Source organism: Amycolatopsis sp. NPDC059027 (assembly GCF_042739735.1).
In the GTDB taxonomy this organism is placed as follows: Bacteria; Actinomycetota; Actinomycetes; order Mycobacteriales; family Pseudonocardiaceae; genus Amycolatopsis.
The window spans coordinates 83,238-139,050 of record NZ_JBHYIK010000003.1; the positions used below are offsets into that span (position 1 = coordinate 83,238).

The window sequence follows — 55,813 nt, forward strand, 5'->3', positions numbered from 1 at the left end:
CTTGTAGAAAGCTTGTGTAGCCAATGGTTCAATCTCTTCCGCCCGCATGGCTGGGCCGTGTTTGTGTGACGGACATTGCCAGTAATTGTATTCGTACTCGGCGACGGTTCCATCCTTGCGCTTTCCCTTTCGATGAGCGACACGATGCCAAAGGGGCTCAAGGCATTCCGGGCACACCAGGACGCCGGAGAATTCATAAGGCTGATTACTGCCGCGCTCCTTCCGGCGCGCCCTCGCATTCAGTCGGACGGATATATCAGCTTGCTCGGCGGGTTCGAATATTCCAAGCTCTACAAGGTCCGGGTTTTCCAGTAAACGGCGGAGAGCTGTTCGGTGCCATTTTTTCCCCTTGAGTTCGACCGTTGCCGGATCTTCCCCGCGTCGTTCGGCTGCTAGCTGCAATTGCCTGTCTCGTGGGGTAACGACTTTGCTTTCCGTCAACCAGTCGCACATCTCGGTAAGGGTCTTTCCTTCCCGTGTCATCTTTGAAAGGGAATGAAGAACCTTGACCGCGTAGGGGTCGAGCCCGAGAATCCATCCACCGCCGGGCAGTGCTACCGGCATGGTGCCGTAGGTGTGGCCTTCCCCTGCCCACCGGCCCGCTTCCTTGAGTGCGGCCCTCGCCGCACGGAACCGCTCTTTCATGCGTTCTCGTTCCATGCGGGCGAACGCGGCAATAAGCGTGATCATGAACTCTGACATCGAGTTACTGGAATCGATGCCTTCCGCAATGCAGATCAACCGCTTTCCGCGTGCCCTCAGCCATTCCAGCAAGGTGAGCGCGTCCATCACGTTGCGGACCAAACGATCCAGCTTGGAAACAACCAACGTCTTCCATGGTTTCGGTGCCGCGTCCGACAGCCAGACCTTCAGCCCGTCCCGTTTGTGGGGTTCCAGGTCCCCAGAGACGTGGAGGTCTTCCACGGTCGCAACGATAGGAACGCCGTAGGCGTTCGACCATCGGTGCGTATCCCGCGTCTGGACCTCATTGGACGTGCTCTCATCCGAGAAGTGTGACTGGCGGACGTAGCACAATGCCGCGTCGTTGTCTGGGGTGAACGGGACGACTGGGAGGCGGGTGCTGGTCTGCTTCTTGAGCCGCTGTCGCTTCCGGGGTGCCGATGCGCTCATGGTCCGTATCCTCGCTGGTAGACGTCAGTGTCGAGTTTAGTTCGTTGACGCACCTGGTGGCCCACCGAGGTGACCATCATCGGCATGGCCGTCGCGGCCGCACAGGGCGGGCCACCGCTCGCGCTGGTCATCGGCGTCGCGGCCGCGGGCTGCCTCGTCTCGGATCAGGTGCTCTACCTGCTCGGCCGCTCGGGCGGGCAAGCTCTGCTCGCCAGGCTGAGCCGACGTCACCGGTTCGCCGCCGGTATCGGCTGGCTCGACGGGCGGTTGCAGCGGCATCCGCGGCCGGTGCTCGTCGTCGCCCGCTGGCTGCCCTCGGGTGGGACGGTCGGCGCGCTGCTGGCCGGTTCGCTTCGCTGGCCACTGCGCGAATTCCTCACCGCGTCGGCCATCGGCATCACGCTCTGGACGTCCTATGTGGCCCTGCTCGGCTACGCGGGCGGCCAGCTGATCGCCGAACCCGGGATCAGCATGGCACTCTCCCTGGCCATCGCGCTGATCCTGGGTTCGGTGCTCACTCTCGGAATCCGGCGCCGCGGTACGGCTTAGGTGGTGAGCGCGGCGACTTCGGCACGCAGCTCGCCAACCACCGTAGCCACCGCGGGCCGGTCGAGCGCACCCGCGCGGCACACCACTTCGACGAGCCGGGCCGCTCGGATTCCGGCCAGCGGACGGCAAACGAGGCCGCTGCCCCTGCGATCGTCCACTGTGTACCGAGGCAGCAGCGCGACACCATGACCGGCCGCGACGAGGCGTTCGATGATGCGGAAATCGTTGATGCGCTGGACGATCTGCGGGCGCACGCCGGTGCGGACGGTCAGCGAGCGGAGCACGTCGTCGACCGGGAAGCCGAAGTCGACGCTGATCCAGCGTTCGTCGGCCAGCTCGGCGAGTTCGACCCGGCGTTTGCGGGCCAGCCGGTGACCGGCGGGCAGGGCGACGTCGAGGGGTTCGCGCAGCAGCGGCAGGACCTCGATGCGGCCGGATTCGAACTCCGGCGCGTGCTCGTCGCGGTGCGCGACCACGACGTCGTAGTCCGCGAGCAGGCCGGGCACCTCCGGCGGCGTCATGTCGACATCGCGGACGTCGACGTCCAGCCCCTCGTAGGCGCCGACCCGGTGCAGCAACCCCGGCAACAGCATGAGCCCTGCCGACTGGAAGATCGCGACCCGGACGCGGCCGCGTGGTGCGCTGCGGTAAGTGTCCAATTCGGACTCGGCGCGGTCGAGCGCGGCCAGCACCTCGTCGGCACGGGCGACCAGCGCGCGACCGGCGTCGGTGAGCCGAAGCCCGCGCCCGGCCGGTTCGGTGAGGGGCAGCCCGACTTCGGCTTGGAGCGCGCGAAGCTGTTGGGAGACCGCGGACGGCGTACAGTGCAGGGCCCGCGCCGCGGCGGTGACGCTGCCGCGGTCCGCGAACTCCCTCAGCGTGCGCAGCCTGCCGATGTCCACGGCCGCAGCATATGTGAAGGCGACACTGCACAGTGGACTCAGCGACGCAGCGCGGTCTCCTTGTCCATATGCGACAGCTTCTCGGGGTTGCGCACGGCGTAGAGCCCGGTGATGAGGCCGTCGTCGATGCGCACCGCCAGGACGGTGTCGACCTCGCCGTCGAACCGGAGGACCAGCGCCGGGTAGCCGTTGACCTGCGCCGGCCGCAGCGATCCCTCGGCCATCTTGCCCAACCCGGCGGCCAGCACCCGGCCCACCCGGTCGGCACCGGTGACGGGCCGCAGCACAGCCTGCACGACGCCGCCACCGTCGCCGAGGAGGACGACGTCCGGCGCGAGGATGTCGAGCAGTCCCTGTAGCTCCCCGGTTTCCACCGCGCGCTGGAACGCCTCCAACGCGCCACGGGCCTCGGTGGGTGAGACGACCCCACGCGGCCGCCGGGCCGCGACGTGCGCTCGTGCCCGATGAGCGATCTGCCGGACCGCCGCCGGGGTCTTGTCGACGGCGTTCGCGATCTCGTCGTAGTCCAGATCGAACACCTCGCGCAGCACGAACACAGCGCGCTCGGTCGGCGCGAGTGTCTCCAGCACCAGCAGCATCGCCATCGAGACGCTGTCGGCCAGCTCGACGTCCTCGGCCACGTCCGGCGCGGTCAGCAGCGGCTCGGGCAACCACGGACCGACGTAGGACTCCTTGCGGCGGCCGAGCGTCCGCAGCCTGCTCAGCGCCTGGCGGGTGGTGATCCGGACCAGGTAGGCACGCTGGTTCTCGATCTCGTCGAGATCGACGCCCGTCCACCGCAGCCAGGTCTCCTGCAGGACGTCCTCCGCGTCGGCGGCCGAGCCGAGCATTTCGTAGGCGACGGTGAACAGCAGGTTGCGGTGGGCGACGAACGCCTCGGTGGCGGTGTCCGTCCGCTCGCTCATGCGATCGACTCGCTTCGCGAGACAGCGTCTAACTCCTTTTGGCGCATGACATCCATGATTCGCTCGCAAGCATCGCTCATGGATGGCTCCTGTCCGTGCACGCACAACAGTGTCGCCATCAGACGCCGGGCCTCGCCGGTTTGTGACATCGCCTGTCTGTGTCGCTCGTCACGCGCCCGCGGTGTCACAAACCCCGGGTCATCCGGCATCTGGTGGTCGTTCAGCTACGACACCACGAGTGAGGACGAGGTCATGGAAGCCCGATTCAACATGTTCGAGAACGAGATCGCCGCGAAGTTCGGCAAGCGGTTCGCCAACACCGCGATGGTGATCGCCCAGTCACCGCTGCCGAAGTCCACGCAGGAGCTCGTGTCGCTGCGCGCGAGCCAGATCAACGGCTGCGGCTTCTGCACGGACATGCACACCAAGGACGCCGCGGCCGCCGGCGAAACCGCGGTCCGGCTCAACCTGGTCGCCGCCTGGCGCGAGGCCACCGTGTTCACCGAGGCGGAGCGGGCCGCACTGGCGTTCACCGAGGAGGGCACCCGGCTCGCCGACCTCCACCATGGCGTGTCCGACGAGACCTGGGCGCAGGTGCGCAAGCACTACGACGACGACCAGCTCGCCGCGCTGATCTGCCAGGTCGCCCTGATCAACGCGGCCAACCGGATGAACGTGATCGTGCGCAATCCGGCGGGTTCCTACGAGCCCGGCATGTTCGACAGCTTCGTGAACTGAGTGGCGGGCGCGTCCCTGCCCGGCCCGGTACCGCTTACCGGGCCGGGCAGGCGACTGTGAAGGAGCACTGCACAGTTCGTGCAGATTTTCTCGCTGGTCCTTCACGATCGGGTTAACGAGAGTGGGTGACATGCCCATCCGTGATCGTCTGCTCGCCGCGCTCGTCGCCGTCCTGTGGGGCTGCAACTTCCTCGCCATCCACGTCGCGCTCGGGCAGTTCCCGCCGGTGTTCGCCGGGGCGCTGCGGTTCGCGGTGATCGCGATCCCGACGATCCTGTTCGTACCGTGGCCGAAGGTCAAGATCCGCTACCTCCTCGGCTATGGGCTCGGGTTCGGCACCGGGCAGTTCGCGTTCCTGTTCATCGCGATGAACACCGGGATGCCGACCGGGCTCGCCTCACTGGTCCTGCAGGCCTCGGCGCCGTTCACCGTGCTGCTCGGCACGTTCTTCCTGCGGGAACGGGTCAGCGGCAGGCAGCTGGCCGGGATCCTGCTCGCCGTGGCGGGCATGGCGACCATCGCCTGGCAGCAGTCGACGCACGCCGCGCTACTGCCGGTGATCCTCACCCTTCTGGGCGCGCTGAGCTGGGCGTTCGGCAATCTCGCGACGAGGCGGGCCGCGCCGGAGAATCCACTGCACTTCGCGCTGTGGATGTCCGTGGTGCCGCCGCTGCCGATGTTCGCGCTGTCGCTGCTCATGGAGGGCCCTTCGGCGCAGTGGCACTCGCTGGCCACGCTGGGCACGAAGACCGGGCTGATCGCGCTCGGCGGGCTGGCCTACATCGTGCTGCTCGGCACGATCGCGGGCTCCGGGATCTGGACGACGCTGATGCGGCGCAACCCTGCCGGGGTCGTCGCGCCGTTCTCGCTGCTGGTGCCGGTGGTCGGGCTTTCGATGTCGTTCCTGGTGCTCGACGAGCGGCCGAGCCTGCTCGAAATCGTCGCGGCCGCGGTGGTCATCGGCGGTGTGCTGCTCGGGTCGCTCCAGCGACGGCGCCGCGCCGCCGACCTCGACGGGGAGCTACCCCCCGTCGAGGCTCCGGCGAAGGTGTGACCGCCCGGCTCAGGCCTTCGACTGCTCGGTGACCGATGAGTCCTTTTCGGACGGAGAATCCGCGTCGTCGTGATGTTTCCTGGCCATCCGCTTCTTGATCACCAGCATGAACACGAGCCCGAAGAGCACCGCGACACCGAGACCGACGTACGAGAAGTTCTTGAGCCACTTCTCGGCGACCACGCCAAGGTAGTAGATCAACGTGGTGGTGCCCGCGGCCCAGACGATGCCGCCCGCCGCGTTGGCCATCAGGAACCGCGGGTAGTGCATGCCCAGTGAACCGGCGAGCGGACCGGCGAGAATACGGAGAAAAGCGACAAAGCGACCGAAAAAGACCGCCCACGCACCGCGTTTCTGGAACATCCGCTCGGCATTGGCGATGTGGTCCGGGCCGAAATGCTTCGGGAATTTGCGTCCCGCCCAGGCAAGTAGTCGTGTACCGCCCTTGCGGCCGATGGTGTACCCGATGCTGTCGCCGATGATCGCGCCGGCGCTCGCGAGGATCGCGATCCACACCGGGCTCAGCTGGGAATGCTGCGACGACAGCAAAGCCGCGCTGATCAGGACGACCTCACCGGGCAGCGGAATCCCCAGGCTTTCGATCATGATCACGAGACCGACGATCAGGTAGACCGAAAGCGGTGGAATCGCCTCCAGCCACTGGTCGATGTGCACGTCCGTACCCCCTGCTGCTTTTGTCCGATTTGTTCCTGGAAACGCGGCTTCGCACCCGCAGGGTACCGAGGCCAGGGTAGGCCGCGAAGCCAACTCAGGTATTACCCGGCGTCCGACTTGCGGCTTAGGCGAGCTGCGAAGCGCGGGATTCCAGGTAAGTGCGTTCCGGGATGCTCAGCGTCCGGCGAGCCGCCTCGAGGTAGTGCTCACGGGCTTCGCCGACCTCGCCCAGCTGTTCCAGCAGGTGGGCTCGGACGGCCTCGACGCGGTGGTGCTGCGCGAGCGCGGTGTCGCGTTCGGCGTCGGCGAGTTCGTCCAGCGCCGTGCGCGGTCCGTGCACCATCGCGACGGCGACGACGCGGTTCAGCGTCACCATCGGACCGGGCGCGACGTTCCGCAGGAGGTCGTAGAGCGTGAGGATCTGCGGCCAGTCGGTGTCCTCGGCCTTCGCGGCCTCCGCGTGCACGGCGGCGATCGCGGCCTGCAGCTGGTACGGCCCGATCGGCGCCGTCGCGAGCGACGTCGTGATCAGCTCGACGCCCTCGGCGATCGCGTCGGCGTCCCACAACCGCCGATCCTGGTCCGCGAGCGGGACGAGGGCGCCTGAGCGGGTCCGCGCCGGGCGGCGGGCCTCGGTGAGCAGCATGAGCGCGAGGAGCCCGGCGACCTCACCGTCGTCCGGCAGCTCGGTCCGCAGTTGCCGGACGAGCCGGATCGCTTCGGCGGTCAGCTCGACGCGGTTCAGCGCGGCGCCGGAACTGGCTGTGTGTCCCTCGGTGAAGATCAGGTACAGCACCTGCAGCACGGCGGCGAACCGCTCGGCGCGGTCGGCTTCGGGCAGCCGGAACTCCGCGCCCGCCGCCTTGATCCGCTGTTTCGCCCGGCTGATCCGCTGCGCGATCGTGGCCTCCGGGACGAGGAACGCGCGGGCGATCTCCGCGGTCGTGAGCCCGCCGACCGCGCGCAAGGTCAGCGCCACCTGCGACGACGCGGTGAGCGACGGATGACAGCAGAGCAGCAGCAACGTCAGCGAGTCGTCGACGGCGGGCGCCGGGTCCGGGTCCGGCGGGGCCAGCGCGGCGACGGTCTCCTCACGTCGCTGCCGTGCCGTGTCGGAACGCCAGAGTTCGATGCGGCGACGGGACGCGGTGGTGATCAGCCAGCCCTTCGGGTTGGCCGGGATGCCTTCCGACGGCCACTGCGTCGCGGCGGCGAGCAGCGCTTCCTGCACCGCGTCCTCGCAGCTGTCGAAGCCGCCGTACCGCCGGACGAGCGCGCCGAGGGCCTGCGGCGCGAGTTCCCGCAGCAGGCCCGTGATGGACGGCGTCGTCACATCTCATCCCCGTACAACCCCATCACCGGCCGGACCTCGACGGTCGCGAACTGGGCCTCCGGGATACGCGCGGCGATCTCGATCGCGCGGTCGAGGCTTTCGCATTCGAGCAGGTAGAACCCGGCGAGGAACTCCTTGACCTCGGCGAACGGGCCGTCGGTGGCGATCGTCCTGCCACTTTGGACACTCACCTGTTTCGTCAGCGAGACATCGGCGAGCCGCTCGGACACGATGCGCTCACCCGAGGCATCGAGGTCGTCGTTGAGCTGCTGGTAGTAGGCGAGCCCGGCGGCGCGCTGCTCCTCGGACATCCCCTCCCACGCCGTGCGGGATTCCGGGTTGCCGTAGATCAGGACGACGTACTTCATCTCCCACCTCCGGGAAAAAATCTTCGCCGGGATGTCGAGAACGCGCTCCCGGCTTCTACGTCCCGGGTGAGCGCGGCCGGAAAGCGGCCGCCGGACCCCGGGAGAACACGATGAGCATCCAGGACGAGAAGCAGATCCGCGAACTGCTGGCCGCCCGCGAGGTCGCGATGTCCGCACGGGACGCGGAGGTGCTCGAAGCCGACGTCGCGACCGACGTCGTCGCCTTCACTCTCGCGCCGCCGCTGGTGCAGCAGCCCGCGGACTTCACCGACGTCGAGCAGCGACGGGCCTGGTTCGCCGGCTTCGACGGGCCGATCGAGTACGAGATCCGCGATCTGGAGATCACGGTCGGCGGGGACGTCGCCTACACGCACAGCCTGAACCGGCTTTCCACGACGCCGAAGGGCATGCCCGCGAAGTTCGACCTGTGGTTCCGGTCGACGGTCTGCCTGCGCCGCGCCGACGGCCGCTGGCAGATCACCCACGTGCACGAGTCGACCCCGTTCTACATGGACGGCACCTTCCGCGCCGCCCTCGACCTGACGCCGTAGCGAGACATGCCGTTAAGGCCACCTTACGGGCGTCGGACGCCCGTAAGGTGGCCTTAACGGCATTTGCCGGGGGCCGGGTGGACTGGTTAGAGGATTTCGGCGGCGGTGCCGACGTCGGGCGGGCCGAGGTCGGGGTTGAGCGCGCCGGTCAGCTCGACCAGCTCCGGTTCGACCTCGTGCGGCGTGATCCGCCCGTCGCGGATGTCCTCCGCGTAGTGGCACGCGACGCGCTGGCCGCCGACGTCCCGCAGCTCCGGGCGGTCGGTCGAGCACAGGCTCTCCTGCCGCCACGGGCACCGGGTGTGGAACCGGCAGCCGCTCGGCGGCGCCGCCGGAGAGGGCAGGTCACCGGCGAGCAGGATCTGCTCCCGGCTGTCCTCCACGGCCGGGTCCGGCACCGGGATCGCCGAGAGCAGCGCCCTGGTGTACGGATGCAGCGGGTTCTCGTACAGCGCGTCCGCGTCGGCTTCCTCGACGAGGGAACCGAGGTACATCACGCCGATCCGGTCGGAGATGTGCCGCACCACCGCGAGGTCGTGCGCGATCACCAGGTAGGTCAGGCCGAGCTCCTCCTGCAGATCCTCCAGGAGGTTCACCACCTGCGCCTGCACCGAAACGTCCAATGCGGACACCGGCTCGTCGGCGACGATGAGGTCGGGCTCCACGGCGAGCGCCCGCGCGATGCCGATGCGCTGACGCTGACCGCCGGAGAACTCGTGCGGGTACTTCCGCAGCGCGGTCTCCGGCAGGCCGACCGCGGCCAGCAGCTCACGCAGCCGCCGGTCGGTGGCCTCCTTGTCCTTGTCGAGGCCGTGCGCGCGCATGCCTTCGAGCAGAATGGACTCCACCGACTGCCGTGGGTCCAAACTGGACAGTGGGTCCTGGAAGATCATCTGCATCCGGCGGCGGGACTTGCGCAGCGCCTCGCCCTTGAGCTTCGCGACGTCGGTGCCGTCGAAGACGACACTGCCACTGGTCGGTTCGTTCAACCGGAGGATCGCTCTGCCCAAAGTGGACTTACCGCAACCCGATTCGCCGACGAGGCCATAGGTTTCACCGCGCCGGATCGACAGGCTGACCCCGTCGACGGCGTAGACGTGCCCGATCGTCCGGTCGATCACGATGCCGCGTTTGATCGGGAAGTGCACCTTGAGGTCGTCGACCTCAAGCAGCACGTCGCTGTTCGTCTCGGTCATCGGATCCCTCCTCCGGCCGCGACCGCGGGCCGCACGGGGTTGTGGCAACGCAGCAGGCCCCCGTTTTCGGGCACCAGCTGCGGCGACGTCTCACGGCACACCGCCAGCGCGTTCGGGCAGCGCGGCGCGAACGCGCAACCGCCCTCCCACGGGATGTTGTCGGCCACCGAGCCCTTGATCGGGATCAGCTTCTCGCCCCGCCCCGCGTCGAGCCGCGGGATGGACGCGAGCAGGCCGTGCGTGTACGGATGCCGTGGTTCGGCGAAGAGCTGATGGCGTGGCGCGCGTTCGACGATCTTGCCGCCGTAGAGCACGTTCACCTCGTCGCAGAGCCCGGCGACGACACCGAGATCGTGCGTGATCATGATCAGCGCGGTCCCGGTGTCCTGCACGAGTTCGCGCAGCAGTGCCAGGATCTGCGCCTGGATGGTGACGTCCAGCGCCGTCGTCGGTTCGTCCGCAATGAGCAGCCGGGGACGGCACGCCAGCGCGATCGCGATCAGTGCGCGCTGCCGCATCCCGCCGGAAAGCTGGTGCGGGTACTCGGAAAGCCGCCGCGACGGGTCGGGAATGCCGACCTTGTCCAGCAGTTCGACGGCCTCGATCGCCGCCTTCTTGCGCGGCATGTCGCGGTGGCGCTCCAGCACCTCGGTGATCTGCAGCCCGATCGGGATGACCGGGTTCAGCGAGGACAGCGGATCCTGGAACACCATGCCGAGGTCCCGCCCGCGGCGGTCCCGCATTTCCTTGTCCGACAACGTGAGCAGATCGGTGCCCTCGAACGAGACCGAACCGCTGACCTTGTTGCCGCGCTTGGCCAGCAACCGCATGATCGCCAGCGACGTCACCGACTTGCCGCAGCCGGATTCGCCGACCAGCCCGACGGTCTGGCCGGGTTCGACGTCGAAGCTCACCCCGTCCACCGCGGTGAACGGCCGCTCGCCGCGGCGCTGGAATACGACGCTGAGGTCGCGAACTTCAAGGAGTGCCATGTGTTACAGCACCGCCTGTTCTTCGGATCGAGGGCCGGCCACAGTGACTCGCCGAACGTGCAGGCCATGAACTTCTTGGAATGCCACGGAAAATCACCGCCTGTTCTTCGGATCGAGGGCTTCACGGAGCGATTCGCCGAGCAGTGTGAACCCGAGCGCGACCACGATGATCGCGATGGCCGGGTAGTACGCCAGCTCCGGACGGATGTCGAGGAACTTGTGCGCGGCATTGCCGAGCATCAGGCCCCATTCCGCCCGCGACGGGTCAGGGTCGCCGAGACCGAGGAACGACAGTGCCGCCGCCTCGATGATGGACGTCGCCAGTGTCAGCGTCGCCTGGACGATGACCGGGCCGAGCGAGTTCGGCAGCATGTGCCGCAGCACGATCGCCCCGCGCTTCACGCCGAGCGACGTCGCCGCGAGCACGTGATCGCTGGTGCGCTGCGCGAGCATGGAACCGCGCAGCAGCCGCGCGAAGATCGGCACACCGATCATCGACACGGCGAGAATGACCGTCCACTGGCTCGGCTTCGCGAACAACGCGGCGATCGAGATCGCCAGCAGCAGCGACGGGAACGCCAGCATGACGTCGACGATGCGCATGATCAGCGTGTCGACCCAGCCGCCGAAGGCGCCCGCGAGCCCGCCGAGGATCATCCCGAGGACGACGCCGATCAGCGTCGCGAGGACACCGACGAGCAACGTCTGCTGCGCGCCGACGATCAGCCGGGACAGGAAGTCACGGCCGAAGTCGTCCACGCCGAGCGGATATCCCGGCATCGCGCCGGGAATGATGCCGCGGCCCAGGTTGACCTTGTCCTGCAAGGACCGCGCGAGCGGGTCCTTCGGCGCCAGCAGCGGCGCGAAGATCGCCAGCAGCACGAACAGGATGGTGATCACGCCGCCGGTGATCGCCACCGGGCTGCGCAGCATGCGCCGCAGCGCCTCACCGCCGAGGCTGTGCCCCCGCGCGGCGGCCGACGCGAGCTTGTCGATCGGCTCCTTCTTCTTGTTCAGCAGAGTGTTCATCCGACACGCACCCTCGGGTCGATGAGCCCGTACGAGATATCGACCAGCATGTTCACCAGCACGTACACCAGCGCACCGAACAACAGCAGCGCCTGTAGCCGGGGATAGTCACGCCGTTCGATGCCTTCGGCGAGCAGATAGCCGAGGCCGCGGATGTTGAACACCCGCTCGGTCAGCACCGCGCCGCCGAGCAGCGCGCCGGTCTGCAGGCCGATGGTGGTGACCACCGGGAGCAGGGCGTTGCGCAGCACGTGCCGCCGTCGCACCACGGGCTGGGTCAGGCCCTTGGAGTTGGCGGTGCGGATGAAGTCCTCGTTGAACACGTCGAGCACCGAGGCGCGGGTGATCCGGGTGATCACCGCGAGCGGAATGGTGGCCAGCGCGAACGCGGGCAGGATCAGGTGTTTGATCGCGTCCCACATCGAGTCCCATTCCTGGGTCAGGATGCCGTCCAGGACAGCGAAGTTGGTGACGTTGGTGGCGTCGAGGCCCGCGCTCTGCCGTCCCTGGGAAGGAAGTCCCAGCGGTGAGGCCAGCCCGTTCTGCATCATGTAGCCGAGGAAGAACACCGGCACCGCGACACCGACCAGGGTGAGCACGACGATGATGTTGTCGACCGCGCCGCCCTTGAACCGTGCGGACAGATAGCCGAACGGGATGCCCAGCACGATCGCGAGAATCATCGCGGAGAGGCCGAGTTCGATGGTCGCGGGCAGGAAGCGCCCGATCTCGCCCATGACCGGCTGCGCGGAAACGAGCGAAGCGCCGAAGTCGCCGGTGACGGCCCGGCCGAGGAATTTGAAGTACTGGATGAAGATCGGCTGATCGAAGCCGAGGGAGTGATTGAGGAGTTCCACCTTCTCCGGCGTCGCCTTGTCCCCGAGAAGCGCGTAGGCGGGTCCTCCGGGAAGCGAGCGGAGCCAGGCGAAGACCAAAATGGACAGAAGCAATAGCGTCGGAATCGCTTGTAGCAGCCGACGCACGATGAAACGGAGCACGTGCGTTCCTTTGTTGCCAGCCCGGGAAGCAGGGCCAAGGGGCGGGCGCGATCGCGCCTGCCCCTTGGCCTTCGCTATGCGGTCGGGATCAGCCGACGCTCACGGTGTTGAAACGTTCGTCGGTCAGCGGGCTGGCCACCAGGCCCTTCACCTTCGGGCCGACCACGATGGCGGGCGCCGGGTAGGCGATCGGGATGGCGGGAAGGTAGTCCATGACCGCCTTGTTCGCCTGCTGGTACGCCTTGGCGTGCGCGTCACCCGCGGGGGCCGCGTCGGCGTCGGCCAGCGTCTTGAACAGCTCGGCGTTGTCGAAACCGAATTCCTTCTTCTTGCGGCCGAAGAACGTGCCGATGAAGTTCCCGGCGTCGTTGTAGTCGCCGGTCCAGCCCAGCAGGTGGATGTCCTGCTTGCCGAGCTGCTGCACGTCCTCCTTGTAGCCACCGTTCCACGGCTTGGCCACCGGCTCGACCTTGACGCCGATCGCCTTCAGGTCCTCGGAGATGGCGGTGAACGTGTCGGCCGGGTTCGGCATGTACGGCCGGGTGACCTCGGTCGGGTAGTAGAACTTCAGCGTGAGGTCGGTCGCGCCGGCCTCCTGCAGCAGCTTCTTGGCCTGCTCCTTGTCGTACGGGTACTTCTTGACGTCGTCGGTGTAGCCGGAGATGACCTTCGGCACGAACTCGGTCGCGACCTCGGAGCCCTCGGCCAGCTTGGTCTTGACGAACTGCTCGCGGTTGATGCCGTACGCCAGGGCCTGGCGGACCTTCGGGTCCTTCAGCTTCGGGTTGCCCGACTGGTTGATACCCAGGTAGAGCAGGTTGAACGACGGGCGGATGAGCACCTGCTCGCCGTCGTTGCGCAGCAGGCCGTAGTCGGCGGGCGCCGGGAAGTCGTAGCCCTGGACGTCGCCGGCCTTCAGCGCCTGCTTGCGGGCGTTCTCGTCCGGGATGATCTTGAAGATCAGCTTGTCCAGTTTGGCCTGCTGGCTCGGGCTGTCGGTCGCCTTGACCAGGGTGACCTCACCCTTGGCCTGGTCCCAGCTCTCCAGCTTGAACGGACCGGTGCCGGAAACGAACTTCGACGTGTACTCGCTGAAGACGGGCGCACCGCTGGAGCCGGTGACCTGGTTGCCGTTGTGCTTCGTGATCGCGTCGGGGCTCTGGATCGCGAACGCGGGCAGTGTGAACGCGGCGGGGAAGGCACCCTTGGCCTTGCTCAGGTTGAGGACCGCGGTCGAGTCGTCCTTGGCCTCACAGGACTTGTAGACCGGGTCACCGGTCGCGGTGCCCTCGTTCTTGGCGAAGCCCTCGAAGACGTCGCCGTAGTAGATCATCGCGTTCTGGGCGAGATCGCCCTTCATGTTGTACCAGCGGTCGAAGTTGAAGCAGACCGCCTTGGCGTTGAAGGGCGTGCCGTCGTGGAACTTGACGCCCTTCTTGAGGGTGAACGTCCACGTCTTGCCGTCGTTGCTGGGCTCCCACTTCTCGGCCAGCGAGGGCTCGAGGTCGGCGGTGCCGGGCTTGTTCTGGATCAGCGTGTCCAGCATCTGCCGGGTGATGCGGTAGGTCTCACCCTCGTCGGTGAACGTCGGGTCCAGCATCTTCGGGTTACCCGCGTTGCCGAAGATCATCGTGCCGCCGGAACCACCTCCCGCGGCCTCGTCTCGTTTGGACGTTGCACACGCGGACAACGAGACCGCGACCGCGCCGGCCAGCCCGATCAGGGCAATACGGCGCGTTCGGGTCAGCCGCCATTGCTGCATCTGACACCCCTTGGGAGATGTTCGGTGTTTAGTCACCGTCCGGTCGGTCAGAAACTCAGCCGACGGTCGGTGTGTTCGCCGACACTAGCGGGAACTCGCCCCGCACTTAAGCACGCGAGGTTACGATCGCGCTACGTAGCAGCCAAAATAACCGCAATGCGTTGGTAAATCCTGACGGTAGGTAGCGGTTTCAGGGCGATTGCTGCAATGAGCGCACAGCCAATGACACAAATGGACGCATCAGGGTTCCCCCGGACGTGGTTCAGTCCACGTGACTGTCGGCGGCCTCGCGCGTACCGTCCACGGCAAACCAGCCACGCTCGAAGAGCTGCCATCGCCGCAGGTCAGAGCGGTGGTCCAGACCGTCCCTGGCGACCGAGCGGGCCAGTCGCGCCGCCTCGTCACCGCCGTCGACCCAGCACAGGTGGGACAGCAGCGGCCGCACCGAACTCCGGCCGCTGGAAACGCCCTCCAGCACCAGTACTTCGGGTACCGGAACGGTCACCGAAGCGCCGAGACGGGGGCCTTCAGGTGGCCATTCCATCCGCCGGTAAGCACCGGGAGAACCATCGGAGAGGGGCCTTAAAACGCCTTCGAAGAGCCGTGGCCACCAGGCCACCGGATCGTTCCAGGTGGCGAATTCGTCGGTGCTCAAGAGAACAACGGGCACATCTCGTGCCCGGAAATCCGCCACAATGGAGCGCGCGAATGTCGACTTTCCCGCGCCTGACGGACCGTCAACAGCCAGCAGGCGCACATTCCCGAGCCGTGGCGGTGCCGCGAGGACCGCGTCGATCAGCGCGCGCGTACCGAACTCGCCTTGGCGACGGTGTCCGCCTCGGGCAGGCCCTTGACGTCGTCCGGGGCCGACGTCCTGGCCTCCAGCTCGGCGATCCGGCTCTCGAGTTCCTTCTTCGTGTCCTCGAGTTCGCAGCGCAGCAGCGCGATCTCCTCGACGGAGGTACGGACCTCCTCTTCCAGGTGACCGACCTCGGTGGACAGGTGCAGCGCGACCAGTGCCAGCACGACTCCGGCGAGCAGGAAGACGAGGTTCGACGGCGTCTTGACGCCGGTGATCTTCGCCAGGAACTCCGCGGCCTGCGGGATGACCGCGAGCACGACGACGCCGACGGAGACGATGAGCCACACGCCCGCGTACTTCTCCCGCAGCTTGCGCCTGCGCATCATCTCGAGGACGACGAACAGCACCAGGCACGCGACGACGATGCTGAGAACGCGCCAGCCGTCCATGGACGTGACCTCCTTCTTACGCCGAGTCGGACGAGTCGACCGCGGGGCGGCGGCGCACCAGCGCCAGCAGCAACGCGAGACCGGCCCGGCTCAGGTAGACGGCCGATTTGATGGGCGAGTGACTGGGCGTGCCGCCGGCACGTTCCCGCATGATCACCGGGATCTCGGCGATGACGAGCTTCGCGCGGATGGCCAGCACCAGCGATTCCACGGTGTCGCCGAGGTACTCGGCGGGGTAATACGCGGCGAAGAGCTTGATCGCCTTCGGGCCCATCGCCTTGAATCCCGACGTGACGTCGGTGAGCTTGCGGCGAGCGAGCCGGGAGAACACGATCGACAGCGCGACCATCGCGTACTTGCGCGGCCCGCTGGCCTTGTACGACCCCTTGCCCGCGAACCGCGAGCCGATGACGATGTCGGCCTCGTCCAGCCCGCGCAGCAGCGCGGCGACCTCTTCGGGGTCGTGCTGGCCGTCCGCGTCCACCTGCACCACGACGTCGTAGCCACGCGCGGCGGCATACCGGAAGCCGGTGCGCATCGCGCCGCCGACGCCGAGGTTGACCGCCAGTCGTGCCACGTCCGCTCCCGCGGCCCTGGCCAGCTTGGCCGTGTCGTCGACCGATCCGTCGTCGACGACCAGCAGGTCGGCGCCCGGCAGGGACTGCTTCACCTGCTCGATCACAGCGCCGACACTGGCCTGCTCGTTGAGGGCAGGCATCACGATGAGTACGCGACGGCTGGTCACGGAGGCCGCCGGTGCTGTCACAGACACGGGATCCACTCTAGCTTCTTACTTGCCGTGAGCAGTTCCGGACCCGGGCGCGGCCCCGGCCGCGACGACGTCGCGCATGCCCTCGATCTCGTAGACCGAGGCGTCGTCGTTGTGGAAGACCCGCTTGAACCCTGGCGTGCTGTCCAGCCGCTCCAGGCCGACCGCGCGCCGGTCCGACGCGTCCTGGGTCACCATGCCCCGGCCGACCACGACGTACCGCACCTTCTCCTCGGCGAGGTCCTTACGCACCGTGGGGTTCTTGTTGATGTCGTTGAGGTAGACCGTGAGGAATCCGGCCGTGCTCTCGAACGGCGCGCCGTAGAACGTCCATTCGACCGGGGTGACACCGGCGAGGGCGTACATCCACACCGAGCCGTCCTTGCGGTCGTTCATCACCTTCTCGCCGGGCCCGACGTGCTGGGCGAGCCAGGCGTACGCCTCTTCTTCCTTCTTGGACACCGTGGGGCCGTCGCCGTAGTTCCGCCCCAGCGCCGACGAGTTGCGCCCGATGTAGGCGCCCTTGCTGAGCCCTCCCATGACCAGGCCGATCACCAGCGCGGCCACGATCGCGACCGTCGCGGGCTTGAAGTTCGGCTTGCGGCGTTCCACGAAGCCGGCGAACTTCTCCGCGCCGGTGTTCACGAACTCACCGACCGCGACCGCGCCTGCCAGCGGGACGAGCGCGGCGATGCGCCAGTGGTCGTTGTAGAAGATCCCGGTCAGGGTGTGGACGAGGTTGGTCTCCAGCGACACCGTCGCCGCGAAGAGGCCGCCGAGCAGCACGTACGCGGCCACCATCCACAGCATGCGGCGGTGCTTGACCATCAGGAAGATCCCGATGATCGCCGGGATGCCGATCCACCACTGCGGGAACGCGGCCATCGGCGAGAAGGTGATCGTCTCCCCGATCCCGCCGGTCACGGTGGCCTCGGAGGCCCACCACGCGCTCGTGACGCCACCCACGTTGTACAGCGAGGGCAGCACGACGGGCACGCCGAGCACGACGGCCAGCCCGACTGTCGCGATCAGGGAAGCCGCGGAGCGCCGCCAATCGATCTTCTCGAACTTGAAGACGACCGCGAGCAGGATGAGCAGGAAGTACAGGATGACGACGAAGACGACGCTGGTGTGCAGCCCGGCCAGGCCCGCGACGCCGACGCCGATCGCGACCGGCCCCGCGATGCCGCGGGGTTCGAGGATCAGGCGCGCGAGCGCGAGCATCGCCGGGATCATCGCCACACCGGCGACGTAGGGCCACAGCGGACCGCGCCACAGCGAGTCGTACGGGAACGAGGTGAACCAGGTCGTGACGGCGGCCGCGGCGGCGACGCCGATCGCGGGCATGCGCCAGGTGTTGCACATCGCCGCGACGCCCAGCGGCACGGTGAGGATGACCGCCAGCACCGCCAGGTTCAGCGTCGGCATCATCGTCAGGCCGCCCTTGCCGAAGACGAGGGCGAGCAGCGCGTGGTAGGTGTCCGGATAGAAGTAGTGGGTCTCGTTCGGGACGTTCGCGATCGTGCCGACCGTCGAGGGCCGCGCGTCACCGTGCTCGGCGATCCAGCGGACCAGGTTGCCGTGGAACGGCGCGTCCCAGCCCTGCTGGACGCGGTCGATCGCGTGCGTGCCGCGCAGGAAGGTGATGGTGCCGACGACCATGCCGGCCAGGACGCCCAGTCCGATCAGGACGTGGTCGCGCAGCGAACGCTTCGGCCTGTTCTCGTCCTGTTCGGCCCATTCCGGATGACGTCGTGCGGTGAACCGGTTCACGGCAAACGCCAGCGCGAAGCCGACGACGGAGAGCACGACTGTCCACAGTGCTACGTCGAGCATGTCCCAGCGGATGCCGAGACCGCCGAGCACCGGGATGCCGAGCGCGACGATCCCGAACGTCAGCAGCGGCGCGGCGGCGGCGAGTGTCCAGCCACGCAGCCTGATCGCCGCGCCGAACACCAAGCCCGGCAGCCAGAACGCGAGCAGAACGAGAACTACATTCATCGAATTCGCTGTCCCAACTTCACCAGCGTTACGCGCCGTCCCCACGGACGGCGCAGACCCGCGGCCACATTACTGTGACGCCTCATCGCCACTCGCGCTGGCCGGTCGGCGCAGGACGAACACGAGCACGACGGCCAGGCCGACGGTCGGCCCGGCGCCCAGCCCGACGACCGCGCGGAGGATGGCGTCGCCGGGGAAGAACAGCAGGATCAGCGCTGTCGTCAGGGTGACCGACGCCCAGGTCAGCAGCACCTTGTTGGCCTGGGTCCGCGCCACGAGCACGGCGGCCATGAGCTGCATCGCGGTCAGCAGGACGGTGCCCCAGACCAGGCCGGTCATCCACCAGGCCTCGGCCACGAAATTGGCGCCGAACAGGAGCTTGATGAGCCACGGGCCGATCAGGAAGCCGACCAGCGCGCCGACCGCCGCGAGCACGAGGGTGCCCAACGTGCCGACGGCGAGCATGCGCCGGAGCCGGTGCATGCCCTCGGCGGTGCTGGAGAGCCGGACCGCGGTGGGCACCGCGAGCGCCTGCAACGGGGAGAGCAGCAGCAGCGGCACCCGCGCGACCATCAGCGCGGCGGCCAGCACCCCGAACTTCGTCTCGTCCGGGGTGGGCGCCAGGAGCTTGATCAGCGTCGGGTAGCCGCCGATCACCGCGGCGGCGAGCCCGGACCCGATGAGCAGCAGCACGATCCGGCCGATGAGCGGGCGCCAGGCCTCGCCGTCGAGATGCGGGTCGACCAGCTGGGTGACCGGGCGCGCGAAGACCAGCCAGGCGAACGAGCCGAGCGCGGCCGCGATGGCGAGCGGCACCAGCCCGGTGATTCCCGCGACGACGACCGCGCCGAGCCCGGCAATGCGGACGACCGCCTCGGCGATCACCAGCCAGGAGTACGACCTGATCCGGTTGTGCCCCATCAGCAGTCCGCGCGCGGAGAACTGGCAGGCGAACGAAATGGCGCCGCACAGCACGATGATCGCCAGCTCGGTGTGTCCTGAGTAGACTCTGTCGCCGATCATCGGCACGAGCGTGAGCAGAGCGATCGCGGTGACGATGACCATGCCGATCGTCATCGCCCTGATCGACGACTTCCCGGCCTTCTTCCCGTCCAGCGCCGCCACCGCGGACTGGCGGGAGATTTCCTGCTCCAGCGGCGAGAGCGCGCTGCCGAGGCCCATCAGCAGGCCCCAGAACGAGCTGAACACGCCGTAGTCGGCGGGGCTGAGCAACCGGCCGATGACAAGCGTCAGGACGTAGCCGAGGCCGATGGCGATCAGCAGGGAGAGGCCGACTTTTCCGGCGGACTTCCCGGTGTCCTTGGCGAGCGCCCTGCCGTCGACGCCTGCCGCGTTGCCGGTGCTGTCGGTGTTGTCGGTCACGGTGCTCATCGGCGCAGCCGGGCACGCAGTGCCATCACCAGGCCACGGATCGCACCCGCCCCGAAGCCCGCGGCGAACACCGGGGTGAGCTGGGCGACCGCGCGGGCCTCCGCCTTGGTCGCGCCGAACCGGGTCACCGCGGCGCCCGCGGCGGCCGAACCGGCGGCGGCGAGCGCGACGGCGGTCTTCGGACGCTTGGCGGCGACGCCGAGGCCGAGGAGTCCGAGACCGAACGCGGCGAAGAGGCCATTGCGGGCGGGGCCGGGCGAGGCGAGGTAGGAGTCGACGAACGTGGTGCCGCGGAAGTACGACTGCGCGACGAACTTCTTGAAGGAGTCGCGGCCGTGATAGGTCGCGGAGAACTCCGGGGCGAGATGGATGCGGTGCCGCTCGGCGATCCAGCGCAGGACACCGGTGTCGTCACTGGCGAAACGCACGTCGTCGAAAAGGGAGACGAAGGCGTCGGATGCCTCTTCGAGGACCTTGCGCGGCGCGGAAAAGAATCCGGTCCCCTTGGGGAAGACGTCGAATTCCTCGATTCCGAACGACATCAGCCGCGGGTTCGCGCAGTAACGGCGCCAGGGGATCTTGACCAGGCCCGCCATGAAACCGGCGTAAGGATTGTGTTCGGACGCGACGTTGATGTGCCCGTTCCAGACCGCCCTGTCCGGGTGATCGCGGAGCTGGTCGCGCAGGAAGGTGAGCGAGCCGGTGTCCACGATCACGCGGCTGTCGAGCAGCAGGATGTGCTCGCCGGAGGCCTTCGCGATGCCCGCGCGGCGGGCCTCGAAGCGGCCGCTGTTCGGCTGCGACAGCACCGTGATGCCATGCCGTTCGCGCAGGTCGTCGAGCCTTTCCGGGGTGGCGTCGGTGCTGCCGTCGTCCACCACGACGACCTCGACCGGCCACTGCGCGGCCCGTGCCGAGGCGATCAGGGCGCCGACGCTCTCGGCGATCCAGTCCTGCTCGTTGTAGACCGGGATGACGACCGACAGCCTCGGGAGGAGCGTGTTGGCACTCACCGGGCCGAGGCTACGCGATAACGGGGGACCAGTATCCTTCGGGCACCGCAACACCCGACCAGAAATGGGCCCTACGGTGATTTCCTTCATTCTCGGCACCACCGCGGAACTGATCAAGATCGCGCCGGTCTACCACGGGATCGCCGAACGCGGCGTGCGGCCGAAGATCTGGTTCACCGCGCAGCACGTGGACGAGGTCGCCGACGTGCTCGCCGATCTGAACATGCCGGAGCCGGACGTCTGGCTGGTGCCGCAGGACAAGGCGCACAACCTCGAGTCGCCCGCGCAGGTGCCGGGCTGGGCCGCGCAGGTGCTGCGCACCGCGTGGAGCCGCCGCGCCGAGCTGCGTGCCGCGCTGACCGAGGACGGCCGTCCGCCGCTGGTGCTGGTCCACGGCGACACGTTCACCACGCCGTACGGCTCGCTGATCGGCAAGCGGATCCTGAAGTCGCGCGTCGGGCACGTCGAGGCGGGTGCGCGGTCGGGCAGCATCCTGTCGCCGCTGCCCGAGGAGCTGAACCGCAAGATCGCGGCGAAGATCGTGGACATCCACTTCGCGCCGAGCGCGCGCGAGGTGAACAACCTGCGCAACGCCCGCGGCGTCGTCGTCGACACCGAAGCCAACACCGCGATCGACGCGATGCGGCTGGCGATCGGGCAGCCGCTGGACGTACCGAACCTGCCGGAGAAGTTCGGCCTCGCCACACTGCACCGCTTCGAGCTGGTGTCGCGCCCGGACAAGTACCGCGAGGCGCTGGAGATCCTGCGCGAGCAGAGCCGCAAAATGCCGATCCTGTACATGGCCGGGGCGCCGGAGCGCGAGAAGATCCGCGCGCTCGGCATCGGGAACATCTTCGACGACCAGTTCATCGTCCAGCCGAAGATGCGGTACCTGAAGTTCCTGCCGCTGGTGGCCCGCGCCGAGTACGTCGTCACCGACTCCGGTGGCCTTTCGGCCGAGTGCTACTACCTCGGCCTGCCGTGCGCCGTGCACCGCGAGCGCACCGAGACGCCGCAGCACCTCGGCGAGACGGTCGTGCTGACCGAGATGCGCGGCGACAAGCTGCAGAACTTCCTGGACACCTACCAGAACCGGCGCGGCGAATCCTGGATGGACAAGTACCACCCGTCCGAGATCGTCGTGAACACCCTGGCACAGCTGGGCTACTGCTGAGAGTTCCCGGTTTTGGAGCGGGCCCACATGCGGCCGCGACGATGCTGTCGGCTTTTGTCCGAAGTGGACGGAGGAGGGGTTCGGGATCCCCTGGGTATACCCCCACCCTCCCGGGGGCACCCCTGCAACCATCGTATCGCCGTGGGGGTGTGCGGAGGGGGTGCTCGGCGAATCTGTGGATGGCCGGGACCGTTGTGGACAACTCCGACGGGAAGGCGTTCCGGGGCCGTGAATGCCACATCGAGGGGCTCTGAGTCTCCCGGGCTCGGCCGGAGCCCGTGGAGCAGCGTGGTGAGTGGCGGCCGGGTGCTGAAGGACGCCTTCAGTGCGTTAGCCGTGCTGAAGGACGCCTTCAGTGCATCGAGCGCATCGAAGGCGTCCTTCAGCACATGCCGACCGCCGGAAGCAGCTCACCGCATCCTCGCTGCGTCCCGAACGCTCCGTTCGCGACGTTGAGCGTCCCGAACGACGCGTTCGCGACACCCGACCCGGCGCCACCCGCACGCGAAAAGTCCGTGGGGGCCTCCTTGAGTGACCCAAAGTCACTCAAGGAGGCCCCCCGCGGACCAAAAACTAGAGCGCGCGGCGGCCGGAGAGAGCGCGGCCCAGGGTCAGCTCGTCGGCGAATTCGAGGTCGCCGCCCATGGGCAGGCCCGACGCCAGCCGGGTGACCGACAGGCCGGGGAAGTCCCGCAGCATGCGCACGAGATACGTCGCGGTGGCCTCACCCTCGGTGTTCGGGTCGGTCGCGATGATCACCTCGGTGACGTCCGCTTCGCCGATCCGCGCCAGCAGCTCACGCATACGCAGCTGCTCCGGCCCGATCCCCGACAGCGGGTCGAGCGCCCCGCCGAGCACGTGATAGCGGCCCTTGAACTCGCGGGTGCGCTCGACCGCGAGCACGTCCTTGGGCTCCTCCACGACACAGATGACGCTCAGATCGCGTCGCGCGTCGCGGCAGATGCGGCAGGTCGCCTGCTCGGCGACGTTGCCGCAGATCTCGCAGAACTGCACGCCCTCCTTGACCTTGCCGAGCACGTCCTGCAGCCGCGCGATGTCGGCGGGATCGGTCGCCAGCAAGTGGAAGGCGATGCGCTGCGCGCTCTTGGGCCCGACCCCCGGCAGTCTGCCGAGTTCGTCGATCAGGTCCTGGACGACACCTTCGTACACCGGGCTGTCAGCCGCCGAAGCCGAGGGCGCCGAGGTCCGGCATACCGCCACCGCCGCCGAGGCCACCCGCGAGCGGGCCCAGCTTCTGCTCGGTGAGTTTCTGCGCGCTGGCCGACGCGTCCCGCACCGCGGCGACGACCAGGTCCGACAGCGTCTCCACGTCGTCCGGGTCCACCACCTTGGGGTCGATCGCCAGTGTCTTGAGCTGACCGTCGCCGGACACGGTCGCGGTGACCAGCCCGCCGCCCGAGGTACCGGTGACCTCGGTCTTGGCCAGCTCGTCCTGCGCTTCGACCAGCTTCTGCTGCATCTGCTGGGCCTGCTGCATGATCTGCGACAGGTCGAAGCCGCCGCCGGGTTGCACCATGATCCGCACGATCCTCTCTGTCTGTGTCCTCCCAGGGTAGCCGCGTCCGCGGGTCCCCCGGTCGAGGCCGCCCAGGGTGTCTTGACCGGCGAAGCGGATCCGCTGTGGCACCGTGGTCGCCGTGCGACACCGCGTGACCTCTCCGCTGCTGGTCTCGTGCCTGCTGCTGGGCGCCTGCGGAACCGGCGACGTCGCCGCGCCACCCGCACCGAAGACGTCGCCCAGCACACCGGCGACCACGACGACATCGGCGCCGCCGGAGCGAGTCGTGGTGCTCGATCCCGGACACAACGGCGGCAGCGCCGCGCACCTCGCCGAGATCAACCGCCTTGTGCCCGCGGGACGCGGCAGGACGAAGCCGTGCAACACCACGGGAACGTCGACGAACGCGGGCTACCCCGAGCACGCGTTCACCTGGGACGTCGCACAGCGGGTCGGCACTGCCTTGGGCGCCAAGGGAATCAAGGTCGTCTACACGCGTCAGGACGATTCCGGCGCCGGACCGTGTGTGGACCAACGGGCCGCGACCGGGAACGACGCGAACGCCGACGCGGTCGTGTCGATCCACGCCGACGGTTCGAATTCCGCGGGCGCGCACGGCTTTCACGTGGCGTACTCGTCGCCGCCGCTGAATGACGCGCAGGGTGAACCGGCAGCGAAACTCGCGCGAACAATGCGGAACACCTTGCGGGACAAGGGTTTCAGCACCGCGAACTACATCGGCGCCGAGGGTCTCGCACCCCGCGACGATCTGGCGGGCCTGAACCTCTCGACCCGCCCGGCCGTGCTCGTCGAATGCGGGAACATGCGCGACGCCACCGAAGCGGCGGCCATGACGAGCGCGGACGGACGTCAGCGCTACGCCACGGCGATCGCCGCCGCCATCGAGGCCTACCTCGGCTGATCCAGCGGCCGCGCCCCGAGGTGGTCGGAGATCAGCTTGTGCGCGATGTCGTGCGGGTCCTCCTCCGGCGGCGGTGGCGGAGCGGGCGGCGCCGGGCTCGCGTCCTCGGAGTAGAGCTCCTCGTCGTCCTCCATCGGCTCCGGCGGGAGCGGGATGTCGGGCTCGGCAGTCGTCACCTTCGGCCGCGACGGCGCGGCAGGCTCCGGTGCGGGACGGCTCGGCGCGGGACGACTCTGCTCGGCGGGCGCGGGTGCGGCGGCCGCCGATGGGCGCGTGAACGACCGCTCCGGCGCGGGCGCCGCCTGCTGTGCGGGCTGCGCCGCGGGCCGGGCGGGTGCGGCCGCCGCGGCGGCGCCGTGCACGCACCGCACCTGCCACTCACCCGGGACGACGGTCTTCAGTGCCCCGGCGATCTTCTGCGCGTTGGCCTGATCGGACAGCCGCCGGGCGAGCGGTTCGGACTTGTGCGTCAGCGTGACGACCAAGCCCTCGACGCCGACCACGGTGGCCTGCGTCAGCATCGCCTCGAGGCTGCGCCCACCAGGGACCTGCCGAAGCGCCGACAGCAGCTGTGGCCAGGCGGTGCGCAGGGCAGCGGCGTCCAGCCCGCCGGACTCCGCCGGTGCGGCGGACTCTGCGGCCGGCGCGGCAGCGGGTTCGGCCGCGCGCGGTTCCGGCTGTGCCACGGGCCGCGACGGCGGCGCGCTCGCGGGAGCAGGGGCAGGCGGAGTCTGCTCGGCGGCGGGCGCCGCCGAGGGACGGGTGAACGACCGCTCCGGCGCGGGAGCCGCCTGTGGCGTGGGAGCGGGCTCCGGTGCCGGACGAGCCGGGGCCGCGGGCGCGACGGCCTGCGGTGCCGCGGGCTGGGCAGGGGCCGCGGGCTGGGCCGGTGCGGCCGCGCGCTGGGAAGGACGCTGGAACTCGCGCTCCGGCGCGGTGCGCGCCGGAGCCTCGGCACCCGCTTCACCGCCGCCACCCGCGACCGGCCCCCGGCGTTCGAGCCGCTCGATCCTGGCCAGCAACGCCTTTTCCGCGTCGGTGACCGAAGGCAGCAGCATCCGCGCGCACAGCAGTTCGAGCACCATGCGCGGCGAGGTCGCGCCGCGCATCTCCAGCAGTCCATTGTGGACGATGTCGGCGTAGCGGGACAGCGTGGCGAGTCCGACGCGCTGCGCCTGCTCGTCCATCCGCTTGAGCTCGTCGTCCGGCGCGGATACCAGGCCCCGCGAGGCGGCGTCCGGCACCGAACGCATCAGCACCAGGTCACGCAGCCTGTCGAGCAGGTCGGTCGCGAACCGGCGTGGATCGTGCCCGGCGTCGGCGAGCTTCTCCACCGTGGAGAACACGGTCGCCGCGTCCTCCGCGGCCAGCGCGTCGACCATGTCGTCGATCAGCGCGACGTCGGTGACCCCGAGCAGCGCGACCGCGCGGGAGTAGGTGACGCCATCCGGACCGGCCCCGGCGAGCAGCTGGTCCAGCACCGACTGCGTGTCCCGCGCCGAGCCGCCGCCCGCGCGGACGACCAGCGGGTACACCGCGGACTCGACCTGTGCGCCCTCGTCCGCGACGTTGCGCTCCAGCAGCTCACGCATCGAACTCGGCGGAATCAGCCGGAACGGGTAGTGGTGCGTCCGCGAGCGGATGGTGGTGAGCACCTTGTCCGGCTCGGTCGTGGCGAAGATGAAGATCAGGTGTTCCGGCGGCTCTTCCACGATCTTCAGCAGCGCGTTGAAGCCCTGCGTGGTGACCATGTGCGCCTCGTCGATGATGAACACGCGATAGCGCGATTCGGCGGGCGCGTAGAAGGCCTTGTCCCGCAGTTCGCGCGCGTCGTCGACACCACCGTGACTGGCGGCGTCGAGCTCGGTGACGTCGACACTGCCCGGCCCCTCCGGCGCGAGCGCCTTGCAGGAATTGCATTTCCCGCACGGGTCGGGTGTCGGCCCCTCGGCGCAGTTCAGCGAGCGCGCCATGATGCGCGCGCTCGACGTCTTGCCGCAGCCGCGCGGACCGGAGAACAGGTACGCGTGGTTGATGCGACCCGCGGCGAGCGCGGTGCGGAGGGGTTCGGTCACATGCTCCTGACCGACGACCTCGGCGAAGGTCGCCGGACGGTACTTGCGGTACAGCGCGAGAGCCACGTCGCGAGGGTACCGGTAGGGCACGACACAACTAGGCTCGCCCGGTGAGCCATGCCCGATCAGCCCGCAACCGGCCCACCCGGCAGGCCCATCCGACCCCGGGCGAATACCCCGTCCGCTTCGGCATCGCGGAACTGCTCCGGGACGCCGACAACGCGAATGCCTGGCTGCTCTCGGTGGACGGCGTAGCCCAGTCATATGTCGACCTCGATGATCCGACGAACCTGGAGTTCGATTACGTCCGCCGGATCGCCGACGTCGTCGACCATCTCCCGCCGGGCCCGCTCGACGCACTGCACGCCGGTGGCGCCGCGTGCACGCTGCCCCGCTACGTCGCCGCGACCCGGCCCGGCTCACGCCAGCACGTCTTCGACGCGGACGGCGAGCTGGTGGAACTGGTCCGCACCCAGCTCGGCCTCAAAGTGCCGAACCTGCGCGTCCGCGTTTCGGACGGCCGCGCCGGGGTCGCCAGCCGCCGCGACGCGACCGCCGACGTCATCATCGCCGACGCCTTCGAGAGCGCGAAACTGGCCGGTGGCCTGGCGACCGTCGAGTTCACCGCCGACGTCGCGCGGGTTCTGCGCCCGGCCGGGACGTACCTCGCGAACATCACCGACGGCCCCGGGCTGCCGTTCGCGCGCCGCTTCATCGCGACGCTGGCCGAGGTCTTCCCGCACGCTCTTCTGCTGGCCGAACCCGCCGTGCTGCGCGGCCGCCGCTTCGGCAACCTCGTGTTCGCCGCCTCGCGCGTGGACCTCCCGGTCGCCGCGGTGGCCGCCCGGACCGCGTCGTCGCCCTTCCCCGCGCGCTGCGTAAGCGACGCCGAACTGCGCAAACTCCGCGGCAAGGCCACGCCGATCTTCGACGACGCGCCGGCGGAGGCACCCGCGCCGCCCGACGACGTCCTCGGTCTGTTCTAGGCCAGCGAGCTACCGCTTATAGGCGGACTATAGGCCGCCTATCTGGCCTATAGTCCGGCTACCTGTACTATAGTTGGCACATTCGACGAGCGGGGGAGGTACTCGATGGACCTGGGCCGACCGCTGTCGACAGTCACTCCCACACTCGATGGCGATGTCCTCGCCGTACTCGCCAACCATGACGCCATCTTCACCACCGGGCAGTTGCACCGTGTTCTGCCCCGCCACTCCGAGGAAGGCATTCGCAAAGTCCTGCGGCGCCTGACCAAACAGGGCGTTGTCCTGGCCGACCGGGTGGGCAACGCGTTCGCGTACCGGCTCAACCGTGACCACCTGGCCGCCGAACACATCGTCGGGCTGGCCCAGCTTCAGAAGGCTCTCCTCAAGCGCATCGAGGAGCGGCTGGGCTCATGGCGGATGCCGCCGGTGTATGCCGCGATATTCGGCTCGGCCGCGCGGGGGTCCATGACGGCGGAAAGCGACATAGATCTTCTCCTGGTGCGGCCGGACGACGCTGACGAAAACCAGTGGGAAGCACAGGTCGACGCCTTGGTGACCGATATGTCCCGCTGGGTCGGCAACGACATCCGGCCGCTGGAGTTCACTGCCGGCGAAGTGATTTCCCGCGGGCACGACGAGCCTGTCCTCCGCGACGTGGTTCGCGACGGCCTCACTGTGCTGGGCAGTCGCGCCTGGCTTGCCCGGCAATCGCGAGAGACGAAGACCTGAGATGCGAACGAAACCGTGCGACGCGACGATCCGGCGCGGCCGGATGCAGAAGGCCGACCAGTTCCTGACGGCGGCGGACATGATCCGTGATCTCGCCGGCGACCATGAAGACATCGCCGACGCGTAAGTGACCCTGTGCGTCCACGCCGGCATCGCGGCCTCGGACGTCATCTGCTGTGCCGGCCTCGGCGAATACGCACAGGGCGAGAACCACGAGGAAGCGGTCAACCTGCCGGCAAAGGCCGACAAAGTCGCGACCAAGCACCTGAGAACCCTGCTCAAGCTGAAAACCAAAGCGAGCTACAGCCACACCCCCGCAACACCTGACGAATTCAAGCGCGCCGGGCGCGCTGCCGATTCCCTGGCGGAAACCGCCCACCGCTCGTAACGCTGTCCCGAGGAGTACCGCTATGCGGGGTCGAGACCCAGGAGCCGGGTCACGATGGCGACCTGATCGGCGTAATGGCGGATGAACTCGGGTGACCGGGGATCGACCTCGCAGACACCCTCGATGACGTGCGGCAGTGTGGTGGTCGCCATCGCCCCGGCCATGAGCATGATCATCAGGCAGGCCGGGTCCACCTCGGCGGGCAGCTGCCCGGACTCCTGCAGGGCGCGGATCCCGTCGACGCTGCGCCGCATCCGCTCCGCGCGCCGCACCTGGTCGGGGTCGTCCTGCGGGCCGCTGTACTCCAGGCCGCCCCACGCGAACAACCGGACCCCGTCCGGGTTCTTCAGCGCCTCCAGCGCGTACTGACGAATCCCTTCGGACGGCTTCATGTCCGAGGTCACCAGCTCGTTCTCGTACTGCCACCAGCTGTCCGAAAGCGCCTGGTAGAGGCCTTCCTTGCCGTCGAAGTAGTACGAGATCAGCTGCTGGTTGACCCCGGCGCGTGCCGCGATCGCGCTGATCCGCGCGCCCGCGAACCCGTGCCGGGCGAACTCGGCCGCCGCCGCGTCCAGGAGGAGTTTCCTGGTGCGTTCCGGATCGCGCTGCCGTTCCTGTGGCTTGGGTGACCTGCGGGCCTTCGAAGGGGACACGCCCGGGACTATACCTGCACTTGGCACTATCAACTATACGAACCACTCAATCAAACAAACGATTGACACAGTGATGCAGTCACTTGATTATGGAGACATGAGCGAACCACAGCAGACCGCCGTCCTCGTCGCCGGCGGCGGCACCACCGGCCTGTCCACTGCACTTTTCCTTGCGAGACAAGGAATCCGCCCGATCCTGGTCGAGCGGCATCCGTCGACGGCGATCATGCCGCAGGCGCGGGCGTTCAACCCTCGCACGATGGAGATCTACCGCGCACTCGGCTTGGAGGAGGACATCCGCGCCCGCACGTCGATCCTGGCCGACCTGCCGGGGATGATCGGCGCGGCCACCCTGACGGGTGAAGAACGCTTCCGCGTGGAGGTGCTCGACCAGCTCCGGCCGCCGGCGGAACTCAGCCCTGCGGACTGGGGACTGGTCGACCAGGACGATCTGGAGGACGTCCTGCGCATCCACGCCGAACGCAGCGGCGCCGACGTGCGCTTCGGCACCGAACTGATCTCGCTCGACTCCGGCACCGATGGGGTCATGGCCGTAGTACGCAAGGACGGCGTCGAATACTCGATCCGCGCCGATTACCTGGTCGCCGCCGACGGCAACCGCGCCGGCATCCGCGAACGACTCGGTGTCGGCGCGGACGAACTCTCCCCACGAGGTCACGTCCTGTATTGCCTCTTCGAGGCCGACCTCACCGAGGCACTGCGAGGGCGCCGGTTCCTGCTCGCCTACCTCGACCAGCCGAGGACCGGCACGGTGCTCGTACCGATGCGCCAGCTCGGGCGCTGGATGCTGGGGATGCCGTACGACCCGGCGAAGGGGGAAAACCCGGACGATTTCACCGAAGAACGCTGCGTCGAGCTGGTCCGCACCGCGGTCGGGAAGCCGGATCTCGACGTCAGGCTGGTACCGCCGGTGCCCGGATGGCGCCAGAAGGTCTCGCACAGCACCAGCGGCGCCTGGATCGCCCAGCGATTCCGCGACGGCCGGGTGTTCTTCGCCGGCGACGCGGCCCACGTCATGCCGCCCGCGGGTTCCTACGGCGCCAGCACCGGGATCGCCGACGCGCACAACCTGGCCTGGAAACTCGCCGCGGTGCTCAACGGCCAGGCGGACGAGGCGCTGCTGGACACCTACGAGCAGGAACGCCGCCCGGTCGCCAGGGTCACGCTGGAGCAGTCGATCCGGCTGTTGAACCTCCGCTACCAGGGAACCACCGAGGAGGTCTCGGCCGCCGAGGACCTCGCCGTGACCTTCGGCTACCGCTACACCTCACCAGCCATCCTGACCGAACCGTCCACTCCGGACACTTCCCTCACTCCAGTCGCGAACCCCAGCACCTTCACCGGCCACCCCGGCCTGCGCGCACCCCACGTCCGCCTCACCCAAGGCGACACCGAACTGTCCACAATAGACCTCTTCACCAACGCCTTCACCCTGCTCGCAGCCCCAGATGGCGGGCAATGGATCCCCGCGGCCAAGACAGTGTCGGACGACCTCACCCTCGACCTGCACATCCACCACATCGGCACCGACCTGCAGGATCCCGAAGACCGCTTCACCACCGCCTACGGCCTGACCCGCACCGGCGCCACCCTGATCCGCCCCGACGGCTTCGTAGCCTGGCGCTCCCCCACCCGCCCGGACACCCCCCAAGAGGCCCTGCACCAGGCCCTACGCCGCATCCTGGCCCTCTATAGTCCGTCAATGCCACATTGAGGGACTCTGATTCCCTCAATGTGGCATTCACGGACTACGGCAAAAGGAAGGCCAGGGCCGCCAGGCCCGAGGCCGCCAGGCCGGGACCACGCTGGGTCGGGAGTTGCCGCACCGTGGGGGTCCGGGGGGTCGGCCCCCCGGGTAGACACCCGGGTGGGCGGCCTCAGCGAAGTCGCGAAGCGACGAGTATAGGGGACCCCGCACACCCGCCAGAGCCTGCTTATCCTTGCTGCCTTCCGGCCCTGGGGAGGTTCACAGGGTGGACGCCGCGCGGGGTCCGTCGCCCAGTGTAGCGGTACACCAGGAGCGGCCTACGGGGCACCCGCCGCGGCGCGCGCCCGGTTGAACGTGTTGTGCAGGACGGCGAGCAGTGCGTCGCGGACGGACAGCTTCTGCCGGGCGTCGAACGTGATGATCGGGACGTCCTCGCCGACGGCGAGTGCCCAGCGGATGTCGTCGAGCTGGTGCGCGAGGGAGCCGTCGAACATGTTGACGGCGACGACGAACGGCAGCCCGGCCTTCTCGAAGTAGTCGACGGCCGGGTAGCAGTCGTCCATGCGCCGGGTGTCGACGATGACGAGCGCGCCGAGCGCCCCGTTGACGATGTCCTGCCACATGAAGCCGAAGCGGTCCTGGCCGGGGGTGCCGAACAGGTACAGCTTGATCTCTTCGTCGATGGTGATGCAGCCGAAGTCGAGCGCGACGGTGGTCGTGGTCTTGGCCGGGACGTGCCCGGTCCGGTCGACGCCGGTGGCGACCGAGGTGATCGCGGCCTCGGTGGTCAGCGGCTTGATCTCCGAGATGGCGGACACGGCCGTCGTCTTGCCGACCCCGAAGCCGCCCGCGATGACGATCTTCACCGGGGCGGGTGGGCGGGCGGTGGCGCCCGCGGGGTCAGCGTATGGCGTTGAGTCCACTAATGATCCTTTCGATCATTCCGAGATCGTGGGAGACGTGGTTGCCCGGTCTTCGGACGACGACGTAGCCGAGCGCGGCGAGATCGGCCACCAGCACCCGCGCCACCCCGATGTGCAGGCCGAGCAGCGCCGCGATCTCCGCGACCGACATCGTCTTGCGGCACAGCGAGACGATCTCGCGCCGTTCGAAGGTGAGTTTGGGATGCGAGGCGGCGCCGAGCCTGCTGGTCAGCACCTGCGCCTCGATTTCCAGCGTGTGGTCGACGGGCTGGGCCCTGCCCGCGGTCAGCAGGTAGGGCCGCAGCAGGGAAACCCCGGTGTCCTCCAGGCCGGGCGACGGATCGTCGCCGTTCATGCGATCGACTCGCTTCGCGAGGCTGTGTCCAATTCCCCCTGGCGCATGATGTCTGTGATTCGCTCGCAAGCATCGCTCATGGACGTCCTCCTCATCCGCGCTACATCCCGACGGTGTTCTTGAGCTCCTCGATCAGCCCGGGTGTGAGCACTTCGGTGGCGCGGTTGGCGAACATCGCCATCTCGTACGCGATGGTGCCCAGGCTGGACTGCTTCCCGGCGAGGACACCGAGCGAGCAGCCGATGCTGATCGTGCTGACGAGCAGGTAGCCCCGCTCCAGCTCGATGATGACCTTGTCCGGGGCGCCGAGCGGGTGACTGTCGGAGACGCCGTTGGCGAGGCCGAGCATCGCCGAGGAGATGGCGGCGAGGCGGTCGGCGTTGGACCGCTCCAGTTCCGACGACATCGCGATCAGCAGCCCGTCGGCCGACACCGCGATGGCCGCGATCGCGCCAGCGGTGTTCTGGGCGAACCGGTTGACCAGCCAGTTGAAGTTCTTGGCCTCAACGCTGACGCCGGGTGCGGGTGTGGTCATTTCGTGCTCTCTTCCATCGGATCCGGCCGTACTGCGGCCTTGGCCAAACCTGCGGTGAACGAGTCGAAGGCCGCCCGTTCCGCGTCGGGGTCGCGTCGCGGCCACGCGGCACCGGCCGACGGTGACGTCACCGGCTTCGCGTGCCGGCGGGGCGCCGCCTGTTGCCGGAGGCCGGGAGCGAGCTGGGCTCCCGGCACGCGGCGGATGAGCCCGCCGCGTTCGAGCGGTTGTGCCGGTTGTGCGGTCATCGTCGGCGGCGAAGGTGCGACAGGCGCTGGTGCGACAGGCGCTGGTGCGACAGGCGCTGGTGGCGCGACAGGCGTCGGCGCGGCATGTTTTGCCGGTGCCGGTGCCGGTGCTGCGGCCGGTGCCGCGGACGCCTTCGCGAAGCCTTCCTGGAAACCGTCGAGCGCGTGGCGGGCGGCGTCCGGGTCGTGCCGTGGCGTGGTTTCCGGCGCGGGTGCGGGCGCCGCGGCACCGGGGAGCTGTGCTCCGGCGACCCGGCGGCGAAGGCCGCCTCGACGCTCTTCGACGACCGGTTCATCGAGAACCGTCGTGGTGTTCTGCATCCGCGAACCGACCGAGGGAATGTGGCCGGGCGCCGACTGGTCGGTCTGGCGGAACCACCGGAATCCGTGCCCCTGCCTGGCCGCCGGGACAACGAGCGCGGGAATCGCGGGCATCGGCAGTTCGGTGGGTTCCTCGCGCTCGACGCGGACGGACACCGGCGCCGCGTGCTCCACAGGGGCGGGCACCGGGGCCGGCGCGGGCTCGACCGGCGCCGGGATCCCGGTCGTCGGCAGCGGCCTCGGTGTCTGGTGGGTGAACAGCGAATGCGGGATCCGCACCCGCGCGGTCACGCCGCTTCCCGGCGTCTCGTCGAGGTCCACGGTGAGCGCGTGCCGCCGCGCGAGGCGGCCGACCACGAACAGGCCGAGCACGCTCGTCGGCGCGAGTTCGAGCCGTTCGCGTTCCACCAGCCGCCGGTTTTCCTCCGCCAGCCGGTCCTTGGTCATCCCGATCCCGTGGTCGACGATGCTGACGACGCACGAGCCGTCCTCGTCGAACGCGGTGCGGACCTCGACCACCGAACCCGGCGGTGAGAACGACGTCGCGTTCTCCAGCAGCTCGGCGCAGATCAGCACGAGATCCGCGCCGAAGGCCGAGTTCAGCAGGATCTCGGCCACCACACTGAGGTGAACCCGTTGGTAGTCCTCGATTTCCGCGAGCGCCGAGCGCAACGCGGTGGACAGGTCGACGGGCCCGGCGATGCGTGACTCGTCGGAAGTACCGGACACGACAAGCAGGTTGTCCGCGTTGCGCCGCAGGCGAGTCGACAAATGGTCGAGCCGGTAAAGCCGTTCGAGCAGCTGGACGTCCTGCTCGTTGCGTTCGAGTTCGTCGACGAGCGCCAGCTGGCGGCCGACCAGGTTCTGGGTGCGCTTGGCGACGTTGGCGAACATCAGGCTGGTGTTGCGCCGGGTCAGCGCCTGGCGTTCGACCAGGCTGGACGCGGTGGTCTGGACCCGGTTGAACGCCTCGGCGAGCTTGCCGAGTTCGTCGGACGACGCGACATCGATGGTCGCGAGCTGCGGCTTCTGCTCCTCGTCACCCTCGGTGTCGGTGACCCGCACCAGCTCGGTGTCGGCGAGATCGGCGACCGAGGTCGCGGCGGAGGTCAAGCGGCGCAACGGATCCGCGATCGAGCGGCTGACCGCGATGGCGAGCAGTGCGACCAGTCCGAAAAGGACGGCCGCACCGGCGCCGACCGCCCACACGAGACGGGTGGCAGCGTCGGCACGCGCGGACGCCGCGGCGGTGATCTGGCTGATCACTTCGTCCTGCGCGTGCTTGCGCTGGTTGGACTGCCCGTCGGCGGTAGCGAGGACGTCGCCGACGTACGACTCGGTCCGCGCCTGGTTTCCCGTGGGAGGCACAGAAGCCGCGAGGTCGTCGATCTTGCGGGCGGCGTCGCCCTGGTCGACCTTCACCGCCAGCGCGGCCTGGGCGACGTCGGCCTGCTGGACGAACCGCTCGGTGAAGATCGGCCCCTGGAACGTGGCGTCGCCGAGCACGGTCCGGCCCGCCTCGGGGGACACCGCGGACACGATCAAAGCCATACCGCGCAACGAGTTCTCCTCGTTCGCGCGCAGCAGCGCCTCGAGCGCGGAGAGCTGGCGGTTGCCGTCCGCGTCGCCGGTGGTCTGCGCGGTGAGCCGCAGCGAGTCGATGACCGCGCCGATGACGGCGTGGTAGGTACGCGCGACGCCGTCCAGCGAAACACCGCGGCGCACCGCGTTCTGCCGCAGCTCCTGGAGCGAGCCGATCCGGACCAGTGCCGCGGCGAGTTCGTCCGGCGCGTCCGGGCCGAGCGCGGCACGCACCTCGTTCACCGTCGAATCGACGGTGCGGCGCTGACGCGTCATGTCACCGTCGCCGGCCGACGGCGACGCGACGTAGGCCGCGGTGAGCAGCCGTTCGCGCTGGAGCTGCCAGATCAGGCCACCGAGCTGCTCGGCCTGCCGCGCCACGTCCGCCGTCTGGCCCGCCGAACGCGCGCTTCCCGCCTGCATCACCACGAACGGGACGGAGACCAGCAGCACCGCTGCCAGCGGTGGCAGGAGGAGCAGGTTCAGCTTGCCGCGGATTCCCAGCCTGCCCAGGAACTTCTTCACCCCGGACCGGCCACGAATCCGGGCCGTGCGCCCCGGCTTCGTCCTGCCGTGCCTCATGCCTTCCCCATCCCGTTCCGCTCGTGTCACCGTGTGTCAGCCGCTGACACCGCGGGCCACTCTGCCGCGGTGTTGTTCCCGGACCAGGTCCTCGATCGAGGCACGCAACGCGAGGAACTCCGGTGCGCGCTTGACCGCGAGGTCGCGATCGTCCGGCAGCGACACCTCGACGTCGGCGGCCACGCGCCCCGGATCGGAGGCGAGGACGACGACCCGCCTGCCCAGGAACACCGCCTCCTCCACGTCATGGGTCACCATCAGCACGGTCGTGCCGGTGTCCTGCCACACCTGCCTGATCAGGACCTGCATGTCCTCCTTGGTCTGGACGTCCAAGGCGCCGAAGGGTTCGTCGAGAAGCAGCACTTCGGGCTCGCACGCCAACGCCCGCGCGATCGCGACTCGCTGCTGCTGCCCGCCGGAGAGCTGTTTCGGCAGCGACCGCCGCACCGCGGTCAGCCCGGTTTCGGCGAGGTACCAGTCGACGCGGCGGGCACGCTCGGCGGCGTCGATCGGGAGGAGTTCCAGTCCAAAAGCGACATTCCGCTCGACCGTGCGCCACGGATACAGCGCTCCCGACTGGAACACGAGCCCGCGATCCGGGCCCGGCCCGGTGACCGGGACGCCGTCGAGCGTGATCCGCCCCGCGGACGGCCCGGACAATCCCGCGATCAGGGACAACAACGTCGACTTCCCGGACCCGCTGGCGCCGACGACGCAGACGAAGTCGCCTGGCGAGACGTCCAGATCGACCCCGTCGAGCGCGCGAACGTGTCCGCCGCGCACCGGATAGTCCTTGGCCACACCGCGGAGTTCGAGCAACGCCGTCATGCCGTCCACTTCCCCACTCGCGTGCGCAGCAGCCGCAGCGCCACGTCGATCACCAGCCCGGCGACACCGATCACCACGAGCACCGCGAAAATCCGGTCGGTCTGCAGAAACCGTTGCGAGCGGATGATCCGGTAGCCGAGGCCCTCGGTCGAGTTGATCAGCTCGGCCACCACGACGAAGTTCCACGCGGCCGCCGCGTTGACGCGGATCGCGTCGATGATCCCGGGCAGCGAATGCGGCACGACGATCTTGCGCAGCACCTCGCCGCGGCGCGCGCCCAGCGTGTACGAGACGTCGATGAGCGAACGCGGCACGCCACGGACGACGTCGGCGGTCATCAGTGTGTTGAAGAAGACCGTGCCAAGGAACAGGATCGCGATCTTCGACGGTTCGCCGAGACCGAGCCAAATGATGAGCAGCGGGATGAAAGCGCTTGCGGGCATGTAGCGCAGCAGGCCGATGACCGGTTCGAAAGCGAACTGGCCCGCGCTGAACGTCCCCATCACGATGCCGAGCGGCACCGAGACGACGACCGCGAGCCCGAACCCGTACAGCACCCTGCTCGCGGTCGCGCCCAAGTCCGCGGCGAGGTCTCCCGAGCGGATCATCTCGAGCCCGGCCGACAGCACGGCACCGGGCGAGGGCAGGAACGTCGCGGTGACGGCCCCGCTCGCGCCGAGCGCGACCCAGGCCAGGAACGGCACCGCCAGCGACAGCACGGTGAGCGTCCACCGCCAGGCCTGCGGGATCGGCGTGCGGATGCTCAGCAGCGACGAAGCCGGTTTGATCCCGGCGCGGCGCGGCAGCGGGGTCCAGTCGGCTCGCGGCCGTCGCGCTGTCGCTTCCTGTTCTTCCGCGAGTCGCGCCTCGGCTTCGAGCTCCGCGGCCTGACGCTCCTCCGCCGAGCCCGCGGAGATCCGCGAGCTCGACGGGGCATTGCCACCGGAGGTTCCGGTCACTGCGGGACCGCCTTGACGAACTTGTCTTCGAACAGCCCGTCAATCGACGGCCGCGCCTTCGCCAGCCCGGTGCCGACGAGGAAGTCGATGATCTTGTTCGACTGGAAGTCCAGATGGGCCGGTGTGACACCCGGCGTGAAGGCGTCCAGGTTCTGCTGGCGGGTGAAGATCGTGGTGCCCGCGTCGTAGGTGTTGTAGTCGGCCGGGGTGACCCCACCGCGCTTGGCCATGATGTCGACGGCCGCCGGCTTGTTGTCCTTGATCCACTTCATGGTGTCGAACCAGGTGTTCACCAGCGCCTGGACGTCCTTGGGCCGGTCCTTCGCCAGTGCGGCCGAGGTGACCAGGTGGTCCGGGATGGCGCCGGGGAACTCGGCGGACGTCGCGATCGGACGGCTGCCGGGGCGCTCCAGTGCCTTCGAGGTGAACGGCGCGAACGCGGCGACGGCGTCGACCTGGCCCGCGACGAACGCGGCCGCGGCGGCGTCGGTGACGAGCGGGACGAGCTGGATGTCCTTTTCGGTCAGATGCGCTTCCTGCAACGCGAGCAGCAGCAGGTAGTGGTCGACCGCGCCCTGTTCGACGGCGACCTTCTTGCCCTTGAGGTCGGCGACGCTGGTGATCCCGTCCCGCGCGATGATCTTGTCGTTACCGGTCGAGTTGTCGTTGACCAGCACGATCGACAGCTTGGCGCCGCCACTCACCGAGGAAAGCGTGTCGTTCAGCGTCTGACTGTTCGCGTCGATGGCACCACTGGAGAGGGCGTTGATACTGTCGGTGTAACTCTCGAAGTACTTCAGCTCGACGTCGACACCGTTTTTGGCGAACAGGCCTTTTTCCTGGGCGATCTGCCAGGGAAACCAGCCTGGCCACGCGCTGAATCCCAGCGTGATCTTGCTGCCGCGGCTGGCGTCGCTGCTGCTGCAGCCGGACAGCGCGGCGACACCTGCCAGCGTGAGTGCACACAGGATCGCCACCAGCACACGGGGGCGAAAGCGGGAAATCACAACGAACTCCTGGGGAGGGGGAGAGGAGGGTTCGGGGCGTTGTGGATTCGGGGGACTGCGGCGCTCGGCCGCTGATGGGCGTCGTCAGGGCCGTGCGATCGATTACTCCTCGCGTCCAGTCGCGGGTCTTTCTGCTCCGAGAGAGGCTGCGACGGGTTCACCACATCCAGTGAAGAGTGAACACGCTGCGTAAAGGGTTCGCCACCCCTTGTCTCCCAGGGAGGAGAGCCTAGCGACCTGCGGGAGATCCCGACAATGCCTACCAAGCAGTTTGACGACTCTCTATTTCTGTCGGCCGACCAGGCAAAACTCTGAATGCGCGACACAATTTTCGCGATTCGGAGTGCGACGATGCTGATGACCAGCCCGAATGCAAGAGTGGGAGCTATGCCCAACCCGATCGTGTTACCCACCGCGGCGGACATCCACGCCGCCGCGGAGCGGATCCGTCCCTACAGTCGGCACACCCCGCTGCTGCGCGCCGAAGTGGACGGACGCCCGCTCGTGCTCAAACTCGAGCATCTTCAGCGGAGCGGGTCCTTCAAGTTCCGCGGCGCCACCAACGCGCTACTCGACGGCCCGCGCCCGGAACGCGTCGTGACGGCGTCCGGCGGCAACCACGGCCTCGGCGTCGCGACCGCCGCCGCGCTGCTGGGCATTCCGGCGACCGTGTACGTCCCCGAATCCGCTCCGAAAGCGAAGACCGTCCGGATCGAACAGACCGGCGCGAAGCTCGTCCAGCACGGTGCGACCTACGGCGAGGCGGCCACACAGGCGCTGGCCGCGGCGGACGCGCCGGGCACGCGGTACCTCCACGCCTACGACGACCCCGCGGTCGTGGCAGGCCAGGGCACCATCGCCGTCGAGATAGTCGAGGACGCTCCGGACGTCGACGCCATCGTGGCCTCGGTAGGCGGTGGCGGATTGGCCTCCGGCGTCACACTCGGCGCGGACGGCCGCCGGATCTTCGCGGTCGAACCGGAGCACTGCTCTTGTTTGCATGCGGCGCTCTCAGCGGGCGAACCGGTCGACGTCACCCTCGACTCGGTGGCGTCGTCCGCATTGGGCGCGACGCGCGTCGGCACCATCGCGTTCCAGGTCCTCAGTGGCCCGTCGGTGACTTCGACCCTCGTCAGCGACGCGGAAATCCTCGCCGCGCGGGATCGGCTGTGGGCCGAATTCCGGCTGGCCGTCGAACCGGCCGCCGCCGTCCCGTTCGCGCTCTGGCTGTCCGGCCGGGTCGAAGCCGAGCTGGCATGCCTGGTCCTGTGTGGCGCCAACTCGACGTGGACCCCGGACAGCTGAAGGGGACTTTCGTCTCGTCCGACGAGCTGAAGGAGACTTTCGTCGCATGCGATGCGAGGAAAGTCCCCTTCAGCCCAGCCGCGTCAGACCGGACCTGGGAAATAGCGACCCGCGATCAGGCAACCCAATGGCCCATTCGGGACATCGCGCCATGCCGTCATCCGGGCCCGACTTCAGGATCGGGAACGACGAAAAAGGTGAAGTCTTCGCGGGACTTGGTGTCGGCGGCCATGGGGATGTGCAGGCGGCCGGACGCGACCATGTCTCGCACGACGGAGCGGCTCAGGTCGAAGCCGGTCGTGAGTAGCTTCTCGACCCGGATGGGTGCCGGGAGCTCGAATCGGACGAAGACTGCCAGTGGTTCCGGATTCTCGGGCTGGAGTTCGTAGAACGGCAGGTCGGTCTCCAGCTTCCAGGTTCCGCTCCAGTCGAGCCGGTAGGCGGACTTGGCGGCCAGCGCCGCGTCCATGACCAGTTGCCGCACCATGGCCGGATCGTTGTTCTCGAACATCAGCAGCCGCGTATGTTCGAGCGTCTGCACATGGATTCGCTCGTGGATGGGAATTTTCGACGTGCGGCCGCACAGTGCGCAGCAGATCAGCATCCAGACGTCGAGGAGTTTGCCACTCGCGTTCACCCGGAACTTCCCGGTGGGACGGTGACGTGTGGACCTGCACGACACACATGCTTTGACGATGGCGGGGAGTCCGAGTTCTCGGACCAACCACAGCGCTTTCCGGTCGATGTCGGCGGGCACACGGGTATTGCGAAAGTCGCTCACGGCGAATTCCCAGGTTCATGGAGGAGGTAACGGACAGCGCTTTAGCGCACGCCGAATACCTCGTGAATTCAGTGACGTTCGGCCAGACGACCGAGACAGGCGCGACGTCGGACATCACGTCGCGTGAAAGAACCCGTACCGCTAAACGGTGCGGGCTCCGAACGGCAGGATGGAGGGACGGGGAGTGACCCGACTCCGCCGTCATTCCGCATGTGCATCACTGCTCACGACTCCATGCTCGCCATGATGGTCAACCACCGGACCGCCAGACAACAGGTTTTCCGGAGGCAGCGGTCGACGCGCGGCGACGGGCATGTCGCGAACGCTCCGTACGAGACGTTGAGCGTCCCCAACGGCCCGTTCGGGACACCAGGTCCGGCCGCTGCCAGCCGCGGAATCGGTGCTTGACAAATCGGCTCCGGCGGAAGCTATCGTGGCCTAGGACGTCGAAAAGCCACAGCCCGGTGGGGTAGTCCGGGCGGCGCTTCGCGCTCGTACACGCGCCGATTCGGTGCGTCCAGGACGTCCCTTTCTTTGCCGTACCAAGAGAGGGAATTACTGTGCCCGAAAACTTACGTGTACTCGTCATCGGCGCCGGGCTGGGTGGGCTCGCCCTCGCCCATGGCCTCCGCCGCGGCGGCATCGACGTCGCAGTCTACGAGCGAGAGGAATCGCCCACCTCGCGGCTGCAGGGCTATCGCCTGCGGCTGACGCCGGAGGGACTCGACGCGCTCGAACGACTTCTGCCGCCGCCGCTCAGCCAACTCGTGTGGGAGACCAGCTCGTCACCATCCCGTGCCGCATTCCTTAGTGGACAGATCGAGCCGCCCAAGGATCGCAACGTCGCGGTCAATCGCCTGACGCTGCGGCAGATTCTCCTCCATGGCTTCGACGACGTCGTCTCGTTCGAGCGCGAATGCATCGGATACCGGACCAACGGCGACGGCACGGTGACCGCGCTCTTCGCAGATGGCTCCGACGCGACCGGCGATCTCCTGGTTGCTGCGGACGGCGTGAACTCGGTGGTACGGCGGCAATATCTGCCCCAGGCACACGTCATGGACACCGGGGTGCGCATCCTGTACGGACGCTTCCCACTCACACCGGAGACCGCCGAGCTGATCCCCGAGGAGATGTTCACGCTCTACAGTGGAATCACCGGGCCCGACCGCCGGCATGTCGGTATCGCGCCGGTGCATTCCCGGCGTCCGGCCAAGCAAGCGGTGGCGCAGCTCGCGCCGACGCTGGAGCTGACCGACACCGACGACTACGTGATGTGCCTGTTCGGGGCACGCACCGAAGTGTTGCCGTTCACCGACCAGGAATTGCGCCAAGCCACCGGCCAACAGCTGCGTGACGCGGTCGTGGCGATGACGCGGGAATGGAATCCGGCCGTCAGCAAACTTGTCGAACTGACAGAAACCGAGACCGTCTTCCCGATCTTCGTGCGGTCCAGTGTGCCGTTCCCGCAGTGGCCCACCACCGCGGTCACACTGATCGGCGACGCGATTCACGCGATGAGCCCGGCCGTCGGGGTCGGCGCGAACATCGCGCTGCGCGACGCGGACACGCTTGCCGCCCGGCTCGTCAACGTGAAGCGCGGCACCGAACTCATCCCGGCGTTGCGCGCCTACGAGACCGCGATGATCGACTACGGCTTCGACGCAGTCCGCACCTCCGCGCACTACGGTCAGCTGCGCTTGGACCAGGCCCCGTTGCCGAAGTGAGCTGAAGGGGACTTTCCTCCCTGGGGTGCAGTAGAGGAAAGTCCCCTTGAAAGGATTTCAGTGTGCGCACCATTTGCCAAGCTATTTCAGCTCAGCCGAAACCCTCACCGCGAAAGCGGCTTCGTCAGGTCGTAGACCGTCGTGCCACCCACATTGAGCGACGTGAAGTGTTGCTCGACCCACGTCGTGATCGACCCGGCCGTGCCACGACTGCCACCGGGACCACCGCCACGGCCGCCCGCGACGTAATAGTGCACCTGGCCGTCGGCGACGTACTGCTGGAACTGCGCGAGCGTGGGCGCCGGGTCGCTGCCGCTGAAGCCGCCGATCGCGATGACCGGGCGGCCGCTGCCGAGGGCCAGCGACGCGGCGGCGTTCGCACTCGGCTGGGCGGCAGCCCATTTCGTTGTCGTGTCCGCCTTGAGCAACGCGATCACCTGGGCATTGGCGCTTTCCTCGAAGCCACCGCGGCCACCCTGCGAAGCACCGGGAAGACGTTCCATTCGTGCGCCGCCGCCGAAGCCACGCGCCTTCGACGCCACGGCTGCGGGGCCGGCCGACGGGGTTCCTCCGGAGTGTCGCGTCGCCGCCGTGGCCACCGTGAACGACGTGGTCCCCAGCAACGCCGCGACGAGTCCGGCGATGGCCACCGCAGGCGCGAGCCGCCGGATCCGATCGGCGCCGAACAGCAGCGCGAACACCGCGACGACACCGAGAACCAGGACGGTGTAACGGATCCACGGCTGCCAGGAAGGCGTGTGCGCCAGCATGACGAAGCTCCACGCGACCGTCACGGCCAGCATCACCGCGAGCACCGCACGGGCCGCGATGTTGCCGCGCCCCCGCCACAGTTCGCGCGTCGACACGGCCAGCGTCCCGGCGATGCCCGGCACCAGCGCAACCGTGTAGTACGGGTGGATGATGCCGCTCATGTAGCTGAACACCACCGCCGTCACGACCATCCAGCCGCCCCACAGCAGCAGCGCGGCCCGCGTCCGGTCGGTCCGCGGCGCACGGCGGGTGAACCACAACCCGGCGACCAGCCCGATCAGCGCGGCGGGCAGCAGCCACGACGCCTCGGTGCCGAACTCGGAACTGAACAACCGCGTGATGCCGGTCGCGCCGCCGAAACCGGGGCCGCCACGGAACATCTCGGCACCGGCGGGCATTTCGGCGACCGCACGCGCCGCCTCGCGTGCACCGCCACCACGCTCGTTGCCGAAGATCCTGCCGAGGCCGTTGTAGCCGAAGGCCAGTTCCAGCACGCTGTTGTCCGTCGATCCGCTGATGTACGGCCGGTCCGACGCCGGCCAGAACGCGACCGCCGCGACCCACCAGCCCGCCGAGACGACGACCGCACCCGCCGCCGCGAGCAGTTGCCAGATCCGGCGGCCCAGCGACGTCGGGGCCGCGACGAGGTAGACGAGCACGAATGCGGGCAGCACAAGGAACGCCTGCAACATTTTGTCAAGGAAACCAAAACCGACCGCGACCCCGGCCAGCAGCAGCCACTTCGTGCTCGCCTTGTCCAACGCCCGCACGACGCAGTAGCCACCGGCGACCAGGAGCAGCACCAGCACTGCGTCCGGGTTGTTGTAGCGGAACATCATCGCGGCGACCGGGGTCAGCGCGAGCGCGGATCCCGCGAGCAGGCCGGCCCCCGGGCCGGAGAGGCGGCGCACCGCCAGGTACAGCAGGCCGACGGACGCGACCCCGGCAAGCGCGTCCGGGACGAGCATGCTCCACGACGAGAACCCGAAGACCCGCCCGGAAAGCCCCATGAGCCACAGCGAAAGCGGCGGTTTGTCCACTGTGACCACATTGCCGGGATCAAGCGATCCGAAGAACCACGCCTTCCAGCTCTCGGTTCCGGCCTGCACGGCCATCGCGTAGAAGTTGTTGCCCCAGCCGTTGATCGACAGGTTCCACAGGTAGAGCAGGGCGGTCACGAGCAGCAGCGCGACCACCGAGGGACGGACCCAGCGCGGCCGGGTCGCGGTGGTTTTGTCCGGTAGTGGCTCGGCGAGACGCGGCGAAGTCAGGGCGGGGGCACTCGTCATGTCCGCCACCCTGTCCGGCCGGAATGTGCCGTGGTTGTGGGCGGCCTGTGGCCTACCTGTGAGCGGGCGCCACCGGGAAGAGGATCTCGAACTCCGTCCGGCCGGGTCGACTTTGGACACTGACACGGCCTCGATGCGCGGCCACCACGGCGGCGACGATCGCCAGTCCGAGGCCCGTGCTACCGGCGGCACGCGAGCGCGAGTTGTCGCCGCGCGCGAACCGCTCGAACACCTCGGGCAGCACCTCCGGCGGAATTCCCGGGCCGTCGTCGGCGACCCGCAGCCGCGCCACGCCGTCCTCAGTGGACAGATTCGCGGTCACCGTCGTCCCCGGCGGGGTGTGGGTGCGCGCGTTGTTGAGGATGTTGATCACGACCTGGTGCAGCTGACCCGCGTCGCCGAGCACCTCCAGCGGTTCGCCGGGAACGTCCAGCAGCCACTTGTGTTCCGGGCCCGCCGCGTGCGCGTCGGCGACAGCGTCCGCGACGAGCCGGGAGAGGTCCACCGGCTCGTGCACCACCGGACGCCCGGAATCGAGCCGCGCGAGCAGCAGCAGATCCTCTACCAACGTCGTCATGCGCGCGGATTCCGATTCGACGCGGCTCATCGCGAAGGCGATGTCAGGGGGCACGTTCTCCCGGCTACGACGGGTCAGCTCCGCGTACCCGCGGATCGCGGCGAGCGGCGTGCGCAGCTCATGGCTGGCGTCGGCGACGAACTGGCGCACCCGGCTCTCACTGGCTTGCCGCGCGGCGAGCGCGTTCGCGATGTGCCCGAGCATCCGGTTCAGCGCCGATCCGACCTTACCGACCTCGGTACGCGGGTCGGTGTCCACATCGGACACTCGTTCCGACAACGCCACCTCGCCTCGATCGAGTGGCAGTTCCGACACTCTCGTGGCGGTCGCTGCCAATCTGTCGAGGGGTTTCATCGTGCGTCGGATCGTCGCCGCGCCGACGGCCGCGGCGAGCACCAGCCCACCGAAAGCGACAGCGGCGAAGATGAAACCCAGCCGCCACAGGGTTTCGGCCAGGTCCTTCATCGGCAGCCCGACGAGGACGAAGTCACCCTTCGCGTTGTGCCCTGCCACCACCCGGTAATCGCCGAGAGAGCCGAGGTCGACCGTGCGCTTGGTCCCGTTCGGCGGCACCCGCAGCAGGGTACGGAGATCTTCGGACGGCACCTCCTGGAACTCCATCCGGCCCTTGACCGAACGCAGCACCTTGCCGTCGGCGCTGGAGCCGTGCACCTGGACGGCCAGCGTGCCGTCACCCTGGCCGAGCGCCCGCAGCGGATCCGGCGGCGGGCGGCCGCCGGAAGTCCACGGTGGACGGTCGGACGATCCCTTGCTGCCGCGGTCGCTCGCCGCGCTGAGCCGGTTGTCGAGCTGGCCGATCAGGAATTCCCGCAGGGCGAACTCCGTGACGACGCCGACGACGAGGCACACCAGCGCCAGCAAGGCGGCGAGCTGGACGATGAGCCGCCGCCGCAACGACCACGGGCGGCGGGAACGAGCCGGGCGGGGCTCAGCCGGCGGCTGGTTTGAGTACATACCCGGCGCCGCGCATGGTGTGGATCATCGGCTCACGGTCGGCGTCGATCTTCTTGCGGAGGTAGGAGATGTAGAGCTCGACGATGTTGGCCTGGCCGCCGAAATCGTAGCTCCACACGCGGTCGAGGATCTGCGCCTTGCTCAGCACCCGCTTGGGATTGCGCATCAGATAGCGCAGCAGCTCGAACTCCGTCGCGGTCAGCGGCACGAGATCGCCGCCGCGGTGCACCTCGCGGCTGTCCTCGTCCAGGGTCAGGTCGCCGACGACGAGGGTGGACCCGCTCGCGCCGAGCACGCCGTTCGCGCGGCGCAACAGCGCGCGCAGCCGCAGCGCGACCTCTTCGAGGCTGAACGGCTTGGTCACGTAGTCGTCGCCGCCCGCGGTGAGCCCGGCGATGCGATCCTCGACGGCGTCCTTCGCGGTCAGGAACAGGACCGGCAGGTTCGGTGCCTCGGCGCGCATGCGGCGCAGCACTTCGAGGCCGCTGAAGTCGGGCAGCATGACGTCGAGCACGACGACGTCGGGCCGGAAGTCCCGCGCGACGCGCACCGCCTCGGCCCCGTCACCGGCGCTGCGGACCTCCCAGCCCTCCATCCGCAAGGCCATCGAGACCAGCTCGGCCAGGGTGTTCTCGTCGTCGACGACCAGCACCCGCACCGGGCTCCCGTCGGCACGCCGCAGCTCGGTCTTGCCGTGCGCCGTCGCGTCCATACCGCTCATGCGATCGACTCGCTCCGCGAGACTGTGCCCAATCCCTTTTGGCGCATTATGTCCTCGATTCGGTCGCAAGCTCCCTCATAGTGCCTCATCCTCGGGCCCGCGCGTGAGGTCTCGCTGTGGGACGGCTGTGCGTTTCCTGTGAGCCTCACCTGAACCGGTGACCACGGCCGTCACCCACACAGCAGGCACCCACCGGCACCACAGGTCTCGCACAGCGGGCGGAACGACGCTGCGTCCAGACAGGTACGACCGGAGGAAACACGATGAGCACCGAGCAGCCGGCGAACCCGCCGTCCGAGGCGAACTGGGGCGACCAGCCACCCGCCAAGAAGTCCTGGTCCGGCCGCAAGACCGCGATCGCCGCGGGCATCGCGGTCGTGATCGTGGCGGGCGGCGGCGCCGCGATCTGGGCGAGCGCGAGCGGGAGCGACAACGCGCAGACGCAGGGGCCAAGCAATCAGGGCGGCCCCGGTGGTCCTGGCCCCGGCGGGCAGCCTGGCAAGGGCAACAACGCGGGTGGTGGCGCCGCGGCGCTGCGCAACGCGTTGCACGGCGACTTCGTCGTCGCGGACCGCGATGGCGGCTACACCACCGAGCGGCTGCAGACCGGCGACATCACCGCGATCAGCGCGACATCGATCTCGTTGACCAGCAAGGACGGCTACCAGCAGACCTACACGATCGACTCGTCGACCAAGAAGACCGGCGACCCGAAGACCGGGCAGACGGTGACCGTGGTCGCCAAGGTGTCCGGGCAGACGGCCACCGCGACGACCATCGGCCAGCAGGGACAACGCCAGGGACAGGGCACCGGACGGCGGGGCGGCAACTAACGCTTACCCGCCCCGGACGGCGGTGAAGTAGGGCAGAGTTGGGCTGGTGCGGGACATCAGCGGATCACTGACGCGCCAGTCGCTGCTGGTCGCGCTGGTCTGCCTGATCGCCGACGCCGCGCTGTTCGTCCTGCGCGGCCCGTTCCCCGAGGCGGGCTGGCGCGCGTGGGCGCTGCTTCTGGCGGGTATCGCGGTCAACGCCGCGCTGGCAGGCCCGGCGCGGTACGCGGGCTGGGTTTCGCTCGCCCACGCGGTAGTGCTGGTCGCCGCCCCGCTGCTGCTCTGCGACTGCCGCGGCTACATCGCCGTCAACAACTCGGGCGTCCTCATCGCCGGATATCGCTCCGGCGCGTGGTTGCGGACGGTGCCCGCGCTCCTCGCGCTCGCCGCGATGCTGGCCGGGCTCACCACGAACGACCTGCTCGCCGGCGGCCGCACGGCAAGCGACTGGCGGCTGCTCGTGATCGGCATCGCGGTGTCCGGGCTGCTGCCGTGGCTGGTCGGCCGGTACACCACGGCACGGCGGGCCTACATCGCCGATCTCGAACTCGCTGCCGAACAACGCCGCCAGAACGAGGCGGAAGCCGTACGCCGCGCGGTGATCGAGGAACGCACCACCATCGCGCGCGATCTGCACGACGTCATCTCGCACCATGTCAGCGCGATCGGCGTGCACGCCGGCGCCGCGCGGCTCGGGCTGCCCGCCGACGGCGAGTCCGCGGTACGTCGTTCGCTGGGCGCGGTCGAGTCGTCCAGCCGGGCCGCCATGGCCGATCTGCGGCGGCTGCTCGACCTGCTGCACGCCACCGGCACCGACGCGCCGCAACGGCAACCAGGGCTGGAAAATCTCGACGAGCTGCTCGACACCGTCCGCGCGGCCGGGTTGCCCGCGCGGCTGATCGTGCGCGGGCAGCCACGGGATCTGCCGGATTCGCTGAACATCGCGCTGTACCGGATCGCGCAGGAAGCGCTGACGAACGCGCTGCGCCACGGCGAAGGACCGGTCGAGATCGAACTCGACCATCGGCGCACCGAGTTCGTCCTCACCGTCACCAACGGTCTCGGTGACCGTCGCCCCGCCGCGGCCGCGAACCGCGCCCATCACGGGCTGAGCGGGATCCGGCAGCGGGTGACGTTGTTCGGCGGGAAGGTCGAATACGGTCAGCTGCCCGATGGAAAGCACTGGCAGGTGAAGGTGATTTTTCCCGTGGAGAGTTCATGATCAGGGTGTTGCTGGCCGACGACCACGCGATGTTCCGGTCCGGGATGCGGGCGTTGCTGGACACCCAGCCGGATTTCGCCTGCGTCGGCGAAGCGGCGGACGGTCGCGAGGCGGTGGCCGAGACCGCGCGGCTGCGGCCCGACGTCACCGTGCTGGACGTCCGGATGCCCCGGCTCGACGGCCTCGCCGCCACCGAAGCGATCCTCGCGACGCCGGGCAACGACACCCGAGTCCTCGTGCTGACCACTTACGACGCCGACGAGTACGTCTACCGCGCGCTGAGCGCGGGCGCCTCCGGGTTCCTGCTCAAGAGCCTCGCACCGGAGGAACTCGTCGCCGCGATGCGGGTCGCGGCGCGCGGGGACGCGCTGATCGATCCGTCGGTGACCCGGCGGCTGGTAGCGAAGTTCACCAGCAGCCTCGAACCGCCCACCGCCGAACCGCCCGAGCTGTCCCGCCTGACCTCCCGCGAACGCGAGGTGCTGCTGCTCATCGCGAACGCGTGCAGCAACGCCGAAATCGCGCGGCGGCTGCACGTCGGCGAGGAGACCGTGAAGACGCACGTGTCGCGGGTCCTGTCGAAGCTCGGGTTGCCCGACCGGGTGCACGCGGTGGTCTACGCCTACAAGAACGATCTCGTCGACAAGTGAGTCCCTTGTGGACAGTGGGCGGGTCATGGCTCGCCTCCCGGCGCCCGCGATGCGAAACTGGACGCCGGTGACGGGAGGAGCTGAGCCATGAAGCGCTGGATCCTGCTCGCGGTCGGGGTGGTGCTCGCACTGGTCGGCGCGGTCTGGGTGCTCCAGGGCATCGGCGTGCTCGGCGGCAGCTTCATGACCGGGCAGAAGCTCTGGTTCCTGATCGGGCTGGTCGCGTTCCTCGGCGGAGTCGTGCTGGTCGCCGCGACCGCGACCCGGCGGAAGCCATCGGCTCCGAGGGCGCCGTCAGCTTCGTCAGCCTCGGGCGAGAACGTGGAAGATCGGGTATCCGGGGGCGATTCCGCGTAGCGTCTCGTCGCTCGACTTGTCGTCGACGCCGTCGAAGAACACGCCGACCTCGAACTTCCAGCGCCGCAGGTAGGCCCGCAGCACGGCGGGCTTCTCGTCGTCGGTCAGCTCCCGGTAGCCGAAGTCCTCGGTCCGGCGCCCGACGCGGAGCTGTCCCTCACCGGCCGCACGGAGGTTGCGCACCCACTGGGTCTCGCCTCGCGGAGCGACCAGGTATCGGCTCTCGTCCAGCGTCAGCAGGTTGACCGGCACCGACCGCGGTTCGCCACTCTTGCGCCCCCGCACTACCAGCACCCGGCTGCCCCACACGCTCACGCCCAGTTTGGTCAGGCCCTGGATCACCCGGTTGAACACTGCGGTGGCCTTGCCCGGTTCGACGTATCGCTTGTCCATGTCGTCCTCCTCGTTCCGCGGATCCGCGATCGCTGATCCCATGCGAGAGCAGTGCTCTCGGTTAAGAGCAGTGAACACCAGAGCACCGGTCTTAGTCAAGAGCAGTGCTCTCGATTTTGTGCACTGCTCTCATTCCTGGCACACTGAGCACCATGACCGCGCCGAAGACCGCTCGCGAACGGGCCAGGGCCGAACTGGCCAAGGAGATCAAGGACGAGGCCCGCCGCCAGCTGGCCGAAGTCGGCGCGAACGGGCTTTCCCTGCGCGCGGTGGCCCGCGAGCTGGGCATGGTCTCTTCGGCGCTGTACCGGTACTTCCCGAGCCGCGACCACCTGCTGACCGAGTTGATCGTCGACGCCTACAACGCGATCGGCGAGGCGGCCGAACAGGCCGACAACCAGCCGGGCATCGCGCCCCGCGCACGGTGGAGCCGGATCTGGCACGCCACCCGCGCATGGGCCAGGAAACATCCGCACGAGTACGCGCTGATCTACGGCTCACCGATCCCCGGCTACCAGGCGCCCCAGGACACGATCGCCCCGGCGGGCCGGGTCGCACGGGCGCTGATCAACGCGATGCGGCTGGAAGACCTGCGCACTCCGCGTCAGGAGATCCTCGACCCCCGGCTGCGCGAGCAGGTCGAGACGGTTGCCGAGCAACTGGGCGTCGACATCTACGCACAGACGATGCTCCGGCTGATCACGGCGTGGACCCAGCTGTTCGGGACGATCAGCTTCGAGCTGTTCGGCCAGTACGTGGGCAGCGTCGACCCGTCCGACATGTACTTCGACTACGTGACCGAGCGGATGGCGGACTACGTCGGGCTCTGACCCGCGGGAGTACTGGAAGACCAGGACCGCATGAGCAGTTCCAGCGCGTCCACCACGACGTCGTCGCCGATGCCGTCTGGGGTCAGTAATCGCTGACGCAGCAGCCCGTCCTCCAGCGCGTGCACGATCAGCGCGAGGAACTCCGGATCCGCGGGGGACCGCACACCACGCCGGGACAGCTCGGCGGAGATCCCGCCCTCGAGCAGAGCACGCGCCTCGAGTTCGCCCGCGCCCACGAGTGGCCTGGCCGAAGGGTTGCGGAGCGCGTACAGCGTCAGCTCGGTCCGCAGGATAAACCAGTCCGGCAGGTGCCGCGCCCGTTCGACGTGCCACCCGCGCAGGCGTCGCAGCATCTCCTCGAACGACCCCACGCCCTCGGCGAGAGCACTGATCTCGTCGGCTTCCCGTGCTCTCCGCTGGGCGAGCAGCGCGACGACCAGCTCGTGTTTGCCCTCGAAGTTGCCGTAGAACGCACCGCGCGTGTACCCGGCCCGTTCGGCGATCTGCTCGACCGACGTCCCGTTGACCCCGCGCTCGGCGAACAGCTCGGCCGCGGCCGTGAGCAGCCGCTCCCTCGTCCGTTCGCGGCTTTCCGCCCGCGTCAGCCGCTTCGCCATCACGGCCGAGACGGTACCTTTCGCGGGAGAAGGACATCGGCGGAAGGCGGCGCGACGTGACGGAGTGGGCAGCACAGGTCGGCAGGATCCGGGTCGTCGGGACCGGCGTGATGGGGCGAGGCATCGCCCAGCTCGCCGCCACCGCCGGGGTCACCGTCGAACTGGCCGACGTCCAGCAGGACGCCGTCGTGCGTGCCATCGAGTACATCGGCGGCATGGCCGGCAAGCTCGCCACGAAGGGAAAGCTGTCCACAGAGGACGCCGAGGCCATCAAGGCCCGGCTCGTCGCCGTCGACAGTCCCACCGCTCCGGCCGACGACGTGGACCTGGTGATCGAAGCCGCCCGCGAGGACCTGGAAACCAAGCGGACGCTCTTCGCCGAGCTGGAACGGGTCTGCGGGCCACGAACGGTCTTCGCCACGAACACCAGCTCGCTGTCGGTCACCGAAATCGCCACCGGCTTCGAAGACCCGGCCCGGTTCGTCGGCCTGCACTTCTTCAACCCCGTTCCGCTGATGCGCCTGGTCGAGGTCGTGCCCGGCGCCCGGACCGCCGAGTGGCTGCCCGGCGCGGCCCTCGACCTCGTCCGCCGCTGGGGCCACGAACCGGTGCTCGCCCCCGACGCGCCGGGCTTCCTCGTCAACCACGCCGGTCGTGGCCTGGGCACCGAGGCGCTGCAGATCCTTTCCGAGGCCATCGCCGCGCCCGCCGACATCGACCGCATCGCCCGCGACGTGCTCGGCCTCAAGCTCGGCCCGTTCGAGCTGCTGGACCTCACCGGTCTCGACGTCTCCCATGCTGTCCTCGAAAGCATCTGGAGCGGGTTCCACGGCGATCCCCGGCTGCGGCCCTCGTGGCTGACGCGACCGCGCGTGGCGGCCGGTTTGTTCGGCCGGAAGAACGGCGAAGGCTTCTACTGCTACGAGGACGGCGTCCAGCAGGTCGAACCCGAGCCCACCCCGCCGCCCACGCCGGACTGCCCGGTGTACGCGGCCGACGAAGGCCTCGCCCGGCTGCTGGGCAGCGCCGGCGTCCAGGTGGTTTCGGACGCTTACCCCGACGCCGTCCTTCTGGTCACCCCGTTCGGAGAGTCCACAGTGGACGCCGCGCGCCGGGCAGGACTACCGCCCGAGCGGGTCGGCGGCGTCGATCCGCTCGGCCGCTTCGAGCGGCGGCTGACGCTGTCCGTGCATCCCGGCCTCGACCGCGCCGCGGGACGCGCGATGTGGGGTGCGCTGGCCGCGACCGGGCGCCCGGTGAGCGTCGTCCGCGACGGACCGGCCCCGATCGCGCAACGCCTGCTCGCCTCGATCGTCAACACCGCCTGCTTCATCGCCGAACAGCGGCTCGCGGGGCCCGCCGACATCGACACCGCCGTCCGGCTCGGGCTCGGCTACCCTCGCGGTCCACTCGCCTGGGGCGAGGCGCTCGGCGCGGACGAACTGCTGCTCATCCTGCGCGGCCTCACCGCGAGCACCGGTGACCCGCGCTACCGGCCCAGCGCCTGGCTCACCGAACGCGCCGCGCTCGGCCTCCCGCTCACCACGACCGGCACGACCCCAGCGGACCTGCTCGGCACCTGAGCTACGAGACGACCTGCACGACGTCACCGACGTGGAGCGTGTTGAAGAACGTCAGCGACGCGCCGGACGACAGGTGGATGCAGCCGTGCGAGTACTGCGACAGGCTGCCCGAGTGGAACGCGTCGCCGGGGTAGAAGAACACCGAGTTCGGCATCGGCGCCTTGAACTCCGTCGACCAGAAGTTCTTCACCTTGGACAGCACGTGGAACGTGCCGGTCGGTGTCGGGTAGCTCTTGAGGCCCGGCAGCATCGGCACGGGGCCGTAGATCACCTTGCCGCCCTGCAGCAGCCACGCCTGGTGTGCCGAGATGTCGGCACACGCGCTCGTACCGGGTGACTTCACCGCATCCGCGCACGGCACCCCGGAATCCTTCGCCACTGGCTGCGACGCGGGTTTCGTCGTGCCATGCAACGTCGCCGAAACGACCTTGCCGTGCGACGCCACCGACGCGGCGGTGTCGGTCCGCGGTGGCAAGGGCGCGGTCGGGGGCGGAGCGCTCGCCGGGGCCGGGACGGCCATCGCGGCAGGCGCCGCCACACCGCCCGAAGTACCTCCACCGGTGCACGCGGCCAGCACGAACGTCGTCGCCAGCGCGGCCGACCCCGCGAGCAGCCGCTTCGTCGTCCGCATGTCTGTCACCTCCCGTTTTCGTGATCCGCCTTGCTGACGAGCATCGCCCCGGTCCTGGTCGCCCCGAAAGGCCACGATCGAGTGGCCTGGCGTCTCCACCCCTGGGTTGAGATCGGGTTCAACCCGGGACCGGCCCGTACGCCGACGTTTCCCCAGCCCATTCCGCCGATGCTGGGAACACACGGCAAGCCCGCCTGATCGAAGGAGTACCCAGCCATGAACACCGCAACCACCATCCTGCTCTACGTCGGGGTCGCGGCTCTCGTCTTCTACAAGGTGATCTACACGCAGCTGCGCGGCACGCTGCTCACCCGGAGCGGCCTGGCGAAGCTGCCGCTGCTGCTCGTGGCGATCGGCGGGTTCTTCACCATCAAGGCACTGCCCGGCGCGTCCGCCGCCGAAATCGGCCTGCTCGCCGCCGACGTCGCGGTGCTCGCCGTGCTCGGCGCGATCCGCTCCACCTCCACCACGCTGACCGAACGCGCCGGGACGACGTTCCAGAAGGGATCGGCGATGACGGTGCTGCTCTGGGTGGTCACCATCGCGGTGCGGTTCGGTTTCGTCGGCCTGGGCACGGTGCTCGGCATCACCGGTCCGCTCACCTCGGCGTCCATCGCGCTGACCATCGGGGTCAGCATCGGCGTGCAGAACGCGCTGACCTACTACCGCATCCAGCAACTGCGGCTGCCGCTGGCGGAGCAGCGCGCCGTCGCAGCCGCCCGCTGACCACCGTCCACAACGGTCGTCCTCAAAGGACTATCCGGAAAGGACTTCGCCGACCATGCGCGCATACATCCGTCCCGGGCTCGGCTCGTCGGCCGGGCGCAGGAAACCGGGCAGTGGCGGGAGGTTCCGCGCGAACGGGCCGAGGCGGTCGTACAGCACGGCCGCACCTGCCGGACGACGTTCCGGATCCTTCGCCAGCATCTCGGCGAGGACGGCGTCGAGTTCGCGTGGCACACCCGGTATTGCGGACGGTGCGTCCTTGACCTGCTTCTCGAACACCGCGTACGCGGTCGGACCGCTGAACAGCTGGACGCCGGTGAGCATCTCGTGCAGGACACAGCCGAGCGCATACAGGTCGCTGCGCGGTTCGGCCACGCCGCGCTGGATCTGCTCCGGCGCCATGTACGAAGGTGTGCCGAGGATCTGCCCCGCCCTGGTGAACTGCGCGACGTCGGCCTCCCGCAGCACCGCGAGCCCGAAGTCCATCACCTTGACACTGCCGTCGGGGCACAACATCAGGTTCGCCGGTTTGAGATCGCGATGGCAGACCGAAAGCGCGTGCGCCGCGGTCAGCACCGCGCACGCCTGCGCCGCGATCGCCGCCGCCCACGGCACCGGCAGCGGTCCGTGCTCGGCGAGCAGATCCGCGACGGTCACCCCGTCGACGAACTGCATGACCTGGAACAACCGCTCGTCGTGGGTCCCGAAGTCGTACAACGTCGGCACACCGGGATGATCCAGTGTCGCCAGGATGCGGGCCTCTCTGGCGAACCGCTGCTCGAGTTCCTCGTCGCCGCCGGGCAGCCGCAGTAGTTTGACCGCGACCCGGCGGCCGAGCCTGCGGTCGTGGCCGCCGTGCACCGAGCCCATCCCGCCGCGCCCTCTCGGCAGTTCGTCGAGCTCGTAGCGATCGGCGATGAGCATCCGGCCTCCTGTGTGACCTCCCGACCTCACCCCTGCGCGCTTCCCGGCTCGAGGCGCCCCTCGGTGAGCCCGGCAAATCCTAGCCTGACCAGCGTTCGGCCGATCTCCGCCGCCTCGCGCACGGCGTCGTCGAACGCGGTCAGCCGGGCGAACGCGCGGCCGTGGACACGCTGCGTTTCCACCGGGTGACGCGGAATCCGCGTCCGGCGCACGTCGATCCGGGTCGAGCCGGAGTTCGCCGGCAGCTCCGCGGCGCGGAGGCAGCCCACCAGGAACCACGCGTCGAGTCGTTCGGGATCCACCCGGTACACCGACAGCGCGGGCCCGACCCGCACCGTGGGTCCACTATGGACACGCGCGAGCCCGGTCACCGACGCGACGACGTCACCCGCCGCGGCCAGCACCTCACCGGCCGCCGCCTCAGCCCGACCGGTCGGCGCGCGTCCGGCGGCCAGGTCGTCGAGGGTCAGCTGCGGGTGTTCGCCTTCGACCGTCCGCGCCGGGGCGTGCCGCAGTTCGATCACCCCGGCCTTGAGCAGCTCGCCGATCGTGGTGAACGCGGGCTCCGCGTCGCCTGGTTCGAACGACGGCACGGCCAACGGTAGCGCGGAAAACCGTTCGTACGCCTCGGCGAAGGCGCGCCCGGAATCCTCCGCACCGCCTTGACGCCTGGCCGGGGTGAGGTCGATGTCGTCGTCGAGCACGTCGATGATCCGGGTCCCCGACTCCCCGGGATCGCGCTCGTACTCCCGCCACA

General features: G+C 68.8%; 55 protein-coding genes, 1 other RNA gene and 2 pseudogenes (1 of these 58 running past the window's edge). 20 read left to right on the forward strand and 38 right to left on the reverse strand.

The window, feature by feature from the left end; all coding sequences use genetic code 11:
- Positions 1-1,131: recombinase family protein (locus ACFWY9_RS02840; protein ID WP_378338006.1), on the reverse strand; the 1,131-nt coding region annotated here is incomplete at its 3' end.
- A 60-nt stretch (positions 1,132-1,191) separates the two neighbouring features.
- On the opposite strand from ACFWY9_RS02840, the pseudogene ACFWY9_RS02845 reads away from it, so the two are divergent.
- Positions 1,192-1,680 (forward strand): annotated as a pseudogene (locus ACFWY9_RS02845) (DedA family protein); the annotation flags it as partial.
- Here ACFWY9_RS02845 and ACFWY9_RS02850 read toward each other — a convergent pair.
- Positions 1,677-2,582 (reverse strand): LysR family transcriptional regulator, encoded by a 906-nt coding sequence (locus ACFWY9_RS02850; protein ID WP_378331684.1) that lies wholly within the window; start codon positions 2,580-2,582, stop codon positions 1,677-1,679. The pseudogene ACFWY9_RS02845 and the gene ACFWY9_RS02850 overlap by 4 nt on opposite strands.
- A gap of 38 nt (positions 2,583-2,620) precedes the next feature.
- On the reverse strand, positions 2,621-3,508 hold the full coding sequence (locus ACFWY9_RS02855) for an RNA polymerase sigma-70 factor (RefSeq protein WP_378331683.1): 888 nt from the start codon (positions 3,506-3,508) through the stop codon (positions 2,621-2,623).
- 252 nt (positions 3,509-3,760) lie between these two features.
- On the opposite strand from ACFWY9_RS02855, the gene ACFWY9_RS02860 reads away from it, so the two are divergent.
- Positions 3,761-4,246, forward strand: coding sequence for a carboxymuconolactone decarboxylase family protein (locus ACFWY9_RS02860; RefSeq protein WP_378331682.1), 486 nt, complete (start codon positions 3,761-3,763; stop codon positions 4,244-4,246).
- Between the two features lie 130 nt (positions 4,247-4,376).
- Positions 4,377-5,300, forward strand: coding sequence for an EamA family transporter (locus tag ACFWY9_RS02865; RefSeq protein ID WP_378331681.1), 924 nt, complete (start codon positions 4,377-4,379; stop codon positions 5,298-5,300).
- Positions 5,301-5,309: 9 nt separating this feature from the next.
- Here the strand turns inward: ACFWY9_RS02865 and ACFWY9_RS02870 are convergent, their stop codons facing one another.
- The 3 genes from ACFWY9_RS02870 to ACFWY9_RS02880 form a co-directional block, all read right to left on the reverse strand.
- A complete protein-coding gene (locus tag ACFWY9_RS02870) occupies positions 5,310-5,975 on the reverse strand; it encodes a DedA family protein (RefSeq protein WP_378331680.1) in 666 nt (221 codons plus the stop codon).
- 124 nt (positions 5,976-6,099) lie between these two features.
- Positions 6,100-7,308, reverse strand: coding sequence for an RNA polymerase sigma factor (locus ACFWY9_RS02875; RefSeq protein ID WP_378331679.1), 1,209 nt, complete (start codon positions 7,306-7,308; stop codon positions 6,100-6,102).
- Entirely contained in the window at positions 7,305-7,676 is a 372-nt protein-coding gene (locus ACFWY9_RS02880) for a YciI family protein (RefSeq protein ID WP_378331678.1), read from the reverse strand. Before ACFWY9_RS02880 ends, ACFWY9_RS02875 begins: the two co-directional genes overlap by 4 nt.
- Before the next feature lie 110 nt (positions 7,677-7,786).
- On the opposite strand from ACFWY9_RS02880, the gene ACFWY9_RS02885 reads away from it, so the two are divergent.
- Positions 7,787-8,227 carry a YybH family protein gene (locus ACFWY9_RS02885; RefSeq protein ID WP_378331677.1) on the forward strand — a complete coding sequence of 147 codons (441 nt, stop codon included), beginning with the start codon at positions 7,787-7,789 and terminating at the stop codon, positions 8,225-8,227.
- Positions 8,228-8,313: 86 nt separating this feature from the next.
- Here the strand turns inward: ACFWY9_RS02885 and ACFWY9_RS02890 are convergent, their stop codons facing one another.
- From ACFWY9_RS02890 to ACFWY9_RS02940, 11 genes are all read right to left on the reverse strand, one after another.
- Entirely contained in the window at positions 8,314-9,423 is a 1,110-nt protein-coding gene (locus tag ACFWY9_RS02890; RefSeq protein ID WP_378326878.1) for an ABC transporter ATP-binding protein, read from the reverse strand.
- Entirely contained in the window at positions 9,420-10,415 is a 996-nt protein-coding gene (locus ACFWY9_RS02895) for an ABC transporter ATP-binding protein (RefSeq protein ID WP_378326879.1), read from the reverse strand. Before ACFWY9_RS02895 ends, ACFWY9_RS02890 begins: the two co-directional genes overlap by 4 nt.
- A gap of 93 nt (positions 10,416-10,508) precedes the next feature.
- Positions 10,509-11,444 carry an ABC transporter permease gene (locus ACFWY9_RS02900; RefSeq protein ID WP_378326880.1) on the reverse strand — a complete coding sequence of 312 codons (936 nt, stop codon included), beginning with the start codon at positions 11,442-11,444 and terminating at the stop codon, positions 10,509-10,511.
- Positions 11,441-12,442, reverse strand: coding sequence for an ABC transporter permease (locus tag ACFWY9_RS02905; protein WP_378326881.1), 1,002 nt, complete (start codon positions 12,440-12,442; stop codon positions 11,441-11,443). Before ACFWY9_RS02905 ends, ACFWY9_RS02900 begins: the two co-directional genes overlap by 4 nt.
- Before the next feature lie 88 nt (positions 12,443-12,530).
- On the reverse strand, positions 12,531-14,204 hold the full coding sequence (locus ACFWY9_RS02910) for an ABC transporter substrate-binding protein (RefSeq protein ID WP_378326882.1): 1,674 nt from the start codon (positions 14,202-14,204) through the stop codon (positions 12,531-12,533).
- Between the two features lie 262 nt (positions 14,205-14,466).
- Entirely contained in the window at positions 14,467-14,955 is a 489-nt protein-coding gene (locus ACFWY9_RS02915) for a uridine kinase (protein ID WP_378338060.1), read from the reverse strand.
- A 44-nt stretch (positions 14,956-14,999) separates the two neighbouring features.
- Positions 15,000-15,455, reverse strand: coding sequence for a DUF2304 domain-containing protein (locus tag ACFWY9_RS02920; protein WP_378326883.1), 456 nt, complete (start codon positions 15,453-15,455; stop codon positions 15,000-15,002).
- 16 nt (positions 15,456-15,471) lie between these two features.
- Positions 15,472-16,173: a glycosyltransferase family 2 protein gene (locus tag ACFWY9_RS02925; RefSeq protein WP_378327000.1), complete on the reverse strand. Its 702-nt coding sequence runs from the start codon at positions 16,171-16,173 to the stop codon at positions 15,472-15,474.
- Positions 16,174-16,245: 72 nt separating this feature from the next.
- A complete protein-coding gene (locus ACFWY9_RS02930) occupies positions 16,246-18,225 on the reverse strand; it encodes a DUF6541 family protein (RefSeq protein WP_378338007.1) in 1,980 nt (659 codons plus the stop codon).
- A gap of 69 nt (positions 18,226-18,294) precedes the next feature.
- Positions 18,295-19,617: a lipopolysaccharide biosynthesis protein gene (locus ACFWY9_RS02935; protein WP_378326885.1), complete on the reverse strand. Its 1,323-nt coding sequence runs from the start codon at positions 19,615-19,617 to the stop codon at positions 18,295-18,297.
- Positions 19,614-20,630, reverse strand: coding sequence for a glycosyltransferase family 2 protein (locus ACFWY9_RS02940; protein ID WP_378326886.1), 1,017 nt, complete (start codon positions 20,628-20,630; stop codon positions 19,614-19,616). Before ACFWY9_RS02940 ends, ACFWY9_RS02935 begins: the two co-directional genes overlap by 4 nt.
- Before the next feature lie 64 nt (positions 20,631-20,694).
- Here ACFWY9_RS02940 and ACFWY9_RS02945 point away from each other — a divergent pair, with 64 nt between their 5' ends.
- Entirely contained in the window at positions 20,695-21,804 is a 1,110-nt protein-coding gene (locus ACFWY9_RS02945; protein ID WP_378326887.1) for a UDP-N-acetylglucosamine 2-epimerase, read from the forward strand.
- Positions 21,805-22,377: 573 nt separating this feature from the next.
- Here the strand turns inward: ACFWY9_RS02945 and recR are convergent.
- Positions 22,378-22,974: a recombination mediator RecR gene (recR, locus tag ACFWY9_RS02950; RefSeq protein ID WP_378326888.1), complete on the reverse strand. Its 597-nt coding sequence runs from the start codon at positions 22,972-22,974 to the stop codon at positions 22,378-22,380.
- Positions 22,975-22,981: 7 nt separating this feature from the next.
- Positions 22,982-23,341, reverse strand: a complete 360-nt coding sequence (locus ACFWY9_RS02955; protein WP_378326889.1) for a YbaB/EbfC family nucleoid-associated protein — start codon at positions 23,339-23,341, stop codon at positions 22,982-22,984.
- A gap of 112 nt (positions 23,342-23,453) precedes the next feature.
- On the opposite strand from ACFWY9_RS02955, the gene ACFWY9_RS02960 reads away from it, so the two are divergent.
- Positions 23,454-24,245 carry an N-acetylmuramoyl-L-alanine amidase gene (locus tag ACFWY9_RS02960; RefSeq protein WP_378326890.1) on the forward strand — a complete coding sequence of 264 codons (792 nt, stop codon included), beginning with the start codon at positions 23,454-23,456 and terminating at the stop codon, positions 24,243-24,245.
- On the opposite strand, the gene ACFWY9_RS02965 is transcribed toward ACFWY9_RS02960, so the two are convergent.
- Positions 24,233-26,386 carry a DNA polymerase III subunit gamma and tau gene (locus ACFWY9_RS02965; protein WP_378326891.1) on the reverse strand — a complete coding sequence of 718 codons (2,154 nt, stop codon included), beginning with the start codon at positions 26,384-26,386 and terminating at the stop codon, positions 24,233-24,235. The genes ACFWY9_RS02960 and ACFWY9_RS02965 overlap by 13 nt on opposite strands.
- Before the next feature lie 44 nt (positions 26,387-26,430).
- Between ACFWY9_RS02965 and ACFWY9_RS02970 the strand changes: the two genes are divergently transcribed.
- From ACFWY9_RS02970 to ACFWY9_RS02985, 4 genes are all read left to right on the forward strand, one after another.
- Positions 26,431-27,306, forward strand: a complete 876-nt coding sequence (locus tag ACFWY9_RS02970) for a spermidine synthase (RefSeq protein ID WP_378326892.1) — start codon at positions 26,431-26,433, stop codon at positions 27,304-27,306.
- 105 nt (positions 27,307-27,411) lie between these two features.
- The gene (locus ACFWY9_RS02975) at positions 27,412-28,035 is read left to right on the forward strand and encodes a nucleotidyltransferase domain-containing protein (RefSeq protein WP_378326893.1); all 624 of its coding nucleotides are present in this window, start codon (positions 27,412-27,414) and stop codon (positions 28,033-28,035) included.
- Between the two features lies 1 nt (position 28,036).
- A complete protein-coding gene (locus tag ACFWY9_RS02980; RefSeq protein WP_378326894.1) occupies positions 28,037-28,162 on the forward strand; it encodes a hypothetical protein in 126 nt (41 codons plus the stop codon).
- Positions 28,163-28,423: a hypothetical protein gene (locus tag ACFWY9_RS02985; RefSeq protein WP_378326895.1), complete on the forward strand. Its 261-nt coding sequence runs from the start codon at positions 28,163-28,165 to the stop codon at positions 28,421-28,423.
- A 20-nt stretch (positions 28,424-28,443) separates the two neighbouring features.
- On the opposite strand, the gene ACFWY9_RS02990 is transcribed toward ACFWY9_RS02985, so the two are convergent.
- On the reverse strand, positions 28,444-29,076 hold the full coding sequence (locus ACFWY9_RS02990) for a TetR/AcrR family transcriptional regulator (protein WP_378326896.1): 633 nt from the start codon (positions 29,074-29,076) through the stop codon (positions 28,444-28,446).
- A 97-nt stretch (positions 29,077-29,173) separates the two neighbouring features.
- On the opposite strand from ACFWY9_RS02990, the gene ACFWY9_RS02995 reads away from it, so the two are divergent.
- Entirely contained in the window at positions 29,174-30,811 is a 1,638-nt protein-coding gene (locus ACFWY9_RS02995) for an FAD-dependent monooxygenase (RefSeq protein WP_378326897.1), read from the forward strand.
- Between the two features lie 187 nt (positions 30,812-30,998).
- Here the strand turns inward: ACFWY9_RS02995 and ffs are convergent.
- The 8 genes from ffs to ACFWY9_RS03035 form a co-directional block, all read right to left on the reverse strand.
- Positions 30,999-31,093: signal recognition particle sRNA small type (ffs, locus tag ACFWY9_RS03000), an RNA gene on the reverse strand.
- 29 nt (positions 31,094-31,122) lie between these two features.
- Positions 31,123-31,671: an ATP/GTP-binding protein gene (locus ACFWY9_RS03005; RefSeq protein ID WP_378327001.1), complete on the reverse strand. Its 549-nt coding sequence runs from the start codon at positions 31,669-31,671 to the stop codon at positions 31,123-31,125.
- Between the two features lie 34 nt (positions 31,672-31,705).
- On the reverse strand, positions 31,706-32,083 hold the full coding sequence (locus tag ACFWY9_RS03010) for a DUF742 domain-containing protein (RefSeq protein WP_378326898.1): 378 nt from the start codon (positions 32,081-32,083) through the stop codon (positions 31,706-31,708).
- Positions 32,084-32,183: 100 nt separating this feature from the next.
- Positions 32,184-32,618: a roadblock/LC7 domain-containing protein gene (locus ACFWY9_RS03015; RefSeq protein ID WP_378326899.1), complete on the reverse strand. Its 435-nt coding sequence runs from the start codon at positions 32,616-32,618 to the stop codon at positions 32,184-32,186.
- Positions 32,615-35,350, reverse strand: a complete 2,736-nt coding sequence (locus ACFWY9_RS03020; protein WP_378326900.1) for a nitrate- and nitrite sensing domain-containing protein — start codon at positions 35,348-35,350, stop codon at positions 32,615-32,617. The genes ACFWY9_RS03015 and ACFWY9_RS03020 overlap by 4 nt, the downstream gene beginning before the upstream one ends.
- A 36-nt stretch (positions 35,351-35,386) precedes the next feature.
- A complete protein-coding gene (locus ACFWY9_RS03025) occupies positions 35,387-36,178 on the reverse strand; it encodes an ABC transporter ATP-binding protein (RefSeq protein ID WP_378326901.1) in 792 nt (263 codons plus the stop codon).
- Positions 36,175-37,137 carry an ABC transporter permease gene (locus tag ACFWY9_RS03030; RefSeq protein WP_378326902.1) on the reverse strand — a complete coding sequence of 321 codons (963 nt, stop codon included), beginning with the start codon at positions 37,135-37,137 and terminating at the stop codon, positions 36,175-36,177. Before ACFWY9_RS03030 ends, ACFWY9_RS03025 begins: the two co-directional genes overlap by 4 nt.
- A complete protein-coding gene (locus ACFWY9_RS03035; RefSeq protein WP_378326903.1) occupies positions 37,134-38,144 on the reverse strand; it encodes an ABC transporter substrate-binding protein in 1,011 nt (336 codons plus the stop codon). Before ACFWY9_RS03035 ends, ACFWY9_RS03030 begins: the two co-directional genes overlap by 4 nt.
- 387 nt (positions 38,145-38,531) lie before the next feature.
- Here ACFWY9_RS03035 and ACFWY9_RS03040 point away from each other — a divergent pair, with 387 nt between their 5' ends.
- Positions 38,532-39,449: a threonine/serine dehydratase gene (locus ACFWY9_RS03040; RefSeq protein WP_378326904.1), complete on the forward strand. Its 918-nt coding sequence runs from the start codon at positions 38,532-38,534 to the stop codon at positions 39,447-39,449.
- 157 nt (positions 39,450-39,606) lie between these two features.
- Here the strand turns inward: ACFWY9_RS03040 and ACFWY9_RS03045 are convergent, their stop codons facing one another.
- Positions 39,607-40,230 (reverse strand): DUF1062 domain-containing protein, encoded by a 624-nt coding sequence (locus tag ACFWY9_RS03045; protein WP_378326905.1) that lies wholly within the window; start codon positions 40,228-40,230, stop codon positions 39,607-39,609.
- Positions 40,231-40,790: 560 nt separating this feature from the next.
- Here ACFWY9_RS03045 and ACFWY9_RS03050 point away from each other — a divergent pair.
- Positions 40,791-41,957: an FAD-dependent oxidoreductase gene (locus tag ACFWY9_RS03050; RefSeq protein ID WP_378326906.1), complete on the forward strand. Its 1,167-nt coding sequence runs from the start codon at positions 40,791-40,793 to the stop codon at positions 41,955-41,957.
- A gap of 104 nt (positions 41,958-42,061) precedes the next feature.
- Here the strand turns inward: ACFWY9_RS03050 and ACFWY9_RS03055 are convergent, their stop codons facing one another.
- The 3 genes from ACFWY9_RS03055 to ACFWY9_RS03065 are packed head-to-tail and all read right to left on the reverse strand — an operon-like array spanning position 42,062 to position 46,290.
- Positions 42,062-44,017, reverse strand: a complete 1,956-nt coding sequence (locus ACFWY9_RS03055; RefSeq protein ID WP_378326907.1) for a glycosyltransferase family 39 protein — start codon at positions 44,015-44,017, stop codon at positions 42,062-42,064.
- Between the two features lie 52 nt (positions 44,018-44,069).
- The gene (locus ACFWY9_RS03060) at positions 44,070-45,569 is read right to left on the reverse strand and encodes an ATP-binding protein (protein ID WP_378326908.1); all 1,500 of its coding nucleotides are present in this window, start codon (positions 45,567-45,569) and stop codon (positions 44,070-44,072) included.
- Positions 45,544-46,290, reverse strand: a complete 747-nt coding sequence (locus tag ACFWY9_RS03065) for a response regulator transcription factor (RefSeq protein ID WP_378326909.1) — start codon at positions 46,288-46,290, stop codon at positions 45,544-45,546. The genes ACFWY9_RS03060 and ACFWY9_RS03065 overlap by 26 nt, the downstream gene beginning before the upstream one ends.
- A gap of 263 nt (positions 46,291-46,553) precedes the next feature.
- Between ACFWY9_RS03065 and ACFWY9_RS03070 the strand changes: the two genes are divergently transcribed.
- The 4 genes and pseudogenes from ACFWY9_RS03070 to ACFWY9_RS03085 all read left to right on the forward strand — a co-directional run.
- Positions 46,554-47,123, forward strand: a complete 570-nt coding sequence (locus ACFWY9_RS03070; protein ID WP_378326910.1) for a hypothetical protein — start codon at positions 46,554-46,556, stop codon at positions 47,121-47,123.
- Between the two features lie 46 nt (positions 47,124-47,169).
- The gene (locus ACFWY9_RS03075; protein ID WP_378326911.1) at positions 47,170-48,345 is read left to right on the forward strand and encodes a sensor histidine kinase; all 1,176 of its coding nucleotides are present in this window, start codon (positions 47,170-47,172) and stop codon (positions 48,343-48,345) included.
- Positions 48,342-48,995, forward strand: coding sequence for a response regulator (locus tag ACFWY9_RS03080; protein ID WP_378326912.1), 654 nt, complete (start codon positions 48,342-48,344; stop codon positions 48,993-48,995). The genes ACFWY9_RS03075 and ACFWY9_RS03080 overlap by 4 nt, the downstream gene beginning before the upstream one ends.
- Positions 48,996-49,082: 87 nt before the next feature.
- Positions 49,083-49,277, forward strand: a pseudogene (locus tag ACFWY9_RS03085) (hypothetical protein); the annotation flags it as partial.
- A gap of 21 nt (positions 49,278-49,298) precedes the next feature.
- Here ACFWY9_RS03085 and ACFWY9_RS03090 read toward each other — a convergent pair.
- A complete protein-coding gene (locus ACFWY9_RS03090; protein ID WP_378326913.1) occupies positions 49,299-49,745 on the reverse strand; it encodes a nitroreductase family deazaflavin-dependent oxidoreductase in 447 nt (148 codons plus the stop codon).
- A gap of 152 nt (positions 49,746-49,897) precedes the next feature.
- Between ACFWY9_RS03090 and ACFWY9_RS03095 the strand changes: the two genes are divergently transcribed.
- Positions 49,898-50,575 carry a TetR/AcrR family transcriptional regulator gene (locus ACFWY9_RS03095; RefSeq protein ID WP_378326914.1) on the forward strand — a complete coding sequence of 226 codons (678 nt, stop codon included), beginning with the start codon at positions 49,898-49,900 and terminating at the stop codon, positions 50,573-50,575.
- Here ACFWY9_RS03095 and ACFWY9_RS03100 read toward each other — a convergent pair.
- Entirely contained in the window at positions 50,560-51,192 is a 633-nt protein-coding gene (locus ACFWY9_RS03100; protein WP_378327002.1) for a TetR/AcrR family transcriptional regulator, read from the reverse strand. The two genes, ACFWY9_RS03095 and ACFWY9_RS03100, sit on opposite strands and share 16 nt — an antisense overlap.
- 56 nt (positions 51,193-51,248) lie before the next feature.
- Between ACFWY9_RS03100 and ACFWY9_RS03105 the strand changes: the two genes are divergently transcribed.
- Positions 51,249-52,775, forward strand: coding sequence for a 3-hydroxyacyl-CoA dehydrogenase (locus tag ACFWY9_RS03105; RefSeq protein ID WP_378326915.1), 1,527 nt, complete (start codon positions 51,249-51,251; stop codon positions 52,773-52,775).
- 1 nt (position 52,776) lies between these two features.
- Here the strand turns inward: ACFWY9_RS03105 and ACFWY9_RS03110 are convergent, their stop codons facing one another.
- A complete protein-coding gene (locus ACFWY9_RS03110; RefSeq protein ID WP_378326916.1) occupies positions 52,777-53,406 on the reverse strand; it encodes a L,D-transpeptidase in 630 nt (209 codons plus the stop codon).
- Between the two features lie 216 nt (positions 53,407-53,622).
- Here ACFWY9_RS03110 and ACFWY9_RS03115 point away from each other — a divergent pair, with 216 nt between their 5' ends.
- A complete protein-coding gene (locus tag ACFWY9_RS03115; RefSeq protein WP_378326917.1) occupies positions 53,623-54,132 on the forward strand; it encodes a hypothetical protein in 510 nt (169 codons plus the stop codon).
- 30 nt (positions 54,133-54,162) lie between these two features.
- Here the strand turns inward: ACFWY9_RS03115 and ACFWY9_RS03120 are convergent, their stop codons facing one another.
- Together ACFWY9_RS03120 and ACFWY9_RS03125 are read right to left on the reverse strand one after the other, a co-directional pair.
- Positions 54,163-55,056 carry a serine/threonine-protein kinase gene (locus ACFWY9_RS03120; RefSeq protein WP_378326918.1) on the reverse strand — a complete coding sequence of 298 codons (894 nt, stop codon included), beginning with the start codon at positions 55,054-55,056 and terminating at the stop codon, positions 54,163-54,165.
- Positions 55,057-55,082: 26 nt separating this feature from the next.
- Positions 55,083-55,813, reverse strand: the 3' end of a protein-coding gene (locus ACFWY9_RS03125; RefSeq protein ID WP_378326919.1) for a class I SAM-dependent DNA methyltransferase. The gene runs 1,027 nt beyond the window's last position; the window shows 731 of its 1,758 coding nt (coding positions 1,028-1,758); its start codon lies beyond the right edge, outside the window; its stop codon occupies positions 55,083-55,085.

Coding starts and splice junctions, on each gene's coding strand:
- ACFWY9_RS02890 (WP_378326878.1), bottom strand. CDS start 9,423: ATGACCGAGACGAACAGCGACGTGCTGCTTGAGGTCGACGACCTCAAG.
- ACFWY9_RS03055 (WP_378326907.1), bottom strand. CDS start 44,017: ATGACGAGTGCCCCCGCCCTGACTTCGCCGCGTCTCGCCGAGCCACTA.
- ACFWY9_RS03070 (WP_378326910.1), top strand. CDS start 46,554: ATGAGCACCGAGCAGCCGGCGAACCCGCCGTCCGAGGCGAACTGGGGC.
- ACFWY9_RS02935 (WP_378326885.1), bottom strand. CDS start 19,617: ATGAGCACCGTGACCGACAACACCGACAGCACCGGCAACGCGGCAGGC.
- ACFWY9_RS02910 (WP_378326882.1), bottom strand. CDS start 14,204: ATGCAGCAATGGCGGCTGACCCGAACGCGCCGTATTGCCCTGATCGGG.
- ACFWY9_RS02975 (WP_378326893.1), top strand. CDS start 27,412: ATGGACCTGGGCCGACCGCTGTCGACAGTCACTCCCACACTCGATGGC.
- ACFWY9_RS02900 (WP_378326880.1), bottom strand. CDS start 11,444: ATGAACACTCTGCTGAACAAGAAGAAGGAGCCGATCGACAAGCTCGCG.
- ACFWY9_RS03025 (WP_378326901.1), bottom strand. CDS start 36,178: ATGACGGCGTTGCTCGAACTCCGCGGTGTGGCCAAGGACTATCCGGTG.
- ACFWY9_RS03115 (WP_378326917.1), top strand. CDS start 53,623: ATGAACACCGCAACCACCATCCTGCTCTACGTCGGGGTCGCGGCTCTC.
- ACFWY9_RS03040 (WP_378326904.1), top strand. CDS start 38,532: ATGCCCAACCCGATCGTGTTACCCACCGCGGCGGACATCCACGCCGCC.
- ACFWY9_RS03095 (WP_378326914.1), top strand. CDS start 49,898: ATGACCGCGCCGAAGACCGCTCGCGAACGGGCCAGGGCCGAACTGGCC.
- ACFWY9_RS02955 (WP_378326889.1), bottom strand. CDS start 23,341: ATGGTGCAACCCGGCGGCGGCTTCGACCTGTCGCAGATCATGCAGCAG.
- ACFWY9_RS03015 (WP_378326899.1), bottom strand. CDS start 32,618: ATGACCACACCCGCACCCGGCGTCAGCGTTGAGGCCAAGAACTTCAAC.
- ACFWY9_RS03020 (WP_378326900.1), bottom strand. CDS start 35,350: ATGAGGCACGGCAGGACGAAGCCGGGGCGCACGGCCCGGATTCGTGGC.
- ACFWY9_RS03065 (WP_378326909.1), bottom strand. CDS start 46,290: ATGAGCGGTATGGACGCGACGGCGCACGGCAAGACCGAGCTGCGGCGT.
- ACFWY9_RS02855 (WP_378331683.1), bottom strand. CDS start 3,508: ATGAGCGAGCGGACGGACACCGCCACCGAGGCGTTCGTCGCCCACCGC.
- ACFWY9_RS02930 (WP_378338007.1), bottom strand. CDS start 18,225: ATGAATGTAGTTCTCGTTCTGCTCGCGTTCTGGCTGCCGGGCTTGGTG.
- ACFWY9_RS03060 (WP_378326908.1), bottom strand. CDS start 45,569: ATGTACTCAAACCAGCCGCCGGCTGAGCCCCGCCCGGCTCGTTCCCGC.
- ACFWY9_RS03090 (WP_378326913.1), bottom strand. CDS start 49,745: ATGGACAAGCGATACGTCGAACCGGGCAAGGCCACCGCAGTGTTCAAC.
- ACFWY9_RS02945 (WP_378326887.1), top strand. CDS start 20,695: ATGGGCCCTACGGTGATTTCCTTCATTCTCGGCACCACCGCGGAACTG.
- ACFWY9_RS02880 (WP_378331678.1), bottom strand. CDS start 7,676: ATGAAGTACGTCGTCCTGATCTACGGCAACCCGGAATCCCGCACGGCG.
- ACFWY9_RS02925 (WP_378327000.1), bottom strand. CDS start 16,173: ATGCCTGCCCTCAACGAGCAGGCCAGTGTCGGCGCTGTGATCGAGCAG.
- ACFWY9_RS02885 (WP_378331677.1), top strand. CDS start 7,787: ATGAGCATCCAGGACGAGAAGCAGATCCGCGAACTGCTGGCCGCCCGC.
- ACFWY9_RS02895 (WP_378326879.1), bottom strand. CDS start 10,415: ATGGCACTCCTTGAAGTTCGCGACCTCAGCGTCGTATTCCAGCGCCGC.
- ACFWY9_RS02865 (WP_378331681.1), top strand. CDS start 4,377: ATGCCCATCCGTGATCGTCTGCTCGCCGCGCTCGTCGCCGTCCTGTGG.
- ACFWY9_RS03120 (WP_378326918.1), bottom strand. CDS start 55,056: ATGCTCATCGCCGATCGCTACGAGCTCGACGAACTGCCGAGAGGGCGC.
- ACFWY9_RS03080 (WP_378326912.1), top strand. CDS start 48,342: ATGATCAGGGTGTTGCTGGCCGACGACCACGCGATGTTCCGGTCCGGG.
- ACFWY9_RS02995 (WP_378326897.1), top strand. CDS start 29,174: ATGAGCGAACCACAGCAGACCGCCGTCCTCGTCGCCGGCGGCGGCACC.
- ACFWY9_RS02860 (WP_378331682.1), top strand. CDS start 3,761: ATGGAAGCCCGATTCAACATGTTCGAGAACGAGATCGCCGCGAAGTTC.
- ACFWY9_RS02980 (WP_378326894.1), top strand. CDS start 28,037: ATGCGAACGAAACCGTGCGACGCGACGATCCGGCGCGGCCGGATGCAG.
- ACFWY9_RS03110 (WP_378326916.1), bottom strand. CDS start 53,406: ATGCGGACGACGAAGCGGCTGCTCGCGGGGTCGGCCGCGCTGGCGACG.
- ACFWY9_RS03100 (WP_378327002.1), bottom strand. CDS start 51,192: ATGGCGAAGCGGCTGACGCGGGCGGAAAGCCGCGAACGGACGAGGGAG.
- ACFWY9_RS02920 (WP_378326883.1), bottom strand. CDS start 15,455: ATGGACGGCTGGCGCGTTCTCAGCATCGTCGTCGCGTGCCTGGTGCTG.
- ACFWY9_RS03010 (WP_378326898.1), bottom strand. CDS start 32,083: ATGAACGGCGACGATCCGTCGCCCGGCCTGGAGGACACCGGGGTTTCC.